This window comes from Pseudomonas sp. NPDC086251, from assembly GCF_044746405.1.
Lineage (GTDB): Bacteria > Pseudomonadota > Gammaproteobacteria > Pseudomonadales > Pseudomonadaceae > Aquipseudomonas.
On record NZ_JBIVBY010000040.1, the window covers coordinates 5,601 to 53,451 of the forward strand.

Here is a 47,851-nt window from a genome sequence, read left to right on the forward strand (position 1 = left end):
GGGAAAGCCAGCATCCGCTACTCTGTGAAATCGAGAAGGACGGTTAATCGCCGGACACTTGGGTATGAGGTGAAGCTATGTTAAACCGCGAGCTCGAAGTCACCCTCAATCTTGCCTTCAAGGAGGCCCGTTCGAAGCGTCATGAATTCATGACCGTCGAGCATCTCCTGCTGGCCCTATTGGACAATGAGGCTGCCGCCACCGTTTTGCGTGCCTGCGGCGCAAACCTCGACAAACTCAAGCATGATTTGCAGGAGTTCATCGACTCCACCACGCCACTGATCCCCGTTCATGACGAGGATCGTGAAACCCAGCCAACCCTGGGCTTCCAGCGTGTCCTGCAACGTGCTGTCTTTCATGTACAGAGCTCGGGCAAACGCGAAGTAACCGGCGCCAACGTGCTGGTTGCAATCTTCAGTGAGCAAGAGAGTCAGGCAGTGTTCCTGCTGAAACAGCAGAGCGTTGCGCGCATCGATGTCGTCAACTACATCGCCCACGGCATTTCCAAAGTGCCGGGGCATGGCGATCACTCTGAAGGTGAGCAAGATATGCAGGACGACGAGGGCGGTGAGTCTTCATCTTCAGGCAATCCTCTGGATGCTTATGCCAGCAACCTCAACGAACTCGCGCGCCAGGGTCGAATCGATCCATTGGTCGGCCGTGAGCTGGAAGTCGAGCGTGTCGCGCAGATCCTCGCGCGCCGTCGCAAAAACAATCCGCTGCTGGTGGGCGAGGCAGGCGTGGGTAAAACCGCGATTGCCGAAGGCCTGGCCAAGCGCATTGTCGACAACCAGGTGCCGGACCTGCTGGCCAACAGCGTGGTGTATTCCCTCGATCTGGGCGCCTTGCTGGCCGGGACCAAATACCGTGGCGATTTCGAGAAACGCTTCAAGGCGTTGCTCAATGAGCTGAAAAAACGTCCGCAGGCGATTCTGTTCATCGACGAAATCCACACCATCATCGGTGCGGGTGCCGCGTCCGGTGGCGTCATGGATGCCTCGAACCTGCTCAAGCCGCTGCTGTCGTCCGGTGATATCCGCTGCATCGGTTCGACCACCTTCCAGGAATTCCGCGGGATCTTCGAGAAGGACCGAGCCTTGGCCCGGCGCTTCCAGAAGGTCGACGTGTCGGAACCTTCGGTGGAAGACACCATCGGCATCCTGCGCGGCCTGAAAGGGCGTTTCGAAGCGCACCACAACATCGAGTACAGCGATGAAGCCCTGCGCGCAGCGGCTGAGCTGGCCTCGCGTTACATCAATGACCGGCACATGCCGGACAAGGCGATCGACGTCATCGACGAAGCGGGTGCCTACCAGCGCCTGCAACCGATCGAGAAGCGCGTGAAACGCATCGAAGTGCCTCAAGTCGAGGACATCGTCGCGAAAATCGCGCGTATTCCGCCTAAGCACGTCACCAGTTCCGATAAAGAGCTGCTGCGTAACCTTGAGCGTGACTTGAAGCTGACCGTATTTGGCCAAGATGCGGCGATCGACTCGCTGTCGACCGCGATCAAGCTGTCCCGTGCCGGCCTCAAGTCGCCTGACAAGCCTGTCGGTTCGTTCCTGTTCGCAGGGCCGACCGGTGTCGGTAAAACCGAAGCGGCGCGTCAGTTGGCCAAGGCGTTGGGCATCGAGCTGGTTCGTTTCGACATGTCCGAGTACATGGAGCGCCACACCGTATCGCGTCTGATCGGTGCACCTCCTGGCTATGTCGGGTTCGATCAGGGTGGTTTGCTGACCGAAGCCATCACCAAGCAGCCTCACTGCGTGCTGTTGCTCGATGAGATCGAGAAGGCGCATCCGGAAGTCTTCAACCTGCTGTTGCAGGTCATGGACCACGGTACGCTGACCGATAACAACGGGCGCAAGGCGGACTTCCGTAACGTGATCGTCATCATGACGACCAACGCCGGTGCCGAAACGGCAGCTCGCGCTTCGATCGGTTTCACCCATCAGGACCACTCGTCCGATGCGATGGAAGTGATCAAGAAGAGCTTCACGCCGGAATTCCGTAACCGTCTGGACACCATTATCCAGTTTGGTCGCCTCAGTCATGAGGTCATCAAGAGCGTGGTGGACAAGTTCCTTACCGAGCTTCAGGCGCAGTTGGAAGACAAGCGTGTGCAGCTTGAGGTAACGGACGCGGCTCGCAGCTGGTTGGCGGCGGGTGGCTATGACTCGGCGATGGGTGCTCGACCTATGGCGCGTTTGATTCAGGACAAGATCAAGCGTCCGCTGGCGGAAGAGATTCTGTTTGGCGAGTTGGCTGATCATGGTGGCGTGGTGCATATCGATCTGAAGGATGGTGAGTTGACCTTCGATTTCGAGACCACGGCGGAAATGGCCTGACTTGTTGTAGCTTTAAAGCGAAAGGCGCCTTTGGGCGCCTTTTTGCTGCTTGTGATTTGGGTGTATATCCGTTGCTGCGGTAACGGCGGCTTAGGGTTTCGCCCTTACGGCGACTCACTTTTTTGACAAACGCCTCAAAAAAGTAAGCAAAAAAAGGCTTGCCCCGGCGTCCGGCCCCTCGCTTAGGCTCGGCGTTCCTTCGCTCCGCTATTCATCTGGGGGCATCGCCTCCGGTCTGCTTCGCGACGACCTCCTCTCGATGTGTTCGGCTTCGCCGAACGGCGCTACGCGCCTAACCCCCAGATGAACACCTCCACTCAGCCTGCCGAAGGGGCGGGCAGATCAAAAACAAGATCAAAAGCTTTCAGGCGAGCTAACGCTCGGCCTTGAGTGGTGAAAAGCGTGGCGTGTATGCCACTTCATTGTGGGAGCGAGCCTGCTCGCGATGGACTCATAGGCGCCGCGTATATCCTGTTGAAGCGCGTCATCGTTGACGTTCTTCGCGAGCAAGCTCGCTCCTACAGGGGGTGGTGGTCTATTCAAATGTGCGGTTGCACACGGTCAAGGCGTTGGCGAAGGCTGCGATCTTTTGATCCGCTTTGGCTCTGGCTCTGGCAACGCTCGGCCTGTTGAGTGGTGAAACGCGACGCGGTAGGCCGCTGTGCTTCTGATTTTCTGATTTTCTGTAGGAGCGAGCTTGCTCGCGATGGACATTAACGATAACGCGTGTTTGCTGGATAAACGCGTCGCCCTCGAGTTCATCGCGAGCAAGCTCGCTCCTACAGGGGGTTGGTGGTCTATTCAAATGTGCGGTTGCACACGGTCAAGGCGTTGGCGAAGGCTGCGATCTTTTCATCCGCTTTGGCTCTCGCTTTGGCTTTGGCTTTGGCTTTGGCTTTGGCTTTGGCTTTGGCTTTGGCTTTGGCTTTGGCTTTGGCTTTGGCTTTGGCTTTGGCTTTGGCTCTGGCTCTGGCTTTTGATCTTGATCTTGATCTTTTGCCCCTTCGGCAGGCCGAGCGTAGGTGTTCATCAGGGGGTTAGGCGCGCAGCGCCGTTCGGCGTAGCCGAACACATCGAGAGGAGGTCGTCGCGAAGCAGACCGGAGGCGATGCCCCCTGATGGACACCGTAGCGAGGGAACACCGAGCCTAGGCGAGGTGCCGTACGCCGGGGCAAAGCCTTTTGCTTACTTTTCGGCGTCTGGAAAAAGTGAGTCGCCGTAAGGGCGAAACCCTAAGCCGCCGTTACCGCAGCAACGGATATGCCCCAAATCCCAAAACCCCAAAACCCCAATACCCAAACAGCAGACAAACAAAAACGCCCGGCATAAGCCGGGCGTCTTGTATTGACTTGATTAACGAGCGCGGTAAGTGATCCGCCCTTTGCTCAAGTCATAGGGCGTCAGCTCGACGCGCACTTTGTCACCGGTAAGAATACGGATGTAGTTCTTGCGCATCTTGCCGGAAATATGCGCGGTTACGACGTGCCCATTTTCCAACTCCACACGAAACATGGTGTTGGGCAGGGTGTCGACGACAGTGCCTTCCATTTCGAAGCTGTCTTCTTTCGACATGCAGTAAAGCCCTCGGTGTCCAATGAATGGCCCGGTGCAACTGCGCCAGGCAAAAGCGGCGTGCATTGTGCCCGAAAAATGGGGTTTAAGCCAAGGGGTTTAGGGCTTGCTCTAGTTCAGGATGACCCAGCGCTGATTAATCAGCAGTTCGATGGGGCGATATTGCGTCTTGTAGCTCATTTTTTTGCAGTTTTTAATCCAATAGCCCAGATAGACCGCTTCCAGCCTCAGGCGCCGGGCCTCGGCGATTTGCCAGAGGATCGCGTAACGCCCCAGGCTGCGACGTTCTTCGGCGGGTTCGTAGAAGGTGTAGACCGCCGACAGACCGTTCGGCAGCAAGTCGGTGACGGCCACGGCCAGCAGCCGTCCGTCGAGGCGGAACTCATAGAAGCGCGAAAACGGCAGGTCGCGCACCAGGAACGTGGCGAACTGATCGCGGCTCGGCGGGTACATGTCGCCATCGGCATGACGCTGTTCGATGTAGCGCTGATACAGGTCGAAATATTCTTCGCTGAACCCGGGTTTGGCCGGGCGCACTTGCAAATCAACGTTACGCTTGAAGATGCGTTTCTGCTGACGATTGGGCGTAAATTGCGCCACAGGGATACGGGCCGGCACGCACGCATTGCAATTCTGGCAATGCGGCCGGTAGAGATGGTCGCCACTGCGACGAAAACCCATCTCTGACAGGTCTGCATAGACATGCACATCCATGGGCTGACTAGGGTCGAGGAACAGGGTAGTGGCCTGCTCCTCGGGCAGATAACTGCAAGAGTGCGGCTGAGTGGCATAGAACTTCAAACGCGCCAACTCGGTCATGATCAACCCTCGGGGGTAAACTTTAAATAAGTGTAAGCCACGCGCGCGAAAGTCGCTCAGCAAACCCAGGTTGCACGGCTGGGTGGGTCCAGATGCTGAGCAAGGTAGCGGGCAAACTCGCTGCGCGGAATGGCCCGGGCGCCGAGACTATGCAAATGGTCGGTGGGCATCTGGCAGTCGATCAGCACAAAGCCTGAGTCTTTCAGATGTCGGACCAGTGTGGCAAAGCCATATTTGGAGGCGTTGTCGGCGCGACTGAACATCGACTCGCCGAAAAACAGCTGCCCCATGGCCAGGCCATACAGCCCGCCGACCAGCTCGCCCTGGTCCCAGACTTCCACCGAATGCGCGTAACCACGCCGGTGCAGTTCGAGGTAGGCGTTCTGCATCGCTTCGGTGATCCAGGTGCCATCGGCGTGGTCGCGCGGTGCGGCGCAGGCGCGGATGACCGCGGCAAAATCCTGATCAAAGGTCACTTGGTAGCGTTGTTGGCGCAGCAACTTGTTCAGGCTGCGGGAGACATGCAGTTCGTCGGGAAACAGCACCGTGCGCGGATCCGGCGACCACCAAAGAATCGGCTGGCCTTCGGAAAACCATGGGAAACAACCGTGGCGATACGCTTGAACCAGACGATCGGCGGACAGATCTCCGCCCGCAGCCAACAGTCCGTTGGGATCGCGCATGGCTTTTTCCAGCGGCGGGAAGGTCAGGGTGTTGCGTTGTAACCAAGTCAGCATGGCATCCGGGCTTGCAGAAGGGGAGGGCGGTGGCGGGCTGGTCGGCCCGCCGTCAAGTGTGCCGTCAAACGGTCGGAATGTCGTCGAGGTATTTCTCGGCGTCCAGCGCGGCCATGCAACCGGCGCCGGCAGACGTGACCGCCTGGCGGTAAACGTGGTCGGCGACATCGCCGGCGGCAAACACGCCATCGATGGCGGTGGCGGTGGCATTGCCTTCGCTGCCGCCCTTGACCAGCAGATAGCCGTCACGCATCTCCAGTTGGCCTTGAAACAGATCGGTGTTGGGCTTGTGGCCGATGGCGATGAACACGCCGGTCAGCGGCAATTCCGTGGTTTCGCCCGTGTGGCTGTGGCGCAGGCGGGCGCCGGTCACGCCGCTGGCATCGCCCAGCACTTCGTCGAGATTCTGGTTCCAGTGCAGGCGAATATTGCCGTTGGCGGCTCGTTCGAAGAGTTTGTCCTGAAGGATTTTCTCCGAACGCAACTTGTCGCGCCGGTGGACGAGGTGGACTTCCTTGGCGATATTCGACAGGTACAGTGCTTCTTCAACCGCCGTGTTGCCGCCACCGATCACTGCGACCACCTGATTGCGATAGAAGAAGCCGTCGCACGTGGCGCAGGCCGAAACCCCTTTGCCGGCAAACGTCTCTTCCGAGGGCAGGCCCAGGTATTGCGCCGAGGCGCCGGTGGCAATAATTAGCGCATCACACGTGTAGGTGCCGCTATCGCCGGTGAGTTCGAACGGGCGCTGCTGCAATTTGGCGGTGTGGATATGGTCGTAGACGATCTCGGTGTCAAAGCGCTCGGCGTGTTTTTGCATGCGTTCCATCAGCACCGGGCCGGTGAGGCCTTCGACGTCGCCGGGCCAGTTATCGACTTCGACGGTGGTGGTCAGCTGGCCACCTGCCTGTATGCCAGTAATGACAACGGGCTTGAGGTTGGCGCGGGCGGCATAAACGGCTGCGCTGTAACCGGCAGGGCCGGAACCCAGAATGATCAGGCGGGAATGCTTCGCTTCGCTCATAAAAACACCTCATAAGCCTTTGTCACAAAAGAGAATGCATGCTCAAATTGAACCGCGCGCAATGGGCTTTTGGCTATGCTACACCCAAGGGTCACAAGCATGGCATCGGACGAACAAACCCGTACAATGCCTGTCTGTAACTGTGCTTGTAACAAAATAAGCAGTACGCGCCGTGTTTATAAAAACCGGGGAGCAGTGTTAAAAGTAGTCCCAGTTGCGCCTGTTAACTTTTTTACCTGCCTGGATTGGGCAGTTTTTTATAGTCATTCAACAGATGGACGCGCCACTGGCGCAGGAAAAGAAGCGTTTTGAAGAAATCCACCGCAGCACCTAAACCAGCCGTTGTTCCGCTCTGGCGCCAGCATTTGCACTACCGACTCAAGGAAGGTGCATTGATCGCCATCGGCGCCTTGTGCCTGTTCCTGATGATGGCCTTGTTGACCTATGGCAAGGACGATCCGGGCTGGAGCCATAACAGCAAGATCGACGATGTACAGAACTTCGGCGGGCCGGCCGGCTCCTACAGCGCCGATATCCTGTTCATGGTGCTGGGTTACTTCGCCTACATCTTCCCCCTGTTGCTGGCGGTCAAGACTTACCAGATCTTCCGCCAACGCCACGAGCCGTGGCAGTGGAGCGGCTGGCTGTTCTCCTGGCGCCTGATCGGTCTGGTGTTCCTGGTGCTGTCGGGCGCGGCTCTGGCGCATATCCATTTTCATGCGGCGACCGGTTTGCCGGCCGGCGCTGGCGGTGCCTTGGGCGAAAGCCTCGGTGACCTGGCCAAGAATGCCCTGAACATCCAGGGCAGCACGCTGCTGTTCATCGCGCTATTCCTGTTCGGCCTGACGGTGTTCACCGACCTGTCGTGGTTCAAGGTGATGGACCTCACCGGCAAAATCACCCTCGACCTGTTCGAACTGTTCCAGGGCGCGGCCAATCGCTGGTGGGCCGCCCGTGTCGAGCGTAAACAGCTGGTTGCGCAGTTGCGTGAAGTCGACGACCGCGTGCATGACGTGGTGGCGCCGACCGTCACCGACAAGCGCGAACAGGCCAAGGTCAAGGAACGCCTGATCGAACGTGAGCAGGCCCTGAGCAAGCACATGTCCGAGCGCGAGAAGCAGGTGCCGCCGGTGATTGCCCCGGCGCCGCCGAAACCGGCAGCCCCGAGCAAACGCGTGGAAAAAGAGAAACAGGCGCATTTGTTCGTCGACAGCGCCGTCGAAGGCACCTTGCCACCGATCTCGATTCTCGACCCGGCGGAAAAGAAACAACTCAATTACTCGCCTGAATCCCTGGCTGCGGTTGGCCACTTGCTGGAAATCAAGCTCAAGGAATTCGGCGTCGAAGTCTCGGTGGATTCGATTCACCCGGGCCCGGTGATTACCCGTTACGAAATCCAGCCAGCTGCCGGGGTCAAAGTCAGCCGCATTTCCAACCTGGCGAAAGACCTCGCGCGTTCCCTGGCCGTGACCAGTGTGCGGGTGGTGGAAGTGATTCCGGGCAAGACCACCGTCGGTATCGAGATCCCGAACGAAGACCGCCAGATCGTGCGGTTCTCCGAAGTGCTGTCGACCCCCGAGTACGACAATTTCAAGTCGCCGGTCACGTTGGCCCTGGGCCACGACATCGGCGGCAAGCCGGTCATCACCGACCTGGCGAAAATGCCGCACTTGCTGGTAGCCGGTACGACCGGTTCCGGTAAGTCGGTGGGCGTGAACGCGATGATCCTGTCGATCCTGTTCAAGTCCGGCCCGGAAGACGCCAAGCTGATCATGATCGACCCGAAGATGCTCGAACTGTCGATCTACGAAGGCATTCCGCACTTGCTGTGCCCGGTCGTCACCGACATGAAAGACGCCGCCAACGCCCTGCGCTGGAGCGTGGCGGAGATGGAGCGTCGCTACAAACTGATGGCGAAGATGGGCGTGCGAAACCTGTCGGGCTTCAACGCCAAGGTCAAGGAAGCCCAGGACGCCGGCGAGCCATTGACCGATCCGCTGTACAAGCGCGAAAGCATTCACGACGAAGCGCCGCTGCTGACCAAGCTGCCGACCATTGTCGTGGTGGTCGACGAATTCGCCGACATGATGATGATCGTCGGCAAGAAGGTTGAAGAACTGATCGCGCGTATCGCCCAGAAGGCCCGTGCTGCCGGTATCCACTTGATCCTCGCGACCCAGCGTCCGTCGGTTGACGTGATCACCGGTCTGATCAAGGCCAACATTCCAACGCGTATGGCGTTCCAGGTGTCGAGCAAGATCGATTCGCGGACCATCATCGACCAGGGCGGCGCCGAACAATTGCTCGGCCACGGTGACATGCTCTACATGCCGCCGGGCACCAGCCTGCCGATCCGTGTTCACGGTGCCTTCGTTTCCGATGACGAAGTTCACCGGGTGGTCGAAGCCTGGAAGCTGCGCGGCGCGCCGGAATACAACGACGAGATTCTTGCCGGTGTCGAAGAGCCCGGCAGCGGCTTTGACGGCGGCAGCGGCGGTGGCGACGATGATGCTGAAACCGACGCGCTCTATGACGAAGCGGTGCAGTTCGTTCTGGAAAGCCGTCGCGCGTCCATCTCCGCGGTTCAGCGCAAGCTGAAAATCGGCTACAACCGCGCCGCACGCATGATCGAGGCCATGGAAATGGCCGGGGTCGTGACGTCCATGAACACCAACGGTTCGCGTGAAGTCCTGGCGCCTGGCCCGGTACGCGACTGATTTGAATTGAACAGCGGTGGCGCAGTGATGCGCCGCCACTCTCCCCACGAATGTTATGAGGACTCCCATGCGTCTTATCCGCATGCTGTTGCTGCCGGTACTGGCTTTGACCACGCTTTCGGCCCACGCCGATGACAAGGACGTGGCGCGTCTGACCCAATTGCTGGAAAAATCCCAGACCCTGACCGCACGGTTCTCCCAGCTGACCCTCGATGGCAGCGGCACCCAGTTGCAGGAAACCGCCGGTCAAATGTCCTTGCAGCGTCCTGGCCTGTTCTACTGGCACACCGATGCGCCGCAAGAGCAACTGATGGTCTCCGATGGCAAGAAAGTGTCCCTGTGGGACCCGGACCTGGAGCAGGTCACCATCAAGAACCTCGACCAGCGCCTGACCCAGACCCCGGCCCTGTTGCTGTCCGGTGATGTATCGAAGATCAGCCAGAGTTTCGACATCAGCGCCAAGGAAGCCGGCGGCGTGATCGACTTCACCTTGAAGCCGAAAACCAAGGACACTCTGTTCGACAGCCTGCGCCTGTCGTTCCGCAATGGCCTGGTCAATGACATGCAACTGATTGACAGCGTCGGTCAGCGCACCAATATCCTGTTCACCGGCGTGAAGGCCAACGAGCCGATCCCGGCCTCCAAGTTCAAGTTCGACATCCCCAAGGGTGCCGACGTGATCCAGGAATAAAACGCAGGACATTGTGGGAGCGGGCTTGCTCGCGAAAGCGGTGGGTCAATCAACATTTTTGTTTTCTGACCCACCGCTTTCGCGAGCAAGCCCGCTCCCACAGGGAACGCGGTGTTACAACCCAGTGAGGTTTGATAAGCAGTGATGGACCTGTTTCGCAGTGCCCCGATAGCTCAGCCCTTGGCCGCGCGTTTGCGTGCGGCCAATCTGGACGAGTACGTCGGTCAGGAGCACCTGCTCGCTCGCGGCAAGCCTTTGCGCGAAGCCTTGGAGCAGGGCGCCCTGCATTCGATGATTTTCTGGGGCCCGCCGGGTGTGGGCAAAACCACCCTGGCGCGACTGCTGGCGGAAGTCTCGGATGCGCACTTCGAAACGGTCTCGGCAGTGCTGGCCGGCGTGAAGGAAATCCGTCAGGCGGTGGAAATCGCCAAGCAACAGGCCGGGCAGTACGGCAAGCGCACCATCCTGTTCGTCGATGAAGTGCACCGCTTCAACAAGTCCCAGCAGGATGCGTTCCTGCCTTACGTTGAAGACGGCACGCTGATTTTCATCGGCGCGACCACCGAAAACCCTTCGTTCGAACTCAACAATGCGCTGCTGTCCCGCGCCCGCGTCTACGTGCTCAAAAGCCTCGACGAAGCGGCCCTGCGCAAACTGGTGCATCGCGCGCTGACCGAAGAGCGTGGCCTGGGCAAACGGCAACTGACCCTCAGCGATGAAGGCTTCCAGATGCTGCTGTCCGCCGCCGATGGCGATGGCCGGCGTTTGCTCAACCTGCTGGAAAACGCCTCGGACCTGGCCGAAGACAACAGCGAGATCGGCGTCGATCTGCTGCAAAGCCTGCTCGGTGATACCCGGCGGCGTTTCGACAAGGGGGGCGAAGCGTTCTACGACCAGATTTCCGCGCTGCATAAATCGGTACGCGGCTCCAACCCCGACGGCGCGTTGTACTGGTTCGCGCGGATGATCGATGGCGGTTGCGATCCGCTGTACCTGGCCCGGCGGGTGGTGCGCATGGCCAGCGAGGACATCGGCAACGCCGACCCGCGCGCGCTGAGCCTGTGCCTGGCGGCGTGGGAAGTGCAGGAGCGCCTCGGCAGTCCCGAAGGCGAATTGGCGGTGGCCCAGGCCATTACGTACCTGGCCTGTGCGCCGAAAAGCAACGCGGTGTACATGGGGTTCAAAGCGGCGATGCGCAGTGCCACCGAACACGGTTCGCTGGAAGTGCCGCTGCACCTGCGTAACGCGCCGACCAAGCTGATGAAGCAGCTGGGTTATGGCGACGAATACCGTTATGCCCACGATGAGCCGGACGCCTACGCCGCGGGCGAAGACTATTTCCCGGAAGAACTCGAACCACAGCCGTTCTATCAGCCGGTACCACGCGGCCTGGAGCTGAAGATCGGCGAGAAGCTCAATCACCTCGCACAACTTGACCGTCTCAGCCCCCGGCAGCGGAGAAAATAGTGATTCCCTTGATCGTTGCCGTCTCTGCCGGTGGTATCGCCGGTACGCTATTGCGCTTCGCCACTGGCAACTGGATCAACGCTAATTGGCCGCGGCACTTCTATACCGCGACGCTGGCCGTTAATATCGTCGGCTGTTTGCTGATCGGCGTTCTATACGGTCTGTTTTTGATACGCCCGGAGGTGCCGATTGAGGTGCGCGCCGGGTTGATGGTCGGCTTCCTCGGGGGGCTGACGACTTTTTCATCCTTTTCACTGGATACGGTGCGCCTGCTGGAAACCGGGCAAATGCCGCTGGCCCTGGGCTATGCTGCCATCAGCGTATTCGGCGGGCTGCTCGCCACCTGGGCTGGCCTGTCCTTGACCAAACTTTGATAACGAGAGACCGACATGCTCGATTCCAAACTGTTACGTAGCAACCTTCAGGACGTAGCGGACCGCTTGGCATCCCGTGGCTTTGCCCTGGATGTGGCGCGCATCGAAGCGCTGGAAGAACAGCGCAAGACCGTCCAGACCCGCACCGAAGCACTGCAGGCTGACCGTAATGCGCGCTCCAAATCCATCGGCCAGGCCAAGCAGCGCGGTGAAGACATCGCGCCACTGATGGCCGACGTCGAGCGCATGGCGAGCGAATTGAGCGCCGGTAAAGTCGAGCTGGACGCGATCCAGACCGATCTGGACTCGATCCTGCTTGGCATTCCGAACCTGCCACACGAATCCGTGCCGGTCGGTAAAGACGAAGAAGACAACGTCGAAGTGCGCCGCTGGGGCACCCCGAAGGCATTCGATTTCCCGGTTCAGGACCACGTCGCCCTGGGCGAGAAGTTCGGCTGGCTGGACTTCGAAACCGCCGCCAAGCTGTCCGGCGCCCGTTTCTCCCTGTTGCGCGGCCCGATCGCCCGTCTGCACCGCGCCCTCGCGCAGTTCATGATCAACCTGCACACCAGCGAACACGGTTACGAAGAGGCTTACACGCCTTATCTGGTTCAAGCCCCGGCGCTGCAAGGCACCGGCCAGCTGCCGAAGTTCGAAGAAGACCTGTTCAAGATCGCGCGCGAAGGCGAAGCCGATCTGTACCTGATCCCGACCGCTGAAGTGTCGCTGACCAACATCGTGGCCGGCGAGATCGTCGATTCGAAACTGCTGCCGATCAAGTTCGTCGCCCACACGCCGTGCTTCCGCAGTGAAGCCGGTGCGTCGGGTCGCGATACCCGCGGCATGATCCGCCAGCACCAGTTCGACAAGGTCGAGATGGTCCAGATCGTTGAGCCGTCGACGTCGATGGACGCGCTGGAAGGCCTGACCGCCAACGCCGAGAAAGTCCTGCAATTGCTCGAACTGCCTTACCGCACCATCGCGCTGTGCACCGGCGACATGGGCTTCAGCGCGGTCAAGACTTACGACCTGGAAGTGTGGATCCCGAGCCAGGACAAGTACCGCGAGATTTCGTCGTGCTCCAACTGCGGCGACTTCCAGGCCCGTCGTATGCAAGCCCGTTTCCGCAACGCGGAAACCGGCAAGCCTGAACTGGTTCATACCCTTAACGGTTCCGGCCTGGCGGTCGGTCGTACGTTGGTGGCGGTGCTGGAAAACTACCAGCAAGCCGACGGTTCGATCCGTGTGCCTGACGTACTGAAACCGTACATGGGTGGCCTTGAGGTCATCGGCTAAATGGACTATCTGCCGCTGTTCCATAACCTGCGCGGCAGTCGAGTATTGGTCGTCGGCGGTGGGGAAATTGCCTTGCGCAAATCCCGCCTGCTGGCCGATGCCGGTGCGCTGCTGCGGGTGGTCGCACCTGAAATCGAACCGCAACTGCGCGAACTGGTTGCCGGCAGCGGTGGCGAGTGCCTGTTGCGGGGCTACGTCGAAGCGGATCTGGACGGGTGCGGGCTGATCATTGCCGCCACCGACGACGAACCGCTGAACGCGCAAGTCTCCGCCGATGCCCATCGGCGTTGCGTACCGGTCAACGTGGTGGACGCGCCTTCGCTGTGCAGCGTGATCTTTCCGGCGATCGTCGACCGTTCGCCGCTGATCATCGCCGTCTCCAGCGGCGGCGATGCGCCGGTGCTGGCCCGCTTGATCCGCGCCAAGATCGAAACCTGGATTCCGTCCACCTACGGTCAACTGGCCGGTCTGGCGGCGCGTTTCCGCAGCCAGGTCAAACGCCTGTTTCCAGACGTGCAGCAACGCCGGGCATTCTGGGAAGACGTGTTCCAGGGCCCGATTGCCGATCGGCAACTGGCCGGGCAGGGCGCTGAAGCCGAGCGCCTGCTGCAAGCGAAAATCGATGGTGAAGCGCCCGTGGCCACCGGCGAAGTGTATCTGGTGGGTGCAGGGCCGGGTGATCCCGACCTGCTAACCTTCCGCGCATTGCGCCTGATGCAGCAAGCCGATGTGGTGCTGTATGACCGCTTGGTGGCACCGGCGATTCTGGAATTGTGCCGGCGCGATGCCGAGCGGATTTACGTCGGCAAGCGTCGCGCCGATCACGCCGTGCCGCAGGATCAGATCAACCAGCAATTGGTCGATCTGGCCAAGCAAGGCAAGCGTGTGGTGCGGTTGAAGGGCGGTGATCCGTTCATCTTCGGCCGTGGCGGTGAAGAGATCGAAGAGCTGGCGGCTCAAGGCATTCCGTTCCAGGTGGTGCCGGGTATTACGGCGGCCAGTGGTTGCGCGGCGTATGCCGGTATTCCGCTGACGCACCGCGATTATGCGCAGTCGGTGCGTTTTGTCACCGGGCACTTGAAGGATGGTTCCACCGATTTGCCGTGGGCCGACCTGGTCGCGCCGGCGCAAACCCTGGTGTTTTACATGGGGCTGGTGGGGTTGCCGATCATCTGCGAGCAGTTGATCAAGCACGGTCGCGCGGCGGATACCCCGGCGGCGTTGATTCAGCAGGGCACGACGGTCAATCAGCGGGTGTTTACCGGCACGCTGGCGGACCTTCCGCAACTGGTGGCGGAGCATGAAGTGCATGCGCCGACGCTGGTGATTGTTGGGGAAGTGGTGCAACTGCGCGAGAAACTGGCGTGGTTTGAAGGGGCTCAGGCGCAAGTCTGAACACCGAGTCGCCTCATTCGCGAGCAAGCCCGCTCCCACATTCGACCGAGTTCTAACTTAAGAATACGGTTAAATGTGGGAGCGGGCTTGCTCGCGAAGGGGCCCTCAAAACCTCCCCAAACTTTAGATCAGACGCCGGCCCTGCGCCAAACCCCTTTCCCGCTCAACCGCTCCCGATCATGGGCGGCGGTGAAATCCTGCGCCGGCCCCTTCGGCACAATCCCCGTCGGATTGATGGTCTTGTGGCTCCCGTAGTAATGATGCTTGATGTGCTCAAAACTCACCGTCTCGGCAATCCCCGGCCACTGATAAATCTCCCGCAGCCAGTTCGACAGGTTCGGATAATCGGCAATCCGCCGCAGGTTGCACTTGAAGTGCCCGTAGTACACCGCATCAAAACGAATCAGCGTGGTAAATAACCGGATATCCGCCTCCGTCAGGTATTCGCCGGTCAGGTAGCGATTCGCGCCAAGCAACAATTCCAGCCGATCCAATTCGCCAAACACATCATCGAACGCTTCTTCATAAGCCTTCTGCGACGTAGCAAACCCGGCGCGGTACACGCCGTTGTTCACTGCCGGATAAATCCGCTCGTTCAGCGCATCGATCTCACTGCGAAGCGGTGCCGGGTAGAAGTCCAGCTCATTGCCGGTCAATTCATCGAACGCGCTGTTGAACATGCGGATGATTTCCGCCGATTCATTGTTGACGATGCGATTCTGCTGTTTGTCCCAGAGCACCGGCACGGTGACGCGGCCGGTGTAGTCGCTGGTATCGGCGGTGTAGCGCTGGTGCATGAAGGAGAAGTGGTCGAGTTTGTCGCCCGTCGATCCCAGGTTCTGGTCGAAGGTCCAGCCGTTTTCCAGCATCAGCCAACTGACCACCGACACGTCGATCAGGCTGTCGAGGCCCTTGAGTTTGCGCAGGATCAACGTGCGATGAGCCCACGGGCAGGCCAGCGATACGTAGAGATGATAGCGACCGGCCTCGGCGGCAAAGCCACCGACACCACTCGGGCCAGGCTTGCCATCGACGGTCACCCAGTGACGACGTTGCGCCTGTTCACGCTGGAACGCGCCGTCCTTGCTGCTTTCGTACCACTGGTCATGCCAGCGACCTTCGACTAACAAACCCATGTTCAAGACTCCTCAATCCGATAAGCGTTGGAGAGGAGTCTATGCCCATGAGTTCGAACAAATAGCGCAAAGGTTGGAGGGTTATGATCGGTTAAATCGATCTGTCCCGCGCATCCCAATACTGCTGCGCGGTTTCGAAGGCTTGCTCGCGGGTCTGGCCGAGGCCGCGCAAGGCCAGGGCCATGGTCGAAATCAGCGCCATTTGCGGGTAGCTGTCGACCACGTCGCCGCGCCACACGGCTTTCATATGCTCAGGCTCAAGCGAGGCCGGTTTGACGTGGCGCTGGCTCGACAGTTGCGGCCATTCCTCGTCCCAGCTTTCGCCGCCGGTGGTCCCGTACAAGTGACTGTCGGCGTCCGGGTTGATCTCGATCTCGCCGCCATCGCCCTTGACCACAATCGCGGTGTCGCCCAGCAAGCCGCTGGCATCGCGATGCACCGCCTGGTAGCCGGGATGGAAAATGCTTTGCAGGCCGCAGCGCGCGCCCAGCGGATTGAGAATCCGCGTCAGGGAGTGGATTGGCGAGCGCAGACCGAGGGTGTTGCGCAGGTCGATCATTCGTTGCAACTGCGGCGCCCAGTCCACCAGCGGCATGAACGCCAGGCCGCCGTTATCCAGTGCCTCGCCGACCTGTTGCCAGTTGCGGCACAGCGGGATGTTCAACGCGTCCAGCAGTTGTTCGCTGTACAGGCGACCGGCCGTGTGGGCGCCGCCGCCGTGCATGAAGACGCGCACGCCGTTCTGCGCCAGGCACTTGGCCGCCAGCAGGTACCACGGCAAATGACGTTTCTTGCCGGCATAGGTCGGCCAGTCGAGATCGACGGCCATTGCCGGCGGATTCAACCGTTCGCGCAAGGCTTCGGTGAACCCGGCCATTTCCTCGGCGCTTTCTTCCTTGTGGCGCAACAACATCAGGAATGCGCCGAGCTGGGTGTCCTCGACCTTGTCGTCGAGCACCATGCCCATGGCCTCGCGGGCTTCGTCCCGGGTCAGGTCGCGGGCGCCGCGTTTGCCTTTGCCGAGGATCCGCACGAATTGGGCGAACGGGTGCTCGGCGGGTGTTTCGAGGGTCAGCGCTGGGAAATCGGTCATAAGCAATTCGTCGGTTTGGGCAGGCCCGCCAGTTTTGCGGCGAGTTTGGCAGGGGTGCCTTTGAACAATCGGTTCAGGTGCAGGCTGTTGCCCTTGTCCGGGCCCAGCTTCAATGCGGTGTACTTGATCAGCGGACGGGTGGCCGGCGACAACTGGAACTCCTCGTAGAAACTGCGCAGCAGTTCGAGGATTTCCCAGTGTTCGGGGCTCAACTCGATGTCTTCGGCGGCGGCCAGGGCGCTGGCCACCTCAAACGACCAGTCACTCAGTTCGACCAGAAAACCGTCCTTGTCCAACTCGATGGCGCGGGCGCCGACAGTCAGGGAATTCATAGCCAGCTGTTGACCTTGTCGTAATGAATCGACAGCTCGACGAAGGCCGGGTAATCGATGGCACTGGCCCAGTCCGGAACACTCAGCGCCCGGGCCTGAGCGTCTTCGGCCAGTACGAACAGCTTCAAGTTGCGGGCATTCAGAACGCTGAACGGCGCGGTGCCGGGCTGCAAGGCATACGCCGCGTCGCCGGACAGCAGCAACGCATCGTCAGCGCCGATCACGCGCAGGCAACTGGTCAGGCGGTCGTCGCCGAACGGGGAATGAGACAACACATGCAAAGTCGACATCAGAGGGTGATCACCTGGTCGTAACGGTCAATAAGTGCGGTGATTTCGTGAGCGGCCAGCACTTGGGCTTCTTCCAGCGCCAGACCGGCCGGGTCGAGACCGCGTTGCGCAGCGCTGTCGCCACAGACGAACAGGTCTTCGACACCGAACATCGGCAAAGCCTGCAGGTTGGCGCTCAGGTCTTTCTGTTGCAGGGCCTTGGCGTCCTGTTTGGCGGCGAGCTGGAACACCCCGTCATCGAGAAACAGCAGGCCGATCGGCAGATCGAAGGCGCCGCCGGCCAAGACGATGTCCAGCGCTTCCCGCGCGTTCGGCCCGGACCAGGGCGCCTGACGGCTGATGATCAGCAAGGATTTGGGCATCTTATGCACCTCCGAAACACATCAAGCGATCAGCGTCCTGCACCGCATCATGCAACTGGCCGAGGCCGGACAATTCCCACGGCGCGCCGACGGCGACGGCTTCACGCTGATAACGCTTGGCTTCCTCTTCGTTCAACACCCCGCGACGCAGGGCCGCGGCGATGCACACGACGCCATCGAGTTGATGCTCGGACACAAAGGCGCGCCATTGCTTGGGCACGTCCTGCTCATCCTGAGGCGTGACCACGCTGCCGGAGGCGTTGTAGACGCCATCCTGATAGAAAAACAGCCGGACAATCTCATGCCCACCGGCCAGCGCAGCCTGGGCAAACAGCAGGGCGCGGCGCGAGGAGGGCGCATGAGCGGCGGAAAACAGCGCGATGGCGAACTTCATGATGGACTCGATCAGCGAAACTGCGGCCATGATAAAGCTTTCTCGCGGGTGCGGCGAAGGGGGTTTTCCTCAGGACCGAGTCGCCGCCTTCGCGAGCAAGCCCGCTCCCACATTGTCCGTGTGAACACTGGAGATCAAATGTGGGAGCGGGCTTGCTCGCGAAGGCGGCCTGACAGGCACCACCCAACTCAGCGCGGCATATACCCCAACTGCCAACGCCGCGGAATCTTCAGCGACAACACTCCCAATGCCCCGGCCAGCAACCCGCTGACAAACAACGCCTTGAGCCCAAGGTGATGTTCCAGCACGGCACCGAGCACCGCGCCGGCGAACATGCCGGTCCAGGGAATCAGTTGCACGCGCCAGCCATTGCGCCGCTCGCCAAGCATCCAGCGCCCCAGACCCCGGCCGAAGCGCGACAGCGCCCCGGTGACGTAGGTCAGGCCGACCGGCAAACCGTTCACTTCTTCCACGGCGGCATTGAGCATGCCCATGGCAATGATCGCCGCCAGCAGCGCCGGCAATTGTTCGTCATAGGGCCACGCGGCGGAACCACAGAGCAGCGTGGCGATGCACAGCAGCAAGGGCAACGCCCGGCGTCCGCCGAGTCGGCTGACGACGATGCCCAAGGCATTGCCAATGATAAACGTGGCGACGAGGATCAACAGGCGCAGGGTCAGGCCCAGGTCGCCATCGCTGATGGCCACCGCGAGGCGGGTGGTGTTGCCGCTCATGAACGAAACGAAATCGCCGCTGGCCATGAAGCCGATAGCATCGGTCATGCCGGCGAGCACCGAGAGGCTCGCCACCAGCGACATGCCGATGCGTCCGCGCCATTTGCGGGTATGCAGATGGCCCGGGCTGGCGCGATCAGTTGAGTGGGATGGCAACATCGGCGAAGGTCGTCCTTAAGTGGCGACCGTGACGGTCACTGACTCAATCCATATAACTCGCAATACTCGAGCCAGTCCATACCGGCCATCTCGGCCACTTCCTTGTGCACTTCCATACGCTGGGCCTGATAATCCTCAGGCGTCGCGGCGGTCAGTTGCAGCGTCAGCTCCCAGGCAAACAACCCCAGGCGCTCGGCTTCAGCCTCGAAGGCTTCATGCAAGCGCTCATCGCGAAACTGCGCGGCGGTCTCGCCCTTGGCCTGGGCCAACAGCGGGTTGAGGTGGTCGAGTTCGTCGCGCAGTTCAGGGCGCTCATCGAGAAACCGCTTCAGCGCTTGCTCGTGTTGCTGTTCGGTCGCCGCCATGGTCGCTCCTTGATAATGGGTTACGAAGACTGCTTCTTGCTGGCCTTGGCCGCGGCGGCCAGGCATTCGAGGGCAAACTGCTCGGGGTAGGTCATCTGGATCGGCGTGGTTTCGCCTTTGACGGTTCTTTCGCCGTCGAGGATGTAGCGAATCCGCTTGTCGGTGACGCCGATGCGCTTGGCGATCCAGGAAGGCGTCTGGCCGATCTGGCTGATCAGCTTGTCGGCGTATTCAGCGGTCGGTTTGTAGTATTCGGCGTTGGGTGTCATGTGCGTTCCAAAAAAATGTGTGTTGCGCTGTGAATGGCGCGACATGGTGCGCGAATCGTCACGCGGTGTCGCGGTATAAATGAAGTAAAGCAGAACGATACGCCGTGCCACGGTGATACAGTCCGCTTTTTCTTGATGAGCGAACGCAATGCGAATTCTGATGGTGGCGCTGGCCGTGACGTTGCTGGCGGGATGTGCCGGCTCGGCGATGAACGATGCGCGCAGCAAAGCCCCGTATAAAACCCTGAACTCGGACAAACCGGAAAAAGTCGTCGCCCAGTGCGTGCAGTTTTCCTGGCAGGACGAGGCGGTGTTCGGTGTCGATGCGGGGGCGTATTTGCAGCCGGGCGAGAAGGGCGGGACCACCGTTTACACGCGTGCGGCGGAGTCTTTTGTCGACGTGACCACAGATGCGTCGGGGACGGTACTGAGTTATTACGCGCAGCAGGACGATTTTGTCGCCAAGCGCCGTTTGGCGGCGCTCGCGACTTGCCTTTAAGGCCAACGCAGTCCCCTTGTGGGAGCGGGCTTGCTCGCGAAAGCGGTTTTTTATTCAACATTGATGTTGATTGACCCACCGCCTTCGCGAGCAAGCCCGCTCCCACATTTGTTCGGTGTCGATCAGGAAAAGGAGCCTTGATCAGTTGCTCAGGCGCTTCTGGAAAAAAAAGCGCTTGTGGCCCGGCGGGTAGTCGACAATCTGGTCCAGCTCGCTGTAGCCGAGCTTCTGGTAGAACCCCGGCGCCTGGAAGTCGAAGGTGTCGAGCCAGACCCCGATGCAATTTTTCTCCCGCGCCAGGTCTTCGGCCATGTGCATCAGCTTCGTCCCCATGCCCTGGCCCCGGGCCTGTTCCGGCACCGCCAGCAACTCGACGTACAGCCATTGATAAAAAACCCGGCCATACAGACCGCCAAGAATTTCGTCGTGTTCGTCGCGGATCAGCAAGGCAAACGGCTCCGGCGTCGTGGCGCCGGCCTTTGAGGCGTTATAGGCACGCAACGGCAGCACGATGGCATGTTCCTCGGCATCCGTGGGGTTTAGCGACCGTTCGATTCGCAGGGACATCAGCTATTTCCTTATGGCTTGGGCAGACAACAGACCGAAGCCTATCTCGGCCAGCGGTCGTTGTTCCAGCCCCTCAGGTGGAACCGTCGATCGTGCGCAGGTGTCTAGCCTAAACAGCGTCATTCCAGAACGCGGCCGATGAGGACACCCTGTGAATATTTTTGAAGCCTTGCGCGAAAGTCATGAACGCCAACGCACCTATGCCGATGCGCTGATCCAGACCCGTGGCGACACCCCGGAGCGGGTCGAGGCTTACAAGCAACTCAAGTCCGAACTCCAGGCCCACGAAACCGCTGAAGAACGGCATTTCTACATTCCGCTGATGGAATTCGACAACGGCGTCGACCTGAGCCGTCACGCCATTTCCGAACACCACGAGATGGACGAAATGATGGAGACGCTGGACGAGACCGAGATGTCCAGTCCGGCCTGGCTGGCGACCGCGAAGAAGCTCGCTGAGAAAGTCCATCACCACCTCAAGGAAGAAGAGCAGAAGTTCTTCCAGATGGCCGGCAAGTTGCTCGACGACAAACAGAAAGAGACGCTGGCCGGGCAGTATGTGAAGGAGTACGAGGCCCAGCTTCAGTGAGCGTGTTTTCGTCTAAGCTGTGCATCCTCTGACGAAAAAAGGATGGATTGTCATGTCGAACACCGCCGAGCGGGTCAACATCATCGAGTCCCAGGTGTTGTCCCACGACTGGTACCTGCTGAAGAAAATCACCTTCGATTACCAACGCAACAACGGCGAATGGCAACGCCAGACCCGCGAAGTCTACGACCGTGGCAATGGTGCGGCGATCCTGCTTTACAACCGGGAAAAGAAAACCGTGGTGCTGACCCGGCAATTCAGGTTGCCGGTGTTCGTCAATGGCCACGATGGCTTGCTGATCGAAGTGGCGGCAGGCCTGCTCGAAGGGGCGGCGCCGGAAGAGCGCATCCGCGGTGAAGCGGAGGAGGAAACCGGTTACCGCGTGCACCACGTGCAGAAGGTGTTCGAGGCCTACATGAGCCCGGGTTCAGTGACTGAAAAGCTGCACTTTTTCATCGCCGAATACGACGCTTCATCGAAGGTCAGCGAGGGCGGCGGACTGGAGGAAGAGACCGAGGAACTGCAAGTGCTGGAGTGGACATTCGACGACGCGCTGGCGGCATTTGAACGGGGCGAGATCTGCGACGCGAAGACCATCATGCTGTTGCAGTATGCGGCGATGAAAAACATCTTCTAAACCACAAAACAATCCCTGTGTAGCAGCTGGCGCAGCCTGCGTTCGGCTGCGCAGCAGTCGTAAAATTGTGCGCCGCGGTTTACCTGAAACACCGCAGTGACTGGTTTTACGACTGCTGCGCAGCCGAACGCAGGCTTCGCCAGCTGCTACAAGATCGCGTCAATTTGGGAACAAATCATCCATCCTGCGGGCGCCGGACCATTCGCAGCCTTCCAGCGTCAGCAACAATTCCTTCGCTTCAAGCCCACCCGCAAACCCCGTCAATTTCCCCGATGCACCAATCACCCGATGACACGGCGCAATAATCGAAATCGGATTCTTGCCATTCGCCGCACCCACCGCCCGAACCGCACTGGGGTTGCCGATTTGCATCGCAATCTGGCCATAGCTGCGTGTCTCGCCGAACGGAATGGTCAGCAGCGCCGCCCAGACCTTCTTCTGAAATGCCGTCCCGGAAAAATCCAGCTCCAGCTCGAAGTGATCGCGAGTGCCGGCAAAGTATTCCCGCAACTGCTGCGCGGTGCGCACAAGGATCGGATTATCCGGGGCCTCGCTCATCGGTCCAAGCCGCACCCGGCCGGGTTTGTCGTTTTCCCAGAGGATGGCCGCCAGTCGCGTGCCGTTCGCGACCAGCGTCAACTCGCCGACCGGGGACGCCAGTGTGGTGCAGGTGTAAGTCATGCCGGCGAACTCCGCGGATGGGCTGGACAAGCGGCAAGCATACTGCCTCGACGGGGAGGCGCAAAACGTAATCCCAGCCATACTTGCCTCTGCTCTTGAAGCGCGTTCCTCTGTTTATCTGCAGAGCCTAAAAACAAAAAGAGACCGACTCATGAAGTTCGAACCTTTTGCCAAATCGCTGCTGGCGACCTCATTGGCGCTCAGCTGCCTCAGTGCTTACGCCGCCTCCGTGGCCCCGGTCGCGGCCGAAAACGGCATGGTGGTCACGGCCCAGCATCTGGCCAGTCATGTCGGCGTCGATGTGCTGAAAAACGGTGGCAACGCCGTCGATGCCGCAGTCGCGGTGGGTTATGCGCTGGCGGTGGTGTATCCCGCGGCGGGCAACCTGGGTGGCGGCGGTTTCATGACCATTCAACTGGCGGACGGGCGCAAGACTTTCCTCGACTTCCGCGAAAAAGCGCCGCTGGCGGCCACGGCCAACATGTACCTCGACAAAGAGGGCAATGTCGTTCCGGACCTGAGTACCCGTGGCCACCTGGCGGTCGGCGTGCCGGGGACCGTCTCCGGCATGGAATTGGCACTGTCGAAATACGGCACCAAGCCGCGCAAGGAAGTGATCGCCCCGGCGATCAAGCTCGCCGAAGACGGTTTCGTGCTGGAGCAGGGCGATGTCGATTTGCTGGACTACGCCACCGACGTGTTCAAGAAGGACATCAAGGACTCGGGCGCGATCTTCCTGAGCAACGGCGAGCCGATGCAAGTCGGCCAGACGCTGGTGCAAAAAGACCTCGGCAAAACCCTGCGGGAAATTTCCGAAAAGGGTGCCGACGGCTTCTATAAAGGCTGGGTGGCCGACGCCATCGTCACCTCCAGCCAGGCCAACAAAGGCATCATCACCCAGGCCGACCTCGACAAATACAAGACCCGCGAACTGGCCCCGATCGAGTGCGACTACCGTGGCTACCACGTGGTCTCGGCACCGCCGCCAAGCTCCGGTGGCGTGGTGATCTGCGAGATCATGAACATCCTCGATGGCTACCCGATGAAAGACCTCGGTTACCACTCGGCCCAAGGCATGCACTACCAGATCGAAGCGATGCGCCACGCGTATGTGGACCGCAACAGCTACCTCGGCGACCCGGACTTTGTGAAGAACCCGATCGCCCATTTGCTGGACAAAAACTACGCGACCAAAATCCGCGCCGCCATCGACCCGCAAAAGGCTGGCGTGTCCCGCGAACTCAAACCCGGGGTAGCGCCGCACGAAGGCAGCAACACCACGCACTACTCCATCGTCGACAAATGGGGCAACGCGGTGTCGGTGACTTACACCCTCAACGACTGGTTCGGCGCCGGGGTCATGGCGAGCAAAACCGGGGTCATCCTCAACGATGAAATGGACGACTTCACCTCGAAAATCGGCGTGCCGAACATGTACGGCCTGGTGCAGGGCGAAGCTAACGCCATCGCGCCCGGCAAGGCACCGCTGTCGTCCATGAGCCCGACCATCGTCACCAAGGACGGCAAAGTGGTGATGGTGGTCGGTACGCCCGGCGGCAGCCGCATCATCACCGCGACCTTGTTGACCATGCTGAACGTGATCGACTACGGCATGAACATCCAGGAAGCGGTCGATGCGCCGCGTTTCCACCAGCAGTGGTTGCCGGAAGAGACCAACCTGGAAGCCTTCACCACCAGTCCGGATACGGTGAAGCTGCTCGAAAGCTGGGGCCACAAGTTTGCCGGTCCCCAGGATGCCAACCACCTGGCGGCGATTCTCGTCGGCGCACCGTCGCTGGGGGGCAAGCCGGTGGGCAAGAACCGCTTCTACGGCGCGAACGACCCGCGCCGCAATACCGGGTTGTCACTCGGTTACTGAGGCCCGAGGCCATCCCGGCTTACCGGGATGGCCCCGATTTTGTAGCAGCTGTCGAGCTTGCGAGGCTGCGTTCGGCTGCGAAGCAGTCGTCAATTCTGTGCATGCGGTTTTCCTGAAACACCGCAGCGTTTGAATTCACGACTGCTTCGCAGCCGAACGCAGCCTCGCAGGCTCGACAGCTGCTACAAGCTGCTACAAGCTGCTACACGTTGAGGGGGAGCGGATTCGAGTCCGTTTCCGATCTATCGACCGATCAAGGAAGGAACTCCATGACCACCGCACTGTTAGTCATCGACGTCCAACGCGCATTGTGCAGCGGCGAATATGAGTGCTTCGATATCCAACGCGTCATTAAAAACATCAATGGCCTGAGCGCGAAAGCCAGAGCCGCTGGAATACCGATCGTTCTGATTCAACACGAAGAAGAGGGCGACCTGCTGAAACACGGCTCCGTAGGCTGGCAACTGGCCGAAGGGCTGGAAACATCACCGCAAGACTCACGCGTACGCAAAACCACCCCGGATTCGTTCTACCAGACCAACCTGCAAAAGCTGGTGCCGAAGGAGGATTTCGAACGCCTGATCATCTGTGGCCTGCAAACCGACTATTGCATCAACGCCACCGTGCGTGAGGCGCTGAAACAGGGGTATGACGTGGTCCTTGCGGCCGACGCTCATTCCACCATCGATAACGGAAACCTCACCGCCGAAGACATCATTGCCGAGCACAACAAGGACCTTGCGCACCTGACCGGTTCGGTGGCACGGATCGACGTCATCCCGAGCAGCGATGTCCGCGTTTAAGCACCGAAAATCTCGATCAGCTCCGTCAGGAACGCACTGACCAGATCCCGTTGCCGCGCCGAGTGCCGAACCGCCGCATGAAAGCCGACCTCATAGCGCAGCAGTTCGGGATTCAATGGATGCAGCTGCCCAAGCTGTTCATGCTTGGCCGCGTAGTGCTGCGGCAGAAAGCCCAGGTGTTGGCCGGACAGGATGAGCAGGGCGGCGCCGTCCATGCTGTCGGTGAGCACGGTCAAACGCTCGATCGAGGCGGGTGCCGGCATTTCCGGCAGCGGGTGGCTGGGCCATACCCAATCGTATTCGCTGACATCCTCTCGGGTCAGCGCGCCGACGTGCTCGAACAGCGGGTGCGAGGGCGCGCAATAGGCGATCTGGGTTTCCGGGAACAACGGGAAGTAATCAATATTGGGCAAGCGGTGCCAGAAATAACCGATCGCCAGATCGATATGGCTGTTGATGATTTTCTCTTCGAGCAGCGATGACGACAGCTCGGTGAAGTGAAAATACAGCCCCTCATGCCGGGAGCGTAAACGCGCAATGGCCAGGGCGATTTTCTTGTTCGCCACGGGGTCGATTTGACCGAGCAGGCCGATGTTGATGTTGCCCGAGACCTTGCGATTGATGTGCTGGACTTCAACCCGGAAGCCTTCGGCAGCCGCCAGCAACCGGCGGGCGGCCTCGACAAACTGGCCACCCTTGGGCGTCACCGAAAATCCGCCGCGCCCACGTTCGCACAGCCGAAATCCGACCCGCGCTTCCAACGTTGCCAATTGCGCGCTGATGGTCGGTTGCGTGGTGTTGAGGGCGGTTTGCGCCGCCGAGATCCCGCCCGCCTCAACGACGGTCAAAAATACCCGGATCAAGCGCAGATCCAGCTCCGATACAGTCCCCAGCATGCCTTTCCCCATTTTTCACTCACATAGACGCTAATCTATGTAAACAGTGTGCCTGCGATATTTTATAGGCCTGAACAACGCCCTACATTGCAGTGAAACCGGCGATCTGCCCATAAAAACAACAATTCACTGCATAGGAACAATCATATGTCAGGGTCCCCACAGTCTGCGCACGCCCTCGAGGCGAATAGCGGATTGGCCATCGAAGGCCACTCGATCGATTACATTCCGAAAAACGAACGTCACGCCAAACTCAGCAGCCAGGGGCCTTTCTGGTTTTTGGGCAACTTCCACTTCTTCACCATCTCCATCGGTTTTGTCGGCCCGAGCCTCGGCTTGTCAGCGCTGTGGACGATGCTGGCCGGTGCGCTGGGCATCATGTTCGGCACCATCTTCATGGCGTTTCACGGTTCGCAAGGGCCGGAAATGGGCCTGCCGCAAATGATCCAGTCCCGTGCGCAGTTTGGTTATCGCGGGGTGATCCTGGCGCTGATGGCGACGATGTTTGTGTTCGTCGGCTTCAACGTGGTGAACATCTCGCTGATCATGAACGGCCTGGAGCATGTGTTCGGCATCGACCCGACCATCGTCGCCGTGGCCGTGGTGTTGATCGGCGCGCTGCTGTCGATCTATGGCCATGACCTGATGCACAAAGCCTTCAAGTGGGCGTTGCTGGCCACGTTGCCGCTGTACGCGCTGGTCACCATTGCCTTGATGTTCGGCGCAGGGCAGGAGGGCGTGACCCCGGCGACCGACCTGGGTTTCAGCTGGATTGCCTTTGCCACGTTGTTTGCCATCGGCGCGAGCTACAACATTTCCTACGCGCCGTATGTCTCCGACTATTCCCGCTACCTGCCAAAAAACACCAGCCGGCCGAAACTGATCGCGGCGGTGTTCATCGGTGCCTCGTTGTCCGGCAGCTGGATGATCGGCCTCGGTGCCTGGCTGGCGCAGCAGTTGAAAGCGGCGGATGCGCTGGTCGCGCTGAACCAGGTCGGTTCTTCGATGATTCCAGGCCTGGGCAACGTGTTGGTGATTGTCTCGGTCGCGGGCTTCCTGCCGATCATTGCGCTCAACACTTACAGTGCGATGCTGACGTTGTTGACCGGCGTCGACTCGATCAAAAAAATCACCCCGACCCCTCGCGCACGAGTGCTGTCGATTTCGGTGATCAGCGTCATTCTGTTGACCTGCGTGCTGTCGATCAAAGGTGACGGCATCGCGCTGTTGAACACCTTCCTGGTGTTGCTCCTGTACTTCCTCGTGCCTTGGACCGCGGTCAATCTGGTGGACTACTTTTTCGTGCGCAAGGGCCGCTACGCGATCCCGCATTTCTTCACGCCGAAGGGCATCTACGGCGCCTGGCAATTTCGCGGCATCGTCTCCTACCTGATCGGCTTCGCCGCGATGGTGCCGTTCTTCTACATCTTCGATGCCGCCGCAGGCAAAGAAGTGTTCGTCGGGCCGTTGGCGCGCATGCTCGAGGGCGTGGACATTGCCTGGCTGGTGGGCCTGGTGGTGTCGGGCCTGACGTATTACTTCCTCAGCCGTTCGATCGACCTGGCGTACGAAGGCCGGATCATCGACGCGATTACCGAGAGCGACATTGTCGCCATGGCCCATCAATCCGTGGAGGAGGGGCGTTGAACAGCGCAAAAAATACCGTGGTCGCCTGCTGCCAACTGGCACCGAAAATAGGCGACCTCGCTTTCAATCGCACACTCACCGAACGGGCGATTCGCTCGGCGGCCTATCAGGGTGCGCAGGTGGTGGTGCTGCCGGAACTGGTGCAGAGCGGCTACCTGTTTGCCGACCGCGACGAGGCGTTGTCCTTGTCCGAATCGGTCGACGGGCCAATCGTGCGGCTGTGGATGACGTTGGCGAAGGAACTGAACATCGTCGTGGTCGGCGGTTTCTGCGAGCGGCTGGCCGGTGATCAACTGGCCAACAGCGCCGCGATGATTGATGCCCAGGGGCTGCGCGCTGTGTACCGCAAGGCGCACCTGTGGGATGGCGAGAATGAAATTTTCAGCGCCGGCAATGACGCGCCACCGGTGATAGACACGGTGCATGGACGCATCGGCATGCTGATTTGCTACGACCTGGAATTCCCCGAGTGGGTGCGCCTACCGGCACTGGCCGGCGCCGATCTGCTCTGCGCGCCGGTCAATTGGCCCGATGGACCCCGGCCGTTGACCGAGCGTCCGGCGGAAGTGGTGCGGGTTCAGGCCAATGCGTCGGTGAACCGGATGTTCATTGCCGCGTGTGATCGGCATGGTCATGAACGCGGGGTCGGTTGGGTGCAGGGTTCGGTCATTGTCGATGCCGATGGCTATCCGTTGGCCGGGCCGGCAGAGCAGGGCGGCGAGCAGATTTTGCTGGCGACGTTGAATCTGGCTGAGGCGCGGAACAAACGCATCAGTGCGCGCAATGACTTGCATCGGGATCGGCGGCCACCGTTGTATGGGTTGAGTCGGTCGGTCGAGTAACAGTGGGCATGGGCGGCACGATCAAATGTGGGAGCGGGCTTGCTCGCGAAAGCGGTTTCTCATTCAACATTGATGTTGACTGACCCACCGCCTTCGCGAGCAAGCCCGCTCCCACATTTCGTGTGGGGTTGCCGCAGATATCCGCATCGAACTGGACGCCATCGCTGCGCCTATGGCATGGTCCAAAAAATAATACGCCATGTAGTAGCGACCAGGATCAGGACAATGGAGGACGGTAATGAAATCGGCGCCGAGGCGTCGATGGCCACGCTGAAGGCGTTCAATCAGTGCGTGTTGCACGTGGGGCGTCTTGCTCGGGATCGTGGCGCGTCGCAGTTCATTGCCGACGGCTTGCAGGCCTTCAGCTCATTGGTGCCTTTCACATCGGCGTGGTGGGGCGAAATGTCACCGTCGCCCGTTCAAAGCTGGATGCACGGGCGGATCAACCTGCCCGAATCGTTCGCCGTCGAATGGCACAAAGTCGCCGTCAGCGACCGATTTTCCCAGGAGACCTTGAGTCAGCCGGGGGAAGTCGTGCGCGACAGTGGCTTTACCGACCCTTGCGAGGAAGTGAACGACTTTGCGCGGCGTCACGACCTCTATCACCTGATGTGCATCACCTTCGAATTGCCCGAAAGCGGGTTGGTGTTTTTTGTGTGTTTGTACCGTGGCCAACAGGCATCGGCTTTCAATGAGCGCGAAGCCGGTTTGTTTTCGGCCTTCTGCGATCACCTGTTGCAGCTGTGGCGATTCCAGGTGCAGGACATGATCCGGGTTGATACGGGCAATGCCGCAAGCGACTTCGGGGTCGCGCGCCTGGACGGCAGTTTGCTTTATGTGGGGGCAAGCCTGTGCGCTGCCATTCAGCGAGAGTTGCCTGGGTGGAGCGGTTCGATGCTGCCGCCCGAGGTGGTCGAGCAACTGCAAAAAGCGCCCTGCGTCATACGCCTGGGTCGTTGTGCACTGACCCTGAGTCCCAACGCCGAACATGTGATCCTGTCGCTTGAAACACAGTCCCGTGGGGCCGTGCTTGCACCTCGTGAACGAACCGCAGCGATGCTGTTCGCCGCCGGCCACTCCTACAAGGAAATCGCCAAGATTCTGGTGCTGAGTCCTGCGACCGTGCGCACCTACCTGCGCAACTGCTATTTGCAGCTCGGCGTCAAAAGCAAAGTGGAACTGGGCTCGGCCCTGCGTTCGCCAAACACCACACCCTAAGCCCAAGCGCGCCCCCTGTACCAACCTGCGTCCGGCCCTGTAGGAGCTGTCGAGCCTGCGAGGCTGCGATCGGCTGCGCAGCAGCCGTAAACCCTGAACACGCGGTTTTCCTGACACACCGCTTTGCCTGATTTCACGACTGCTGCGCAGCCGATCGCAGCCTCGCAGGCTCGACAGCTCCTACAGGGGCCGATCGCAGCCGTCGACAGCCGGTATTTGCCTCACCCCTCCTCATTTGCGGAGGTCCGTATTTGCGCTGCGCTCTATATCGTGTGCCCTGCATATCAGGGCTTGCACGGCAGTCTGTTCGGGCCACTTCAAAACTATAAAAACAGAGGTGAGGCAGTTGAAACTTTCCAGGCTATTTATCGCCGTTTCCACCGCAACGGCAGTGTCCTGCGTGGCGCTGGTGGGGTGTCAGACGCACGCGTCGACCGCCGCCGACATGGTGATGCGCAACGGCTATGTGTACACCGTCGACGGCAAGAATTCGGTGCAGCAGGCGATCGCCATCACCGGCGGCAAGATCGTCTATGTGGGCAGCGATGCAGGCGTTGCCTCGTACATTGGCACGCAGACACAGCTGATCGACCTGGCCGGGCGCATGCTGATGCCGGGTTTCATCGATGCGCACATGCACCCGGGCGACGGTGGCCGCGCCATGACCTTGTGCGACCTGAAATACCAGACCATGACCCGCAAGGTGTTCCAGGAATCCATCCAGGCCTGTCTCGATGCCGACAAGGACAAGGGCGACGACGTCTGGCTCGAAGTCGGCAGTTGGGACCGCATGGGCATGACCGGCCTCGACGGCGATCCCGACAAATCCACCCTCGACGCCTTGAAAACCAAGCGGCCGATTCAGGTGCGCTCCACTGACTTCCACACCATACTCACCAACTCTCGCGGCCTCGCGGTCGCCGGCATCAACCAGCACACACCCAACCCCAGTGATGGCAAGTACGCCCGCGACAGCGCCGGCAATCCGACCGGCATCTGCGAAGACGGCGCGGCGGAAACCATGGCGGCCGTGGTGCCGCCCGCGACCGACGCCGAAAAACTCAACCAGACCCGCGCGGCGCTCGACGCCATGCGCCAGCAAGGCATCACCAGTTTCTTCGATGCCTTGTCGGGGCCGGAGAGTGGCAAAGCCTTTACCAGCCTGCAGCAGTCGGGCGAGCTGACCGCGCGGGCGTTGCTGGCGATCAAACTCGATCCGGCCGCCGCGGCTGCCGACCCGGATAAAACCATCGCCGAAGCGAAGGCACTGGCCAACACTTACGATCAGGGCGATGCCAAGGTCGCGCCGGGTGTGAGCATGCGCCACGTCAAATTGTTCATGGACGGCATCATCAACGCGCCGGCCGACACCGGCGCCATGTTGACGCCGTACCTGCACAATGCCGGCACCGAAAAGGCGCCTCACTGGGCGCCAGGCCAGAACAAAGGTGAGCTGTACTTCCCGCCGCAAGTGCTCAATCCGCTGCTGCTCAAAGCTGTGCAGGCCGGCCTCGACCCGCACCTGCATGCCACCGGTGACCGCGCGGTGCGTGACTCGCTGAACGGCATCGAATACGTGCGTCAGCAACTGCCCGGCAATGGCTTCCGCCCAGCCATTACGCACAACGAGTCGGTCGACCCCGCCGACTACCCGCGCTTCAAGGCACTGGACGTGACCGCCAACATGTCCTTCCAGTGGGCGCAGCAGGCGCCGTCCACGGTCGATGGCACCAGCGATCATCTCGGGCCTGCGCGGTTTGCCCGCATGGAACCGTCGGGCAGCATTGCCCGCGCCGGCGGCCGGGTGGCGTATGGCAGCGACTGGCCGGTCGACCCGCTGGATGAATTCCTCGCCCTCAAGGTCGGCGTCACTCGCTCGGGCGATCCGCTGAACCCGCACAGCTATGGCCCCAAGTACGCGGGCAGGCTGAACGCCGACCCGGCGCTGTCACGCTCGGAAGTGCTACGCACCATCACCCTGAACGCCGCCGAGCAGCTGAAACTCGACGCGGTGGTCGGCTCGGTCGAGGTCGGCAAGTTCGCCGACCTGATCGTCCTCGACAAAAACTTCATGCAGGTTCCCGAGCAAGCGTTGGCGCGAAATGAAGTGCTGCTGACGGTGGTGGGCGGCAAGGTCGTGTGGGCCAAGGCACCCTTCATTGGCCTTCAAGCATCCGCCTCCCGTCCAGCCCAATAAAAACAAGAGAGCTTTGTGATGCAGCGATTCATTCCCAACCTGTTGGCCGCCGCCCTGGCGTTTTCCTCCGTGCCCGCCATGGCCGCCGCTGACCTGGTGTTGTTCAACGGCAAAGTGTTCACCGCCGAGCCCGGCCAAGGCCTGGTGCAAGCGGTGGCGGTGCAAGACGGCAAGATTCTCAAAGTGGGCAGCAACGCCGACATCAATGCGCTGGCCGACGCCCAGACGCAACGGATCGATCTGGCCGGCAAAGTGTTGATGTCGGGCATGATCGATAGCCACAGCCACCCAGTGGTGGCCGCGTTCGACAGCATGAGGGCCAACCTGCTGGATGAGGTCAAGCCGCTGCCGGAGCTTGAGCAGTGGATTATCGAGCAGGATCAGGCGGGCCATGCGCGGGCCGGTGACGTGATCAGCATCGCCGGGGCGAGTTCGGCCTACTGGGACAAAAGCCGTGAACTCGGCCAGCGCTTCAATCAGGGCCGCTGGGTGGATCAACCGGTAGTCCTCAGCGGCATTGACGGGCACACCGGCTGGGCCAACAACGCCATGCTCAAGCGCCTGAAGATCGACGCGGCACTGGTCAAAGGTCTGTCGGAGCAGGACCGCAGCTATGTGGGGCACGACAAGGATTTCACCCCCAACGGCTATTTCGCCGAGTCGCGCTGGGACCAGGTGCGCAGCCAGATCCCCGCGCCCAGCGAAGAGGTGATGTTGAAAGCCGCCCGTGAAGCCGTAAAGGTCAACAATCAATACGGTGTCACGGCGTGGATGGACGCGGCGGCGAATGCCGGCAGCGGCGATTCGCTGTTCGATTTCCAGGCCACCGAGCAGAGCTACGGCGTGCTGCCGCTGTACCGCGAACTGGCCGAGAAGGGTGAACTCAGCGCCCACGTCGCGGCGCTGTTACTGACCAACCCGAAAAGCAAACCGGCCGATCTGGAAGTGCTGGCCAAGGTCATGAAGACATTCGAAGGCGTCCCCAACCTGAGCTTTCCCGGGATCAAGGTCTTCGCTGACGGCGTTCTGGAGTTTCCAGGGCAGACCGCCGCCGTCATCGTGCCCTTCAAGAACAGCCATAAAAACGGTCAACTGCTGATCGACCCGGCGCACTTCGGTGAACTGGTGGTAGCGGCGGAGAAGCGCGACTGGATCGTGCACATGCACGCGGTCGGCGATCGCGCGGTGCGTGAGTCGCTCAATGGTTTTGCCTACGCGCGCTCACTCAACCCGACACCCGTGGCTCACAGCATCAGCCACCTGCAACTGGTCAACCCGAAGGAGTTTCCACGTTTCAAGCAGTTGGGCGTGATCGCTTCCATGCAGCTGCTGTGGGCCACCGGCGAGACGTACACCGTCGAACTGGTCAAACCCTATATCAGCGCGTTTGCCTACGGTTACCAGTACCCCGCGAGATCACTGCATAACGCCGGCGCGGTCATCGCCGGTGGCAGCGACTGGCCGGTGTCCAGCCCCAATCCGTGGAACGCCATTGCCCAGGCCAGCACCCGCAAAGGTCCGCTGGGCGTGTTGAATGCCAAGGAAAGCATCGACCGCCAGAGCATGTTTTACGCCTACACCTTGAATGCCGCCAAAGCCCTGCGCCTGGAGCAACAGATCGGCTCGCTGGCACCGGGCAAACAGGCCGACCTGATCATCCTCGACCGCGATGTGTTCAAGGTCAGCGACGACGAACTGTTCGACACCAAAGTCCTGAAAACCTACTTCGCCGGCAAAGAAGTCTACGCGCCCGCGTCCTGACGATTACCCCCGCAGCACCCGAAAAAAATGCCCGGCTCCTCGTACCGCGGGGGGCTCGGCATCGCCATGCCCGACTTTCCCCCCCGCACCTCCATAACAATAAGAGATTGGTATGAACACACGCGCACTCTTCACCCTGGCCACGCTGGTATTGGCGCCTTTGACCACCCAAGCATTACCCCTCAACGACGACTTCAGCCTGGACATGAGCCTGGCGGCGGTCAGCGACTATCGCACTCGCGGCATCTCGCAAACCCTCGGTGATCCGGCGGTTCAGGCCGGTGCCACGCTGGTGCACAGCAGCGGCCTGTACATTGGCGCCTGGACCTCGAATGTCGATTTCGGCGGCGAATTCAAGACCCGCCAGGAGCTTGAGTACTACGCGGGCTACTACTGGCAGGCGACCGACGCGATCAGCCTCGACCTGGGCTACATCAAGTACAGCTATCCAAAAGAAAGCCAGTTCAACCTGAGTGAGGTCTACGCCATTCTTGATGTGTATGGCGTCAAGCTCGGCGCGTATTACTCGAACGATACGCCGAACGTTTTCGGCGAAGACCAGGACACCCTCTACACCTACCTCAGCTACAAAATCGCCTTGCCGGCCGAGCTCGGCCTCGACCTGCGCGTGGGGCGCGGCGATGTGAAGGATCCGGCGTACTGGTCCACCAACGGCGATAACCGCGAGTCGTATTACGAGTGGGAAGCCAGGCTGAGCCGTGATTTCGTGGGCGTGACCTGGGGCCTCAGCTACATCGATACCGACCTGTCGAAAAGCGAATGCGCCGGCTGGTACGGCTATGGCGATCTGTGCACCGCGACCGTGGTCGCCAGTGCCACCAAGACCTTCTAAGCGTTCAAACCCACACAATAAAAATCAGTTCCTCACAGGAAAACAACGCAATGACCCAGGTCAGCGATAGTCCGCAACGCAGTCCCCTGATCGAGACCCGTTCGATCGATTACATTCCCGAGGCCGAGCGTCATGGCAGTCTCTACAGCCAATTCACCCTGTGGCTTGGCGCCAACCTGCAGATCACCGCGATTGTCACCGGGGCGCTGGCCGTGGTATTGGGCGGTGATGTGTTCTGGTCGCTGATTGGCTTGCTGATCGGCCAGGTACTCGGCGGCGCGGTGGTTGCCTTGCATGCGGCGCAAGGGCCGAAGCTTGGCTTGCCGCAGATGATCTCCAGCCGTGTGCAATTCGGGGTGTACGGCGCAGCGATCCCGATTGTGCTGGTGTGCCTGATGTACCTCGGCTTCAGCGCCACCGGCGCGGTCCTGTCGGGGCAGGCGATTGCGCAGTTGATCCAGGTCAGCGACAGCATCGGCATCCTGATTTTTGCTGCCTGCATCGCGTTCCTGACAATCTTCGGTTATCGAGTGATTCACCTGGTGGGAAGGGTGGCCAGCGTGTTGGGGATCATTGCCTTCGCGTATCTGTTTACCCGTTTGATGACCCTCAACGACATCGGCCTGTTGCTGGAAAATCGCCATTTCGGCTGGAGCACGTTCCTGCTGGCGGTGTCGTTGTCCGCGTCCTGGCAGATCGCCTTTGGTCCTTACGTCGCCGACTACTCACGCTACTTGCCGAGCAAGACCTCGTCGTGGAAAACCTTCACCGCCGTTGGCCTCGGCACGGTGCTGGGCGCCCAGGCGTCGATGGTGCTCGGGGTGTTCGCCGCTGCGCTGGCGGGGGCGAATTTTCGCGGTCATGAAGTGGCGACGATTGTCGGCTTGGGCAGTACCGGCGTGATGGCCTCGTTGCTGTACTTGAGTGTGGTGTTCGGCAAGGTCACGGTGTCTACCCTCAATGCCTATGGCAGCTTCATGTGCGTGGCCACGATCATCAGCGGCTTCCGCAGTCGTCTGGAAATAACCGCCAGGCAGCGCATGCTGTTTGTGCTGCTGATTGTCGCGGCATCGACCACGCTGGCGCTGCTGGGGCAGTACTCGTTTTTGAACAGCTTCAAGTACTTCATCCTGTTCCTGCTGACGTTCTTCACGCCGTGGAGCGCGATCAACCTGGTGGATTACTACTTCATCAACAAGGAACGCTACGACATCCCGGCACTGTCCGATCCGGCCGGTCGATACGGTCGCTGGAACGTGCTGGGGATCAGCGTGTATGTCATCGGCGTATTGATCCAGTTGCCTTTTGTCGACACGCACTTCTACTCCGGGCCGATGGTCGCGCAGCTTGGCGGCGTGGATATTTCCTGGATCGTCGGGTTGGTGGTGCCGGGCATTCTCTATTTCTGCCTGGCGAGGAATTCCGCGCTTGCGGTGTCGGTTGAGCGGGGTTCAAAGACTTGAGTTAAAACGCAGGAGTCGATGCCTGAAACGTCGGGTCGCTTCGCTGAAGCGACCCGTGCGGACTCAGTCGATGCAGGCGTACACCACCAGTTCCACAAGCATTTCCTCCCTGGCCAGGCCGGCCACCACCAGTGCCGCGCGGTTCGGGTAGGGCGGCTTGAAGTACTCGGTGTACAGCTCATTCACGGTGGCCAGGTAGCTGCGATCGGTGACGTAGATCATCACTTGCGTGACCGCATCGAGCGAGCTGCCGGCGGCCTCCAGGGTATGGCGCAAGTTGTCCAGGGTCTGCCGGGTTTGCGCAACGATGCCGCCCGTGACGACCTGGCCCTCACGGTTGATGGGGATCTGCGCGGTGTACAGCGTGCCGTTGCCGACAACGGCCCACTCCAGTGGGGCGCGAGAGGAGAAGAGGTCGGTCTTGATGGCGTAGTTCATCGATGAATTCCTGATGCATGTTTGATGTTTTTTATCGGGCGTCGCTGCTTTCACCGGCACCGCGGCGCCGCGATTCTTCCGTGCTTTCCACCAATACCTGTTCACCTAATTTCTTGAGCATGGCCCAGACGCCATCATCGACCTCCAGGCCGCCGGCGAGCCGCTGGTGTGCGGCATTGGCGAGCGTTTGCTGATCCAGTTCCAGACTGGGCGCAACGTCTTGCCCACTCAGGCGTGGCAGCAAATTGAAGTGTCGGGAGATCAACACGTTGATGCTTTGCTCGTCGCTCTGGGCAGGTTGTTGCAGGTCGTACACGCGCAACGACGGGCTGCTGTGTCCGTCCCCGAGCGTGGCGACCAGTTCCTGGCGCGCATCGCGCCAATAGACGCAAAAGTTCAGCCCTTGATCGGCACATCGCGCCAGATAGCCGAGCAACAGAATGCGGTTGTGGCAATGGCGGATACGGATCAGTGCGCTGCCGCCGCGTAAAGCCTTGCTGATGCCCAGTTCGACGGCTTGAGCGGCGCAGCGCAACACGCTTTGGCCGTGAGCATCGAGGGTCAACTGGGCGGCATCTTCGTAGCAGGTATCAAAGGGCCGATCGACTTCATCGTGGAGGTAGACCAGGCTTTTTTTCAGGGCGCCGATGCCATCGAGGCCCTGCACTTGCAGCCACGCGATCATGTCGGCGGCGTCGTCGCAGTCTCCCGGCGCAAAGCCGATGCCTTCAAAGGCTTTGCGGCAGACGACCTGAATTTCATTCAGCGAAACACGCATATCAGTGTTCTCCGGCAGCAGTGGCCAGTTCAGGCATCACGGCAAAATTCCAGTCATCGTCGAAAGGCTGACCGATCTCGCTGACCAGTGGCGCCCCCTGAAACAACGTGATGCGCACCCAGCGGCTGGACTTGGGATCGAACTTGCCGGCACCGAAGAACGCCAGCTTGCAGCGCAGCAAGTCGATCGGCAGCATGTTGCGATCCATCAGGTTGGCGCGGATTTCGCCGTAGGCGCAGCGGGCCATGCCCTGCAAGCGACAGACCGTGCCTTTGAAATGCGGCTGGGCGAGCAGGAAGTGCGCGGTCAGTTGTTGTGGATGCTGTTCCAGGTAGGCGAGCAGCGCGTTGTGGCAGCGTTGAATGTTTTGCGCGATACCCAGCTGCATTTCCTTCTCGGCGCCAGGCTCCAGTGCCCGCTCGCCCAGGCGCGGTTCTTCCTTTTCAGCCGAGCGATACCAGAAAAAATGGTTAGCCTCATGGCTGCCAAGGTTGTAGTCGAGTGCCCAGCGGTACTGGCGTTCGATCAATTCGCGCAGCTCGCTCAATGGCATGTCGGCATTGAGGCGAAACCCTTCCTTGATCGCCATCTGTTCGGCCAAGGGGTCGACCTGTTCGGGGTACAGCTCCAATAACAGGCTGACCAGCAATTCCTGGCAACCCTTGCCGCAGTGCGTTTCGGTCCATGCCTGCAAGCGCAACCACAACCCGGTATCGGCCGGCTGACGGACACACCACTCGGCCAGTTGCCCCAGATCGGCCAGGGTTTGTTGATCGATCGTGCTCTGGCGTTTGTCCTCGGTGGTGGTTTCTTGCAGGTGTCGGCGAGCGCGCTCCAGCAGCGAGCGAAAGCGTTGAACGCGCGGCACGTCGGCCGGTTGCGCGATCACCCGCGACAGGCCGGTTTCCCGGGCCCATATCCATTGATTGACCAGTTGTGGGTGATTGACCAGGAACGGTGCCATGCCCAGTCCCGTGGAGTTGCCAATCCCCAGATAGCGTTGCAGGCCGATGTCCAGCCCGACAGCGCGTCGCGGATTGCGCGCTCGGGCCATGTGTTCGATCTGCTCGATGCTGAAGTGCCGCAGCAGGTAGACGGTAAACATCTGGGCACTGAACGGTTGAGTGAAATCCGCGTTGCCTTGCAAGCAACTGTAGTCGGCAATGCCGAACTTGCCGTTGCCATAGACGGCCGTGGTGCGATACAGATAGCCCACCTCGGCGAGCTGCCGAGGGTCCGGCTGGCAGCCCTCGGCCAATGCCCCGAGGAAACGTTCGAAGTTGCGAAGACTGCGGTTGGCGCGCGAGAGCACCAGCACGCGGGCGTCGAAGCGCCCGGCTTCCTGCAACGGTACATTACGACGCAAATCCGCCAACTGTTGCGCGTCGACATCACCGGCGAGCAAGACGAAGCTGACGTCCCACTGATCGGCGATGACCCGGTCGCTGCGCTTTTCCGCGGGCAGGAACATCGAAAAAATCACGCAGTGATAGTGAGCGTTGGGCGTATCGATTCGATAAATAGCCGTGCCATAGCCCTCGGTATCCAGGTCGAAGCCAATGCGCTGGATGCGCCATTGCTCGTTCATCATCCGGCGCATGCTGCTGCGCACAAAACTCAAGCGACTCTGAAAATGGTTGCCCAGGCGATCCAGATCCATGACCTGTGCGGCGGGCCGCAGGTCCGGTTGTGAGGCTGCTTCGGCGTCGGGGTACGACATGATTGCGCTTCCTGAGTTGTTCATCATCAGACGGCCTGTTCACGCGCCATGTGCCGGGCGATCCGCAGTGCATCCCAGAGCGAGGGCAGGATCAACAGCGACACCGGGACTGCGGTGATCACGATAAAGGATTGCAGCGCGGTCACACCGCCCGAACCAATGGTGATCAGCACGACCGCGGCAAGCCCCATGCCGATGGCCCAAAACGCTCTCAGCCATTTTTTCGGTTTGTCATTGCTCGACATGGCCATCGCGACAGTGAAGGCCATGGCATCGCCATTGGTGGCAACCGAGATGAAGCTCAAAAACAGAAACAGCGCGGAGACCAGCCCACCCAGCGGCAGGTTCTGAGTGACCCCCAGCAGCAGGGCTTCGGGTTGCGCGCCGTTGGCGGTGACGATCCCGGGCGTTTGCAATTCCAGGCCGATGCCGGTCCCGCCGACCACGGTGAACCAGAACATGGTCACGATGGGTGCGATGATCGACAGCGTCATGATGACTTCGCGGATGGTCCGTCCACGGGAGATCTTTGCCACGTACAGCGCCACCATCGGCGCATAACCAATGAACCAGCCCCAGTAGAAGACCGTCCACCAGTCCAGCCACTTTGGATCGGCACGAAACAGTGTCATCGGAATGAACTGTTCCAGGTGCAAGGCGAACGCCGACGGGAAACCGCCCAGGATAAAGGCGGTCGGGCCAAACACCACCATGAACACCGCGAGGCCGATCATCAGCCAAACGTTGATCTCGCTGACGAAGCGAATGCCCTTGAGGCCCACCAGGCAGGAGGTCGTGTATAGCACCGTGACCAGGATAATGGTGATGGATTGAACCACCAGGTCGTTCGGAATGCCCCACACCGAATGCAGCGCACTGCTGATTTGCAGGCCGAGGAAACCGATCGGACCGATGGTGCCGGCCACCACGGCGATGATGGACGTGGCATCGGCCAGCGTGCCGATCGGGCCGTTCAGCGCACGCTTGCCGAGCAGTGGATACAGCAGGGTCCGAGGCGCCAGCGGCAAGCCTTTGTCGTAGTGCAAATGCATCAACACAATGGACAGCAAACTGCCCAGCACCGCCCAGGCGAGGAAGCCCCAATGCACGAACGATTGAGCCAGCGCGGCGTGTGCAGCGGCTTCGGTGTGGGGTTGCACCCCGGCGAACAAGGGCGGCGGGCTGGCGAAGTGCATCATCGGTTCTGCGGCTGCCCAGAACGCGCCGCCGCCGGCGAGCAGGGCGCACATGATCACGGCGATCCAGTTGAAGGTGCTGGTGTCAGGGCGTTGGTCGACACCGCCAAGCCGCACGCGCCCGCATTTGCTGAAGCAGATAAACAGGCTCACCGCGAAGGTCAGCAGCATCAGTATTTGCCAGTACAGGCCAAAGAATTTCGTCGACCAGGCGAACAGCGTGTTCACCAGGCTCGACATGCCGTCGATGTCCACCAGGGCTGCAATCAGGAAGGCGCCGAGGAAGCCGCCACTGATCAGAAACAGCGGCCAGTCGATGTCTTTTCTGGAGGCGACAAGACCCAGTGGCGGGGTCTCGGCTTGCAATGAGGTGGTTGTTTTCATGATGCCTCCAAAATACGCGCTTGAGGCTGTCCGTCGCCGGTTGGGGAGATGAACGGGACGCTATTGTTGTTGTTGTTTTTCATGCTGTCCTCACGGTTGCTATCAGGCGTCAGGTTTGTGGGGTCGTAGCGGTTTCCAGCAGGCGCAGCCAGTTCAGACCCATGATGTTTCGCACCTCGTGTTCGTTGAAGCCGCGAGCCTGCAGGCCACGGGCGATGACGGGGAAATCGCGGCTGTCGCGGAACCATTGCAACGGCGCCGGCCAGTTGGCGTTGTCGGCCGAGCCTTCGCCGTAATCCTTGTCCTTGCTCCAGCGCCCGTTACGCATCCACTCGAGTACGCCCAGCGGTTGCTGCTGGCACAAGTCGGTGCCGATGCCGATGTGCTCGACACCCATCAGGTCCGCGGTGTTGGCGACCATGTCGCAGAACGACTCGAGGGTGCAGCCCGACGCACCCTTGAGGTGGAAGGGGTACGTGCTGAAACCGAGCAGGCCGCCGGACTCGGCGATGCCGCGCAGGACCGCGTCGGACTTGTTGCGCTTGGCGACGTGGAAACTCGACGGGTTGGCATGGGAGACAATCACCGGCCGGCTCGACAGTTCGATGGCTTCCAGGGTGCTGCGCTCGGCGCTGTGGGACATGTCGATCAACATGCCGACGCGGTTCATCTCACTGATCACCTGGCGGCCGAAACGGCTGATGCCGTTGTCTTCGCGCTCGTAGCAACCGCTGGCCAGAAGGCTTTGGTTGTTATAGGTGAGTTGCATGACCAGCACCCCGAGCTGGCGGAATATCTCCACCAGGCTGATGTCGTCTTCGATGGGGGAGCAATTCTGGAATCCGAAGAAAATCGCGACGCGGCCTTCCTGATGCGCCCGACGAATATCCGCCGCCTCGCGCACCGGTCTGATCAGCTCGGGCCAGGTTTCGAAACGCCGATTCCACTCGCCGATCCGCGACAGGGTTTCCCGGGCATTTTCGTGGTACGCAAGGGTGGCGTGGACGGCGCTCAGGCCTCCGGCCTGCATCTGGCGAAAGATCTCCTCGCTCCAGTTGGAATACTGCAGGCCATCGATCATCAATAAGTCGTTCATGCTGATCTCCGATTCAGGGGCGCACATAAGTGGTCTTGACCACGGTGTAGAAGTCGCGGGCGTATTGCCCTTGTTCGCGGGGACCGAAGCTTGAGTTTTTGCGCCCGCCAAACGGCACGTGGTAATCGGTGCCGGCGGTGGGCAGGTTGACCATCACGCAGCCGGTGCGGGCGCGGCGCTTGAAATCGCTGGCATGGCGCAACGACTGGGTGATGATGCCGGCGGTGAGGCCGTATTCGGTGTCGTTGAGCACGGCGAGGGCTTGTTCGTAGTCGGCGACCCGAATCACGCAGGCAATCGGACCGAACACTTCTTCGCGGTTGATGCGCATGTCGTTGTGGCTATTAATGAACAGCGCCGGACGCATGTAGTGCCCGGCAGGTTCCAGTGCCAGCCGCTCACCGCCCTCGATCAGCGTCGCGCCTTCTTCGATGGCCAACTGCAAGTACTGAACGTTCTGCTCAAGTTGACGGGCTTCAGCCACCGGACCGATTTGCACGCCGTGTTCCAACGCGTGGCCGACCTTCAACTGGCGCATGCGCGCCGTCAGTGCGGCGACAAAGCGGTCGTGAATGCCGTCACAAACGATCAGGCGCGAGGAGGCCGTGCATTTTTGCCCGGTGCCGAAAAAGGCACCGTTCAGCGCACATTCGACGGCGATGTCGAGATCGGCGTCATCGAGCACCACCAGCGCATTTTTGCTGCCCATTTCGAGCTGGCAGCGCACCAGATTAGTGGCAGTGGCCACCGCTACGCGACGCCCGGTCTGCAGCGAACCGGTGAAAGTCAGCGCATCGATATCGGCCGACTGGATCAGGCTTTCGCCGACGACACTGCCGCTGCCCATGACCAGGTTGAAGGTGCCTGCCGGCAGGGCCTGGCGGCTGATGATCTCGGTCAGCGCCCAGGCGCTGGCCGGCACCAGATTGGCCGGTTTGAACACCACCGCGTTGCCAAAGGCCAGAGCCGGGGCAATCTTCCAGGCAGCGGTGGCCATCGGGAAATTCCACGGGGTGATGATGCCGACGACGCCGACGGGTTCGCGCTGGACTTCAATCTCGATGCCCGGGCGCACCGACGCAGCGGTCTCTCCCAACTGGCGCAGCACTTCGGCGGCGTAGTAATGGAAGAACTGCGCGGAGCGATTGACTTCGCCGATCCCCTCGGCGAGGGGTTTGCCTTCTTCACGGGAGAGCAGGTGGCCCAATTCGTCCTTGCGAGCCATCAGCTCATTGCCGATGGCCATCAACACCTGTTGGCGTTGTTCCAGGCCAGTCGCCGCCCAAAGTGGCTGCGCCTCACGCGCGGCGGCAATGGCCGCCCGGGTTTGCTCGGCACTGGCCTGGTGGTAGTGACCGATCAGGTCTTGAACGTCCGAAGGGCTGTGGTTGGCGATAACGCCTTGGCCTTCGCACCAATCTCCAGCCAGGTAATTTTTATAGGGTTGGTCTGTCATGGGAACCTCCGATTGCGTGGTTCCCATCTTGCGAGTATTAATCTGCAAATAAAAATTAATAAAAAAAATGAAATGATAAGGAAAACTTACCGTGTTGCCTGAGCTGAAGATCACTCAACTTCGTTACTTCGTGCTGGTCGCGCAGCTGAAAAGCTTCCACGGAGCGGCCAAACAGGCCTATCGCACCCAACCTGCGCTGTCGCTGGCCGTTCGAGAGCTTGAGCAGAAACTCGGCCAGGCGCTGTTCGAGAAAGGAGGGAAAACCGAGCTGACACCGTTTGGCGAACACTGTCTGCCGCTGTTCCAGGACCTGCTTGCCCATCACGACCGGATTGCCCGCGAGGTGAGCCTGCTGGCCCGGCATGAAATCGGGCAGGTGAGCATCGCCACCGTGCCGTCGGTGGCCAGCCGGTTGTTGCCACACTTGCTCGCGCGCTTTGTTGGTGAGCACCCGAAAGTGCAGATCAGTATTCAGGACGGTAACGCCGACAGCGTGCAGCAGTTATTGGCCCAAGGGCAGGTGGACTTCTGCATCAGCAGCGTCTGGATGCCGGATGAGAACATTGATTTCCTGCCGATCCTGAGTGACCAGGTGGGTGTGGTGTGCCGACGCGATCACCCGCTGGTGGCGGCCGGCGGGGCATTGCACTGGTCCAGCCTGCAAGCTTATCCACTGGTGCGCAACGGCACTTCGCGATTGCTCGAAGGCACCGACGCCGCAGAATTGCTGGACAGCAGTTTGCTGTTTGTCTCCAACATGATTTCTTTGATAGCGATGCTCGAAGAGGGCATCGGAATCACGACGCTGCCTTCGCTGGCGTTTCCGCAGGGCAATGAACAACTGGTGTTCCTGCCCCTGTCGGAACCCAAGGTGGAGCGCCAGATAGGTATCTTGTGCAGAAAAGGACGCAGCCTGTCACCCGCTGCGACGGAGCTGATGAATTTCCTCAGGACGAACATGCAACTCAAGGACGCGAGCGACACGGGGGCGTGAGCACGGTGATTCAACGTTCGGGGAGGTGCCAGCTTTCGCGCAGTTGTTCGTATTGCTCCTCGGGCAGTTGAATCAGCAACGGGGATTGGCGCGGGTCGAGCCAACTGAACAGCCGGGTGATGTCCGCTTGATCCATGGCGGTGCAGCCAAGCGTCGGGGACGTGGGGCTGCGCCAGATGTGCAAGAAGATGCACGAGCCTGAAGCGGGAGAGGCCGGGATGTTGTGTTCGACGACGATGCCTTTTCGATACAGCTCATCCATGCTGCGCATGTGTTCTGAGCTGTTCCAGTCCTTCGCTGTGGTCGCTCCGTCGACCAGCTCGTTGTAGCGTTGGGACTGGCTGTCATCCACGCATTCGACGGTAGGTGTCAGTGCAAGGTAGGGCAGTTTGGTGTCGGCCGAATTGTCGTAACCGAACGCCGTTCCCAGTGTGAAGATTCCGGCCGGTGCCTTGCCATCGCCTTCACGTTTCACCGGGCCTTCGCGTTGATCAACCTGGGTCAGACCCTTGCCCCAGGCCAGTCCGCTTTTGCCCAGGACTACCGGAAACGGCGCTTGGTATTTTTCAAAGCGGTTGCCCTGGCGGACATAGCGCTGGGCGGTTCCTTGGGTGTCCGTCCAGTTTTTGCTGGTGACCACGATCAATTGGTTACTGCTGTCGAGAACGCCGTTGGACGCCAGCGGGGTGATGGGGAAATCCATGACGTTCGTCAACGTCTCGTCGCGGGTGTAGGTGAAGTGCCACCACTCCTTTGAGTACCCGACAAAGCCTTGTTTTTCCATGGCACTGGTGAGTATCTGGCGATTTTTCCGGGCGGCCGCGTTGATCGTCGGGTTGTCGGTGTGCGCCGGTTCATCGAAGCAATCGAAGCCTGTGCCCATATCGAGCGCGCCGTCGTGCCAGCGCTGGCCGTAAGGTGCGGTGCAATCGACAGGCTTGGCGGACGGTGTCCAGGTGTCGGCGGGCAGGGCGTGCGGACCGGTCAATGTCAGGTCGACGGTGCCGCCCTTGGAGTGATTGGAAACCCGTGCCACATACCCCAGACGCCAGAAGTCTTTCTTGTCCAGACGCGGATAGAACTCGCCCTTCAGCGGGTCACCCGGTTCGATCGCGAAATGTCCCATGTCCGCAACGGCACGGCTGGGGCGATAGCAATCAAATACCTTCAAACCGTAGCCTTCGCTGCGCAATGCCGTTTGTACCCGAGCAAGGGCCTTGGCTGCCTCCTGCGACAACAGGCATTCCGGCGCCGCGTAACCGTCGAGTGGGTGCCCGGTGAAGTTGTGGGGGCCGGCATAGCGGATGTCTTGCTCGATGCTCGGATCAACCGTGCGCACATACACCATGTGCGCAGGCCTTGGCTCGGCGCTGGCGAGGTACGGCACGATCAGGCTCAGGTAGAGGAGTTTGCACAGCAGGCGCATGCGAGGCTTCCAGAAAAGGCGAATGCCTCATCATGGCTTCAAACCCGCTTCGCTGCCATGCAGTTGTTGATCGGCATGGCAGGACGCGGCCTGTAGCAGCTGTCGAGCCTGCGAGGCTGCGTTCGGCTGCGCAGCAGTCGTAAAACTGAGTGCTGGGTTTTAATGACACACCGCATCGTCTGATTTCACGACTGCTTCGCAGCCGAACGCAGCCTCGCAGGCTCGACAGCTGCTACAGAACTCAATAGTCCTCCTGCTACAAATCAGTCGCGGTAGACGGGGAAGTCAGAGCACATCGCTGCCGCCTGGCGGGCGACGTTCGCCTCGACATCGGCATCGCCGAGGTGATCGAGGATGTCGCAGATCCAGCCTGCCAACTCGATGCTCTGGGCTTCCTTGAAACCACGGCTGGTGATCGCCGGCGTGCCGATGCGCAGGCCGGAGGTCACGAACGGCGATTGCGGGTCGTTGGGTACGGCATTCTTGTTGACGGTGATGCCGGCACGGCCGAGGGCAGCGTCGGCGTCTTTGCCGGTCAGGCCCTGGCGGATCAGGCTGACCAGGAACAGGTGGTTATCAGTGCCGCCGGACACCACGTCGTAGCCGCGCTCGATAAAGACGTTGGCCATCGCCTGGGCGTTGCGGATGACTTGCGCCTGATAGGACTTGAAGGCCGGCTCCAGCGCTTCCTTGAAGCACACGGCTTTGGCCGCGATCACGTGCATCAGCGGGCCACCCTGGCCACCGGGGAACACCGCGGCGTTGAGCTTTTTCTCCAGTTCCGGATTGGCCTTGGCCAGGATCAGGCCACCGCGCGGGCCACGCAGGGTTTTGTGAGTCGTGGTGGTGACCACGTCGGCGAACGGGATCGGGTTCGGGTACAAACCGGTCGCCACCAGCCCGGCGACGTGGGCCATATCCACAAAAAGGTAAGCGCCAACCTTGTCAGCGATCTGACGAAAACGTGGGAAATCCAGAGTCTTCGAGTAGGCGGAGAATCCGGCGATGATCATCTTCGGTTGGTGCTCGACCGCGAGGCGTTCAACTTCGTCGTAATCGATCAAGCCGGTCGTGGTGTCGATGCCGTATTGCACGGCGTTGTAGAGCTTGCCGGAAAAGCTGACTTTGGCCCCGTGGGTCAGGTGGCCGCCGTGGGCCAGGCTCATGCCCAGCACGGTGTCGCCAGCCTGCAGCAAGGCCAGATAAACCGCCGCGTTGGCCTGGCTGCCGGAGTGTGGCTGGACGTTGGCGTAGTCGGCGCCGAACAGTTGCCTGGCGCGATCGATGGCCAGTTGCTCGACCACATCAACGTGTTCGCAGCCGCCGTAATAACGCTTGCCCGGATAGCCTTCGGCGTACTTGTTGGTCAGGCCGCTGCCTTGCGCTTCCATCACCCGTTGGCTGGTGTAGTTTTCCGAAGCGATCAGCTCGATGTGGTGCTCTTGCCGCGCATCTTCGGCGTTGATCGCCGCCAGCAGTTCGTCGTCGTAGCCTTTGATCTGGTCGTGTTGGCTGAACATGGTGAAGTCCTCTCTATGAACTGATATTTACCTGTAGGAGCGAGGCTTGCCCGCGAAGAGGTCATAACGGCCGCTAAAAGCTTCGCGGGCAAGCCTCGCTCCTACAGGGGTTTGTGGTGTTGTCAGGCGTAGTCGGCGATTGAGGGGCAGGCGCAGATCAGGTTGCGATCACCGAACACGTTGTCGACGCGGCCCACGGGTGGCCAGTATTTGGCGTCAATCAAGCTCTGCAAGGGGTAAACAGCCTGCTCACGGCTGTACGGATGCGTCCACTCGCCGACGATTTCCGCCGCCGTGTGCGGGGCGTTTTTCAGTGGGTTGTCGTCCTTGTCCAGCGTGCCGTTTTCCACCGCGCGGATTTCTTCGCGGATGCGGATCATGGCGTCGCAGAAGCGGTCGAGTTCTTCCTTCGATTCACTTTCGGTCGGCTCGATCATCAGCGTGCCGGCCACCGGGAACGACATGGTCGGGGCGTGGAAACCGAAGTCGATCAAGCGCTTGGCGACGTCATCGACGCTGATGCCGCTGCTGTCTTTCAGTGGGCGCAAATCGAGGATGCATTCGTGCGCCACCAGGCCGTTGCTGCCGGTGTAGAGCACCGGGTAGTGCTCTTCGAGGCGACGGGAAATGTAGTTGGCGTTGAGGATCGCCAGTTGCGAAGCGCGCTTCAAACCGGCGCCGCCCATCATGCGAATGTACATCCAGGTGATCGGCAAAATGCTTGCGCTGCCGAACGG

45 protein-coding genes and 1 pseudogene are annotated in these 47,851 nt (G+C 60.5%); 21 read left to right on the plus strand and 25 right to left on the minus strand.

Annotated elements, in window-relative coordinates; all coding sequences use genetic code 11:
* Positions 1–77: 77 nt before the first annotated feature.
* On the plus strand, positions 78–2,348 hold the full coding sequence (gene clpA / locus ACIPL2_RS30650; protein WP_008146900.1) for an ATP-dependent Clp protease ATP-binding subunit ClpA: 2,271 nt from the start codon (positions 78–80) through the stop codon (positions 2,346–2,348).
* 792 nt (positions 2,349–3,140) lie between these two features.
* Positions 3,141–3,389, plus strand: coding sequence for a hypothetical protein (locus ACIPL2_RS30655; RefSeq protein WP_401363263.1), 249 nt, complete (start codon positions 3,141–3,143; stop codon positions 3,387–3,389).
* A gap of 312 nt (positions 3,390–3,701) precedes the next feature.
* Here ACIPL2_RS30655 and infA read toward each other — a convergent pair whose 3' ends face one another.
* The 4 genes from infA to trxB form a co-directional block, all read right to left on the minus strand.
* A complete protein-coding gene (gene infA / locus ACIPL2_RS30660; RefSeq protein ID WP_002553999.1) occupies positions 3,702–3,920 on the minus strand; it encodes a translation initiation factor IF-1 in 219 nt (72 codons plus the stop codon).
* A 111-nt stretch (positions 3,921–4,031) separates the two neighbouring features.
* A complete protein-coding gene (locus ACIPL2_RS30665) occupies positions 4,032–4,739 on the minus strand; it encodes an arginyltransferase (RefSeq protein ID WP_401363266.1) in 708 nt (235 codons plus the stop codon).
* Positions 4,740–4,795: 56 nt separating this feature from the next.
* Entirely contained in the window at positions 4,796–5,476 is a 681-nt protein-coding gene (aat, locus tag ACIPL2_RS30670) for a leucyl/phenylalanyl-tRNA--protein transferase (protein WP_401363269.1), read from the minus strand.
* Positions 5,477–5,540: 64 nt separating this feature from the next.
* Positions 5,541–6,500, minus strand: coding sequence for a thioredoxin-disulfide reductase (trxB, locus tag ACIPL2_RS30675; RefSeq protein ID WP_401363272.1), 960 nt, complete (start codon positions 6,498–6,500; stop codon positions 5,541–5,543).
* Between the two features lie 308 nt (positions 6,501–6,808).
* Between trxB and ACIPL2_RS30680 the strand changes: the two genes are divergently transcribed.
* The 6 genes from ACIPL2_RS30680 (at position 6,809) to cysG (ending at position 14,440) form a co-directional block, all read left to right on the plus strand.
* A complete protein-coding gene (locus ACIPL2_RS30680) occupies positions 6,809–9,217 on the plus strand; it encodes a DNA translocase FtsK (RefSeq protein ID WP_401363274.1) in 2,409 nt (802 codons plus the stop codon).
* 67 nt (positions 9,218–9,284) lie between these two features.
* Positions 9,285–9,908: an outer membrane lipoprotein chaperone LolA gene (lolA, locus tag ACIPL2_RS30685; RefSeq protein WP_059406617.1), complete on the plus strand. Its 624-nt coding sequence runs from the start codon at positions 9,285–9,287 to the stop codon at positions 9,906–9,908.
* 144 nt (positions 9,909–10,052) lie between these two features.
* Positions 10,053–11,375 carry a replication-associated recombination protein A gene (locus ACIPL2_RS30690; RefSeq protein ID WP_027925133.1) on the plus strand — a complete coding sequence of 441 codons (1,323 nt, stop codon included), beginning with the start codon at positions 10,053–10,055 and terminating at the stop codon, positions 11,373–11,375.
* Positions 11,375–11,749, plus strand: coding sequence for a fluoride efflux transporter CrcB (gene crcB, locus ACIPL2_RS30695; RefSeq protein WP_401363278.1), 375 nt, complete (start codon positions 11,375–11,377; stop codon positions 11,747–11,749). Before ACIPL2_RS30690 ends, crcB begins: the two co-directional genes overlap by 1 nt.
* A gap of 15 nt (positions 11,750–11,764) precedes the next feature.
* On the plus strand, positions 11,765–13,045 hold the full coding sequence (gene serS / locus ACIPL2_RS30700) for a serine--tRNA ligase (RefSeq protein WP_401363280.1): 1,281 nt from the start codon (positions 11,765–11,767) through the stop codon (positions 13,043–13,045).
* A complete protein-coding gene (gene cysG / locus ACIPL2_RS30705; protein WP_401363283.1) occupies positions 13,046–14,440 on the plus strand; it encodes a siroheme synthase CysG in 1,395 nt (464 codons plus the stop codon).
* Between the two features lie 128 nt (positions 14,441–14,568).
* Here the strand turns inward: cysG and ACIPL2_RS30710 are convergent, their stop codons facing one another.
* The 9 genes from ACIPL2_RS30710 to ACIPL2_RS30750 form a co-directional block, all read right to left on the minus strand.
* Positions 14,569–15,576 carry a glutathione S-transferase family protein gene (locus ACIPL2_RS30710; protein WP_401363286.1) on the minus strand — a complete coding sequence of 336 codons (1,008 nt, stop codon included), beginning with the start codon at positions 15,574–15,576 and terminating at the stop codon, positions 14,569–14,571.
* 91 nt (positions 15,577–15,667) lie between these two features.
* Positions 15,668–16,669, minus strand: coding sequence for a glycosyl transferase family protein (locus ACIPL2_RS30715; RefSeq protein WP_401363289.1), 1,002 nt, complete (start codon positions 16,667–16,669; stop codon positions 15,668–15,670).
* On the minus strand, positions 16,666–17,001 hold the full coding sequence (locus ACIPL2_RS30720) for a TusE/DsrC/DsvC family sulfur relay protein (RefSeq protein WP_401363292.1): 336 nt from the start codon (positions 16,999–17,001) through the stop codon (positions 16,666–16,668). The genes ACIPL2_RS30715 and ACIPL2_RS30720 overlap by 4 nt, the downstream gene beginning before the upstream one ends.
* The gene (tusB, locus tag ACIPL2_RS30725; protein ID WP_401363295.1) at positions 16,998–17,291 is read right to left on the minus strand and encodes a sulfurtransferase complex subunit TusB; all 294 of its coding nucleotides are present in this window, start codon (positions 17,289–17,291) and stop codon (positions 16,998–17,000) included. The genes ACIPL2_RS30720 and tusB overlap by 4 nt, the downstream gene beginning before the upstream one ends.
* The gene (gene tusC, locus ACIPL2_RS30730; RefSeq protein ID WP_401363298.1) at positions 17,291–17,653 is read right to left on the minus strand and encodes a sulfurtransferase complex subunit TusC; all 363 of its coding nucleotides are present in this window, start codon (positions 17,651–17,653) and stop codon (positions 17,291–17,293) included. The genes tusB and tusC overlap by 1 nt, the downstream gene beginning before the upstream one ends.
* A 1-nt stretch (position 17,654) precedes the next feature.
* Positions 17,655–18,047 (minus strand): sulfurtransferase complex subunit TusD, encoded by a 393-nt coding sequence (tusD, locus tag ACIPL2_RS30735; RefSeq protein ID WP_401363375.1) that lies wholly within the window; start codon positions 18,045–18,047, stop codon positions 17,655–17,657.
* Positions 18,048–18,235: 188 nt separating this feature from the next.
* Complete coding sequence (locus tag ACIPL2_RS30740; protein ID WP_401363301.1) at positions 18,236–18,940, minus strand: YoaK family protein; 705 nt, start codon at positions 18,938–18,940, stop codon at positions 18,236–18,238.
* A 35-nt stretch (positions 18,941–18,975) separates the two neighbouring features.
* Positions 18,976–19,305, minus strand: coding sequence for a DUF6388 family protein (locus ACIPL2_RS30745; RefSeq protein WP_401363304.1), 330 nt, complete (start codon positions 19,303–19,305; stop codon positions 18,976–18,978).
* Between the two features lie 20 nt (positions 19,306–19,325).
* Positions 19,326–19,574: a hypothetical protein gene (locus ACIPL2_RS30750; RefSeq protein ID WP_008154823.1), complete on the minus strand. Its 249-nt coding sequence runs from the start codon at positions 19,572–19,574 to the stop codon at positions 19,326–19,328.
* Positions 19,575–19,722: 148 nt separating this feature from the next.
* On the opposite strand from ACIPL2_RS30750, the gene ACIPL2_RS30755 reads away from it, so the two are divergent.
* A complete protein-coding gene (locus tag ACIPL2_RS30755; RefSeq protein WP_401363307.1) occupies positions 19,723–20,073 on the plus strand; it encodes a hypothetical protein in 351 nt (116 codons plus the stop codon).
* 141 nt (positions 20,074–20,214) lie between these two features.
* Here the strand turns inward: ACIPL2_RS30755 and ACIPL2_RS30760 are convergent, their stop codons facing one another.
* Positions 20,215–20,640: a GNAT family N-acetyltransferase gene (locus ACIPL2_RS30760; protein WP_401363310.1), complete on the minus strand. Its 426-nt coding sequence runs from the start codon at positions 20,638–20,640 to the stop codon at positions 20,215–20,217.
* Positions 20,641–20,791: 151 nt separating this feature from the next.
* Here ACIPL2_RS30760 and ACIPL2_RS30765 point away from each other — a divergent pair, with 151 nt between their 5' ends.
* A complete protein-coding gene (locus tag ACIPL2_RS30765; protein ID WP_401363313.1) occupies positions 20,792–21,229 on the plus strand; it encodes a hemerythrin domain-containing protein in 438 nt (145 codons plus the stop codon).
* A gap of 52 nt (positions 21,230–21,281) precedes the next feature.
* Positions 21,282–21,866 carry an NUDIX domain-containing protein gene (locus tag ACIPL2_RS30770; protein ID WP_401363315.1) on the plus strand — a complete coding sequence of 195 codons (585 nt, stop codon included), beginning with the start codon at positions 21,282–21,284 and terminating at the stop codon, positions 21,864–21,866.
* Between the two features lie 159 nt (positions 21,867–22,025).
* Here ACIPL2_RS30770 and ACIPL2_RS30775 read toward each other — a convergent pair whose 3' ends face one another.
* On the minus strand, positions 22,026–22,547 hold the full coding sequence (locus ACIPL2_RS30775; RefSeq protein WP_401363318.1) for a methylated-DNA--[protein]-cysteine S-methyltransferase: 522 nt from the start codon (positions 22,545–22,547) through the stop codon (positions 22,026–22,028).
* A gap of 151 nt (positions 22,548–22,698) precedes the next feature.
* Here ACIPL2_RS30775 and ggt point away from each other — a divergent pair, with 151 nt between their 5' ends.
* Both ggt and ACIPL2_RS30785 read left to right on the plus strand, forming a co-directional pair.
* Positions 22,699–24,426, plus strand: coding sequence for a gamma-glutamyltransferase (ggt, locus tag ACIPL2_RS30780; RefSeq protein WP_401363321.1), 1,728 nt, complete (start codon positions 22,699–22,701; stop codon positions 24,424–24,426).
* Positions 24,427–24,695: 269 nt separating this feature from the next.
* The gene (locus tag ACIPL2_RS30785) at positions 24,696–25,229 is read left to right on the plus strand and encodes a cysteine hydrolase family protein (protein ID WP_401363324.1); all 534 of its coding nucleotides are present in this window, start codon (positions 24,696–24,698) and stop codon (positions 25,227–25,229) included.
* On the opposite strand, the gene ACIPL2_RS30790 is transcribed toward ACIPL2_RS30785, so the two are convergent.
* Positions 25,226–26,125 carry a LysR family transcriptional regulator gene (locus ACIPL2_RS30790; RefSeq protein ID WP_401363326.1) on the minus strand — a complete coding sequence of 300 codons (900 nt, stop codon included), beginning with the start codon at positions 26,123–26,125 and terminating at the stop codon, positions 25,226–25,228. The two genes, ACIPL2_RS30785 and ACIPL2_RS30790, sit on opposite strands and share 4 nt — an antisense overlap.
* Before the next feature lie 147 nt (positions 26,126–26,272).
* On the opposite strand from ACIPL2_RS30790, the gene ACIPL2_RS30795 reads away from it, so the two are divergent.
* From ACIPL2_RS30795 to ACIPL2_RS30825, 7 genes are all read left to right on the plus strand, one after another.
* Entirely contained in the window at positions 26,273–27,772 is a 1,500-nt protein-coding gene (locus ACIPL2_RS30795; protein ID WP_401363329.1) for a purine-cytosine permease family protein, read from the plus strand.
* Positions 27,769–28,614, plus strand: coding sequence for a nitrilase family protein (locus tag ACIPL2_RS30800; protein ID WP_401363332.1), 846 nt, complete (start codon positions 27,769–27,771; stop codon positions 28,612–28,614). The genes ACIPL2_RS30795 and ACIPL2_RS30800 overlap by 4 nt, the downstream gene beginning before the upstream one ends.
* 225 nt (positions 28,615–28,839) lie before the next feature.
* Positions 28,840–29,832 carry a helix-turn-helix transcriptional regulator gene (locus ACIPL2_RS30805; RefSeq protein ID WP_401363335.1) on the plus strand — a complete coding sequence of 331 codons (993 nt, stop codon included), beginning with the start codon at positions 28,840–28,842 and terminating at the stop codon, positions 29,830–29,832.
* Positions 29,833–30,178: 346 nt separating this feature from the next.
* Positions 30,179–32,029, plus strand: coding sequence for an amidohydrolase (locus ACIPL2_RS30810; RefSeq protein ID WP_401363338.1), 1,851 nt, complete (start codon positions 30,179–30,181; stop codon positions 32,027–32,029).
* An 18-nt stretch (positions 32,030–32,047) separates the two neighbouring features.
* Positions 32,048–33,790, plus strand: coding sequence for an amidohydrolase (locus ACIPL2_RS30815; protein WP_401363341.1), 1,743 nt, complete (start codon positions 32,048–32,050; stop codon positions 33,788–33,790).
* 112 nt (positions 33,791–33,902) lie between these two features.
* On the plus strand, positions 33,903–34,643 hold the full coding sequence (locus ACIPL2_RS30820) for a TorF family putative porin (protein ID WP_401363344.1): 741 nt from the start codon (positions 33,903–33,905) through the stop codon (positions 34,641–34,643).
* Positions 34,644–34,693: 50 nt separating this feature from the next.
* On the plus strand, positions 34,694–36,106 hold the full coding sequence (locus tag ACIPL2_RS30825; RefSeq protein WP_401363347.1) for a purine-cytosine permease family protein: 1,413 nt from the start codon (positions 34,694–34,696) through the stop codon (positions 36,104–36,106).
* Between the two features lie 63 nt (positions 36,107–36,169).
* On the opposite strand, the gene ACIPL2_RS30830 is transcribed toward ACIPL2_RS30825, so the two are convergent.
* The 6 genes from ACIPL2_RS30830 to ACIPL2_RS30855 all read right to left on the minus strand — a co-directional run bounded on the left by ACIPL2_RS30830 (position 36,170) and on the right by ACIPL2_RS30855 (position 43,174).
* Complete coding sequence (locus tag ACIPL2_RS30830) at positions 36,170–36,544, minus strand: RidA family protein (protein WP_401363349.1); 375 nt, start codon at positions 36,542–36,544, stop codon at positions 36,170–36,172.
* A gap of 31 nt (positions 36,545–36,575) precedes the next feature.
* Entirely contained in the window at positions 36,576–37,322 is a 747-nt protein-coding gene (locus ACIPL2_RS30835; protein WP_401363352.1) for a DUF3726 domain-containing protein, read from the minus strand.
* Between the two features lies 1 nt (position 37,323).
* Positions 37,324–39,042, minus strand: coding sequence for a hypothetical protein (locus tag ACIPL2_RS30840; protein WP_401363355.1), 1,719 nt, complete (start codon positions 39,040–39,042; stop codon positions 37,324–37,326).
* A gap of 26 nt (positions 39,043–39,068) precedes the next feature.
* Positions 39,069–40,622 (minus strand): BCCT family transporter, encoded by a 1,554-nt coding sequence (locus ACIPL2_RS30845; protein WP_401363358.1) that lies wholly within the window; start codon positions 40,620–40,622, stop codon positions 39,069–39,071.
* A gap of 109 nt (positions 40,623–40,731) precedes the next feature.
* Positions 40,732–41,718: a dipeptidase gene (locus ACIPL2_RS30850; protein WP_401363361.1), complete on the minus strand. Its 987-nt coding sequence runs from the start codon at positions 41,716–41,718 to the stop codon at positions 40,732–40,734.
* A 13-nt stretch (positions 41,719–41,731) separates the two neighbouring features.
* The gene (locus ACIPL2_RS30855) at positions 41,732–43,174 is read right to left on the minus strand and encodes an aldehyde dehydrogenase family protein (protein ID WP_401363364.1); all 1,443 of its coding nucleotides are present in this window, start codon (positions 43,172–43,174) and stop codon (positions 41,732–41,734) included.
* A 91-nt stretch (positions 43,175–43,265) separates the two neighbouring features.
* Here ACIPL2_RS30855 and ACIPL2_RS30860 point away from each other — a divergent pair, with 91 nt between their 5' ends.
* Positions 43,266–44,168, plus strand: coding sequence for a LysR family transcriptional regulator (locus ACIPL2_RS30860; RefSeq protein WP_401363367.1), 903 nt, complete (start codon positions 43,266–43,268; stop codon positions 44,166–44,168).
* Positions 44,169–44,178: 10 nt separating this feature from the next.
* On the opposite strand, the gene ACIPL2_RS30865 is transcribed toward ACIPL2_RS30860, so the two are convergent.
* From ACIPL2_RS30865 to ACIPL2_RS30875, 3 genes and pseudogenes are all read right to left on the minus strand, one after another.
* A complete protein-coding gene (locus tag ACIPL2_RS30865; protein ID WP_401363370.1) occupies positions 44,179–45,594 on the minus strand; it encodes a M15 family metallopeptidase in 1,416 nt (471 codons plus the stop codon).
* A gap of 263 nt (positions 45,595–45,857) precedes the next feature.
* Positions 45,858–47,114 carry a serine hydroxymethyltransferase gene (glyA, locus tag ACIPL2_RS30870; protein WP_401363372.1) on the minus strand — a complete coding sequence of 419 codons (1,257 nt, stop codon included), beginning with the start codon at positions 47,112–47,114 and terminating at the stop codon, positions 45,858–45,860.
* A 122-nt stretch (positions 47,115–47,236) separates the two neighbouring features.
* Positions 47,237–47,851 (minus strand): annotated as a pseudogene (locus tag ACIPL2_RS30875) (glycine dehydrogenase (aminomethyl-transferring)); the annotation flags it as partial.

Coding starts and splice junctions, on each gene's coding strand:
- ACIPL2_RS30865 (WP_401363370.1), bottom strand. CDS start 45,594: ATGCGCCTGCTGTGCAAACTCCTCTACCTGAGCCTGATCGTGCCGTAC.
- tusB (WP_401363295.1), bottom strand. CDS start 17,291: ATGTCGACTTTGCATGTGTTGTCTCATTCCCCGTTCGGCGACGACCGC.
- ACIPL2_RS30785 (WP_401363324.1), top strand. CDS start 24,696: ATGACCACCGCACTGTTAGTCATCGACGTCCAACGCGCATTGTGCAGC.
- ACIPL2_RS30710 (WP_401363286.1), bottom strand. CDS start 15,576: ATGGGTTTGTTAGTCGAAGGTCGCTGGCATGACCAGTGGTACGAAAGC.
- glyA (WP_401363372.1), bottom strand. CDS start 47,114: ATGTTCAGCCAACACGACCAGATCAAAGGCTACGACGACGAACTGCTG.
- ACIPL2_RS30840 (WP_401363355.1), bottom strand. CDS start 39,042: ATGTCGTACCCCGACGCCGAAGCAGCCTCACAACCGGACCTGCGGCCC.
- ACIPL2_RS30755 (WP_401363307.1), top strand. CDS start 19,723: ATGCGAATTCTGATGGTGGCGCTGGCCGTGACGTTGCTGGCGGGATGT.
- ACIPL2_RS30740 (WP_401363301.1), bottom strand. CDS start 18,940: ATGTTGCCATCCCACTCAACTGATCGCGCCAGCCCGGGCCATCTGCAT.
- clpA (WP_008146900.1), top strand. CDS start 78: ATGTTAAACCGCGAGCTCGAAGTCACCCTCAATCTTGCCTTCAAGGAG.
- tusD (WP_401363375.1), bottom strand. CDS start 18,047: ATGAAGTTCGCCATCGCGCTGTTTTCCGCCGCTCATGCGCCCTCCTCG.
- ACIPL2_RS30690 (WP_027925133.1), top strand. CDS start 10,053: ATGGACCTGTTTCGCAGTGCCCCGATAGCTCAGCCCTTGGCCGCGCGT.
- ACIPL2_RS30825 (WP_401363347.1), top strand. CDS start 34,694: ATGACCCAGGTCAGCGATAGTCCGCAACGCAGTCCCCTGATCGAGACC.
- ACIPL2_RS30665 (WP_401363266.1), bottom strand. CDS start 4,739: ATGACCGAGTTGGCGCGTTTGAAGTTCTATGCCACTCAGCCGCACTCT.
- ACIPL2_RS30850 (WP_401363361.1), bottom strand. CDS start 41,718: ATGAACGACTTATTGATGATCGATGGCCTGCAGTATTCCAACTGGAGC.
- ACIPL2_RS30720 (WP_401363292.1), bottom strand. CDS start 17,001: ATGAATTCCCTGACTGTCGGCGCCCGCGCCATCGAGTTGGACAAGGAC.
- ACIPL2_RS30855 (WP_401363364.1), bottom strand. CDS start 43,174: ATGACAGACCAACCCTATAAAAATTACCTGGCTGGAGATTGGTGCGAA.
- infA (WP_002553999.1), bottom strand. CDS start 3,920: ATGTCGAAAGAAGACAGCTTCGAAATGGAAGGCACTGTCGTCGACACC.
- ACIPL2_RS30790 (WP_401363326.1), bottom strand. CDS start 26,125: ATGCTGGGGACTGTATCGGAGCTGGATCTGCGCTTGATCCGGGTATTT.
- serS (WP_401363280.1), top strand. CDS start 11,765: ATGCTCGATTCCAAACTGTTACGTAGCAACCTTCAGGACGTAGCGGAC.
- cysG (WP_401363283.1), top strand. CDS start 13,046: ATGGACTATCTGCCGCTGTTCCATAACCTGCGCGGCAGTCGAGTATTG.
- ACIPL2_RS30805 (WP_401363335.1), top strand. CDS start 28,840: ATGGAGGACGGTAATGAAATCGGCGCCGAGGCGTCGATGGCCACGCTG.
- trxB (WP_401363272.1), bottom strand. CDS start 6,500: ATGAGCGAAGCGAAGCATTCCCGCCTGATCATTCTGGGTTCCGGCCCT.
- ACIPL2_RS30845 (WP_401363358.1), bottom strand. CDS start 40,622: ATGAAAACAACCACCTCATTGCAAGCCGAGACCCCGCCACTGGGTCTT.
- ACIPL2_RS30820 (WP_401363344.1), top strand. CDS start 33,903: ATGAACACACGCGCACTCTTCACCCTGGCCACGCTGGTATTGGCGCCT.
- ggt (WP_401363321.1), top strand. CDS start 22,699: ATGAAGTTCGAACCTTTTGCCAAATCGCTGCTGGCGACCTCATTGGCG.
- aat (WP_401363269.1), bottom strand. CDS start 5,476: ATGCTGACTTGGTTACAACGCAACACCCTGACCTTCCCGCCGCTGGAA.
- ACIPL2_RS30795 (WP_401363329.1), top strand. CDS start 26,273: ATGTCAGGGTCCCCACAGTCTGCGCACGCCCTCGAGGCGAATAGCGGA.
- ACIPL2_RS30775 (WP_401363318.1), bottom strand. CDS start 22,547: ATGACTTACACCTGCACCACACTGGCGTCCCCGGTCGGCGAGTTGACG.
- ACIPL2_RS30835 (WP_401363352.1), bottom strand. CDS start 37,322: ATGCGTGTTTCGCTGAATGAAATTCAGGTCGTCTGCCGCAAAGCCTTT.
- ACIPL2_RS30750 (WP_008154823.1), bottom strand. CDS start 19,574: ATGACACCCAACGCCGAATACTACAAACCGACCGCTGAATACGCCGAC.
- ACIPL2_RS30715 (WP_401363289.1), bottom strand. CDS start 16,669: ATGACCGATTTCCCAGCGCTGACCCTCGAAACACCCGCCGAGCACCCG.
- ACIPL2_RS30745 (WP_401363304.1), bottom strand. CDS start 19,305: ATGGCGGCGACCGAACAGCAACACGAGCAAGCGCTGAAGCGGTTTCTC.
- lolA (WP_059406617.1), top strand. CDS start 9,285: ATGCGTCTTATCCGCATGCTGTTGCTGCCGGTACTGGCTTTGACCACG.
- ACIPL2_RS30815 (WP_401363341.1), top strand. CDS start 32,048: ATGCAGCGATTCATTCCCAACCTGTTGGCCGCCGCCCTGGCGTTTTCC.
- ACIPL2_RS30760 (WP_401363310.1), bottom strand. CDS start 20,640: ATGTCCCTGCGAATCGAACGGTCGCTAAACCCCACGGATGCCGAGGAA.
- tusC (WP_401363298.1), bottom strand. CDS start 17,653: ATGCCCAAATCCTTGCTGATCATCAGCCGTCAGGCGCCCTGGTCCGGG.
- ACIPL2_RS30830 (WP_401363349.1), bottom strand. CDS start 36,544: ATGAACTACGCCATCAAGACCGACCTCTTCTCCTCTCGCGCCCCACTG.
- ACIPL2_RS30770 (WP_401363315.1), top strand. CDS start 21,282: ATGTCGAACACCGCCGAGCGGGTCAACATCATCGAGTCCCAGGTGTTG.